Here is a 57,671-nt window from a genome sequence, read left to right as displayed (position 1 = left end):
GTGAGACTGGTGTACAACAAGGCACTGGCGGCACGCACTCAAGCATGGTATGAGCGTCAAGAGCGAGTAGGCTATTCTCAAACGTCTTCAATGCTAACGGAGTGGAAAAAAGAGGAGGAATTAGACTTCTTAAATGAAGTCAGTTCAGTCCCACTTCAACAAGGGTTGAGGCACTTACAAACTGCTTTCAGTAACTTCTTTGCGGGTCGAACAAAGTACCCAAGCTTCAAGAAGAAACGTAACGGTGGAAGTGCCGAATTCAGCAAAGCTGCATTTAAGTTTAAAGAAGGTCAAGTCTATATTGCCAAGTGCTTTGAACCTTTACCCATCCGTTGGAGTCGTCAACTACCAAAAGGATGTAGCCCGTCTACCATCACGGTTAAATTAGATCCGAGTGGGAGATGGTTTGTTTCTTTGAGGATTAATGATCCAACTGACCATAAACTAAAACCCGTCGATAAAAAAGTGGGAATCGATCTGGGGATTAGCAGTTTGTTTACTGCTTCTGATGGGGTTAAAGTTTCCAATCCCAAGCATTTTGACAAGCTATACAAAAAACTCAGACGGGCTCAAAAGTCTTTAAGCCGGAAAATCAAAGGCTCAAAAAACCGAGAGAAAGCCAGAGTTAAAGTTGCTCAAATAAGCGCCAAAATTGCTGATTGCAGGCGGGACCATACCCATAAGCTAACCACTCAACTCATTCGTGAAAATCACCGAATAGTCGTTGAGGATTTAGCAGTAAAGAATATGGTCAAAAATCACAAATTAGCCAGAGCAATTAGTGATGCCAATTGGGGAGAGCTTGTCCGACAACTTGACTATAAAGCCTCGTGGTACGGACGAGAATTAATCAAAATAGATCGTTGGTTTCCCAGTTCAAAGCGATGCTCGAATTGTGGGTATATTGCAGAAGAAATGCCGTTGAATATCCGAGAGTGGGATTGTCCTAAGTGTGACTCTCACCACGACCGAGATATCAACGCCAGTATAAATATTTTGGCTGCGGGACTCGCAGTGTCAATCTGTCGAGCGACCATAAGAGCCGAACGGAGTAAATCTGTTAAGCCAGGTGCTAAGAAGCAGAAACCCAAATAGTGATGTTTGGGAATCCCGCGCCAAAAACGAATGTGTTGGTGTCGGGAGGATGTCAATGATGATAACAGCCTTAGTTGTGCCTGATCCAGCCAAACGGGTTCGTTTCAATCCCTGATAAATTCTAAAATTTAGCGATCGCCCAATGAGTCGCGATCGCTATATGTTGTTGGCCCACCTAACCCCACCTTACATCAAGCCTCCAGTCAACAGATTTTCAATTCCTGATATTCCAATCTGTGCTTGATCAATGATCCTTCTATACTGTAACCTCCATTGCAAAGCATTAGAAATCGTTAGATAGCCAAGTTCGGGAGGTTGAGTAATAATCCGATCTGCTAATAATTCACGTCCAATTTCATCTAAAGGTAGGTTACGTTCCTCTAAAAAAGCAATGATATCATCTTTGTTACCTTGACGGCGTAGAATCTCTCTTATACCGTATGTTGTTTGATAGTCTCCCGTTCGTTCTTTTTCAACAAAAATGGCGTGTTGAAAGTTCAAAGTCGCAGTACGAGATTCGTGAAAGTCAAGTTTTTCATAAGCAAAAATCAGGAGATGATAGCCGAGTCCATAGATTTTCTGGCTAGCATCTCTAAATGGACAAGAAGATTGAGGTTGGCGAATTGAGGTTACTTTCAAATCAACTTCTAATTCAGGGAAATCAATTCCACTAGCAGCACTTCCGGGAGTATATAAATATTTAATTCCTAAATATTGATTAAATATTTGTTCAACATAAGTTCCTACGGCTTTTCCATCTGTAATACCGTAAAGTTGAACATTTTCTCTATTTCTTAACTCTTGAACAAAGTTTCCCGCTTCTATTTTGAGAAGAGATAAAGTAAGGACTCTCATAATTGTATTAGTCAAAAAATTAAATGGGTAGCTTGAGTTGTTCCCCTATTTTAGAGTTTAACTGAATATTTTGCTGACCCATTCTTTGACAAATCCATTCTACACAAACTGGAACTACAGCGTTTCCATACAACCTATATTGATCATAAACTCTAGCCACTCTACACCAATCATCAGGAAATCCCATTAATCTCGCATACTCTATATTCGTCAACCGTCGAAATTGATTTCCCACCTGATACCGTTCATAATGTCTAGATGTCGATGCAGTCAAAGTAGAGGCTATCCCATTAACTCCAAAAATTGTATACCCTAAACGGGCGCCTCCATCCTGATTATACAAAATCTCAACTCCATTACAATATCGATGAACTGATGTACTTTTTTTGATTCTTTCTCGGGTATCTGCGGTAAAATAAAACTGAATATCTATCTCTCGTTCATCTTGAAGAATATCTTTGAGTTTGTTTGGGGGTTTTTGGTGATACAAAGGAGGAATTTGTTGAGTATAGATTTGATTTTGGTAAGCAATTCCCCAGTTATTATTTTTAGTTTGTTGTTCCAAAACAATCGGTTGAAGACATTTTTCTAACCTTTCAACCCCCATTTCTAAAGCATCACAATCGTTTTGAGTGAATAGAATTAGGGAGTTTTCAAGATTCGGAAAAGGATTATTTGTTGTCGATTTTGTTCCAATAATAAACACCCGATCGCGATTTTGAGGAATCCCAAAATTTAGAGGATTAATCAGTCGCCATTCAATCAAATAATCTAAGGAAGCCAAGGCTTTTAAAATCACCCGAAAATGATAGCCTTGTTCCATTGTTAAAATTCGTTTGACATTTTCCAGTAAAAAATATTGGGGTTGTTTACTGGCGATAATTTCAACAATTCGTTCAAATAATGTTCCTCGAACTTGATCTCGAATTCCCTGTTTTTTTCCCGCAGGACTGAACGGTTGACAGGGAAACCCAGCCGTGAGAAGATCATGTTGAGGAATGTCTGAACAATCAATTTGGGTAATATCTCCTAAGACAATCGAACTTTCACCAAAATTACTTTGATAAACTCGACAACTCAATTCACTGCTATCATTCGCCCAAACCGTTTCAATATTAGCCGCTTCCATTCCCAAGCGAAAGCCACCAATACCCGCAAATAATTCAATCGCCTTCAATACTCTTCTCCCCAACCGTTAAAATCATGATCCGGGCTTACAACTTAATACCGCTTCTCGCAAATTTCCCTTAAATTTTGTTAACAACTTTTCCCCGTCTTCTGCTTCTAAACCCGTCCAGTGCATCAACAAAGCCAATTTAACCGACTTACCACTTTTATCTAATAATTCCCCCGCTTCCGTTCGATTAATTCCGGTTAAATCTCCGATAATTCTTAAAGCGCGATCGCGTAATTTCTGGTTCGTTACTGCTACATCAATCATACGGTTTCCATAGACTTTCCCCAACTTAACCATCACGCCTGTTGAGAGAATATTCAGCGCCATTTTTGTCACCGTTCCCGCTTTTAAGCGAGTTGAACCTGCGAGAATTTCCGCCCCCACCAACAAACGAATATCTACATCAACCTCAATTTTCACCTGTTCTTGGGGAACACAAGCGATAAAAATCGTTTTCGCCCCTCGCTGACGCGCCGCTTCTAACGCCCCATGAACATAGGGAGTTGTCCCCCCTGCTGTAATTCCAACAACAACATCAAGATCGGTAATTTCTCGATAAGCGATCGCCTGTTTACCATCTTCGCTTCGATCTTCTAAGTCTTCTGAACTCCGCAGCAAAGCGGCTGCACCCCCAGCGATAATGCCCTGTACCAACTCGGGAGGCGTGCAGAAGGTGGGCGGACATTCAGCCGCATCTAACACGCCTAAACGCCCGCTAGTCCCCGCTCCGACATAAAATAAGCGTCCACCGTGACCCATCGCTTCTGCTATGATGTCAATGGCTTGGGCTAGACCTTCACGGGAATGAGCGATCGCCAGTAAAGTCTGGATATCTTCTCGATTAAATAAGTCTACCAACTCCAGAGAACTCAACTGATCTAAGTTGTGACTATTGGCATTAATTTGTTCAGTTAAAAGATGTCCTCGCGTCTCCCAATCATTCATATAATCGCCTTTCAAACCTTTAAATTTTTAACAGAGCAGTTTTTCTTCAGTGTTTTGATTGAATCACAATCTCGTCCCAATCTCTTATAATAACCCTTCTAATCGACGACGAATCATGTCAAGTTCATCCTGAGAATATTCGGTGTCTGACTCGGGCTTTTCAGAGGGCTTTTCAGAGGGCTTTTCATCGATATTTGACTCGGGTTGCCATTCCGTCTGTTCTACGTTATTCTCAGGGGGGACGGCCAACTCACCTGAGCGAACTAATTGCCAGTCGTAGTTGACACTGCGACAAAACTCCTTAATTTCTTCATCCTCAATGGCTTCGACACTGGGAGTCGGAAAATCTTGGGCTTCTAGTAGGATACCGAAGCGGGTAGCATCCTCCTCTTCCTCAAACATTAGCACCGTGTTACGATCGCCCATCTGGATGGTATGAATTCCTTCGTTCTCTGTTCCTGCATTAAACAGTAGTACGTATACGCGCATAGCTTCCCGACCGTTTGATAACAACTCTTTTTTGATACTGTTCTGATGCCCGCTAGCTCACGAGCAATCAACCTCACCATACAATATCATTATTGGGGAGCGGTTTCAATTTAATCGGTGTTAACCCCGGAGTATAATTAACGTTCGGAACCCCCAAGATTAATTTTTTGAGGATTGACTTTAACATTTTTCTTCTGTTGGTACAAAATTTCAGATGATCTCTAATGATTTTAATCAACTTCATCCCCCTCTGCAAGCCTTCATCCAAGATCAAGCCCCATTCCCCCTTGAGTTTAACTCCCTGATCTCTGAACAGGATGAGATGTATTTGTTTGCTTTAGAAAATCATAAAATCCCTGAAAAAGCTCGGATTAGATATTATTTTAATGGTCGGCGAATTTTTGATGCAGTTCGTCAGGTGGTGCAGTGGAAATTTCACAGTTTTAATCGCCTCAACTCTTTTTTAGATTTTGCCAGTGGCTACGGACGTTTTACCCGATTTTTGATTCAAGAAATACCGCCTCAAAATGTTTGGATCTCAGATATTTATCGGGATGCAGTCAAGTTTCAACAAGAACAGTTTGGAGTCAACGGGATTGTTTCAACAGCTAGTCCGGCTGAATATTCAGTTAATCAACAATTTGATTGTATCTTAGCTTGTTCATTTTTTAGTCATCTCCCTGAACAAACCTTTACCCTCTGGATGCAAAAACTTTATCACTTAATTTCTTCCGAGGGAATCTTGCTGTTTAGTGTTCATGATCGAGATTTATTACCGCCCGAGTCAAAAATCAAATCAGATGAAATATTATTTATCCCCCAAAGCGAAAGTCACTCTCTTGATGTGAAGGAATACGGCACCTCTTACGTCGGGGAAGAATTTGTGCGTCAAACCGTTCAAAATATGAGTGAAGGGAAAGCCATTTGTGAACGCATTCCTCAAGGCATTTGTCGCTATCAGGATTTATATATTGTCGCAAAATCTCCGCTTCCCGATTTTAATCAATTAAACTTTAGTCATCATCCTTTCGGACGTTTAGAACAGATTCATTTAACCACCGAAGGAGAACTTCACATCCGGGGATGGGTATCAGAAATTAACCCCAATAGTCAAATCGAAGCGATTTTAATCTCAATCAATGGTGAATTCATTAAACAAGTAAAACCCGAGCAGAATTCTTCTGCGGATCAGACCTTCTCTTGGTCTACTCAGATTAACCTTCCCAGTTTATCACCAGAAGATATCATCTTGATCAAAGCCATCAATACGAGAAATTTAGAATGGGTTTTTGAAGCGGCTACCCTAGAGGTATTACAAGCAGCAAGCAACGAAATCCGTTAAAATTAGCAAAAAAATTCCCCAACAGACAATCGAGAGACTTTGATCAAATCAACAGGTTGATAAATTTTATAATTTTTTTATCAAACAAACTCTAAAAAACGTGTTAAAAACAATCCTGAAGTTCGATCAACAGAACTGAACAAACATTCTAGCTGTATACCCTTAAAGCCTCATGTCAAATCAAACGCCCGAAATTTTTACCGAAGAAATTGATAGCCTTTTAGGAGGAGCAGATGCGGATACTTTTGCTCTGCGGAACAATGGCGATCAAATCAATGTGTTATTATTAACGCCCCCTCCTACCCAAGAAGGTACATCTCGAGCCGATGAAATACTCGGTACAACCGATAATGATGTCATATATGGTCGTCGGGGAAATGACACCCTATCGAGTTTTAGTGGCGATGACTTCCTCAATGGAGAATTTGGGGATGATTTGCTATTTGCAGGTCAAAATAATGATATCTTGATTGGAGACTCTGGAGATGATACAATATTCGGAGATCGGGGTATTGATACCGTCTATGGTGGAGCAGGTGTTGATATTTTATATGGCAATTCAGATGACGATATCGTTTATGGCGATCGCGGTGATGATCAAGTCTATGGCGGTCAAGGTAATGATCAACTTACAGGCGGTACAGGCAGCGATTTAATATTAGGCGATCGCGGCGAGGATACCCTAACAGGCGTGAGTGGTCGCGGTAAAGGTTATACATTAATTCAAGATTTCAATTCTCAAGAAGATACCATTCAATTAGTCGGGAATGCGACATCTTATGAGTTAGTTAATTCTCAGGACTTAGAAACCCCGAGTTCTGTGAATTTACCGGAAGGAACCGCAATCATTTTTGAAGATTTTGATGGTTCAAAAGAACTGATCGCCGTCGTCGAAGGAAATTCTGCCCTTGATCTGAATGCTGACTATTTCAACTTCTTTTAGTGACGGTTAGGGGTAATTGATCAATTACCCCTACTGGTTCACTGATAACTGATATTTGGGGTTGTGGCGGTGGAAAAATAGGGGTTCGGATCTTCAGCCACCCAACCCAATTCTGAGTTATAACGAATTTCAAAATGCAGATGAGGTTGATCGCTATCGGGTTCTCCACTCATACCCACCTTTCCGAGTGTTTCTCCTGATGAAACTTTCTGACCCGTTTGAACCGAAATCTCAGATAAATGAGCATAACGGGTTTGTTTCCCCGATTGATGATTCACCACCACTAAATTACCATAACCGCTTCTTGATCCAGCAAAGGCAACCACACCCTCACCAACGGCTAGCACAGGCGTACCAATATTCGCATTCAAATCGACCCCGCTATGAAAAACCACCCGACCCATAGTAGGATGGAGTTGCCAACCGTAACCCATTTGTACCGAAGCGGTTGTCGGTAGGGGATAACCCGACAAAACAGAGATCGCCGGAGCAACCGGGCCACCCGGAGTCCAGTTCACCCCCGGAATAAACACCACCTGGGGTTGAGGTTGACAGCCATTCGCTTCAAAAATCACATCCGCCTGAGCATTGTAAGCTTGAGCAATCTCCTGTAAGGTGCTTCCGGCGGGAATTTCCACACGAATCCCATTGTAGGGGGGAATAACAATTTCCTGTCCGACGGGGATCTGTTGCGATCGCAAAATCGGATTGATCCCCAGTAGAGTCGCCGGAATCAGGTTGTATTGACGGGCAATGCTTTCTAAAGTTTCACCCGACTGAATGCGATGACGTTTTAAACGAGACAGAACCCCAGGCGGACAGATATTGTTATCCTGAGTATCGTCTCGGATAAATAAGTCGTTAGCCTCGGCAGAGTCAGCAGGGGTTAGTATAAGACCCGCTAAGGGCATGATCAATCCCAATAGATAGAAAACCAACATATCAGCTTTGAGCCTCAATACAGCAGAGACCAGCAAACGCGGGTCTCTACAGATCTCTCCCGCTTGGAGTAAACGGTTATAAACGGTTAATTGTTTGAGGGAAATTGCAGTAACGGTTGAGTGAGTGATCAAAAATAAAGATACACCAATTAAGGATAAAAACTCAATTTGGGCAGTCCTAACATTTCATCCCAACCCATCATTAAATTGAGACATTGTACACCTTGTCCGGCTTGACCTTTAATTAAATTATCAATCACCGACATGACGATCACTCGATTTGTCCGTTGATCAACTTCCACACCCAGATAACAAAGATTGGTTCCGCACGCCCATTTCGTTTGAGGATAAGTTCCACCGGGTAACACTTTCACCCAAGGAGCATTCCGATAAAAAGCGGTATAGATAGTAATTAAATCTTCCCGTACTAATCCCGGATCTCGCAGCGTTGCATAAACTGTTGCTAAAATTCCACGCGCCATCGGGATTAAATGAGGGGTAAACTGAACTTTAACATCATGTCCGGCAAGATCACTACAAATTTGTTCAATTTCTGGGGTATGGCGGTGATGTCCGGCTACGCCATAAGCTGAAATTGCATTATCGGCTTCTGCGTGTAAAAGATTCGTTTTCGCCTGACGTCCGCCGCCAGAAGTTCCAGATTTAGCATCAACAATCGCACTATCGGTTGCAATTAATCCCTGCTTTAATAAAGGAGATAATGCCAATAAACTCGCCGTCACATAACAACCTGGACAACCGATGAGTTGGGCTTGAGAAATGCGATCGCGATAAAGTTCAGGTAAACCATAAACGGCTGTCGAAGCGATCGCTTTATCCTCTCGTTCGCTACCGTACCATTTTTTATAGGTTTCCAGATTAAAAAATCGATAGTCTGCGGAAAGATCAAGAACTTTGCATCCTTTCTCCAACAGTTGAGGTGCCATTTTACACGCCAAGCCATTCGGCAGAGATAAAAACACCACCTGACATTGAGATGCTATTTTATCAATGTCAATCGGCTCAATCATCAAATCAATGCAGTGACTTAAATGAGGATACAACGTATAAAAAGGCTTTCCTGCGCTGCTATCTCCCCCTAAATAGACAATTTCCACATTAGGATGATCTTGTAATAATCGCACAAGCTGCACGCCACCGTAGCCGGAAGCCCCAACTATACCCACCGATACCCGTTTTGCATCTCCCATATTTCATAACTCCTCTGTGACGTGAGACAACTATATCAAACTGTTATATGATGCCGTATTCTGTTGACATTTGGGGAACAGAACCCTAAATCAGTAGGACTTAGGCTTTAACAGGGTTTTTAGGATGCGCGATACCCCCGCCTGACTCTCAAGCGGCTTGTCACCCCGTCTGCGCGATTACAACTTAAATCCCATCTGCTGTAGAGTTTGACGCAGGCGTTTGGCTTCGCTGGGATCGCTCTTTTCATGGAGGGCGATCGCTGTTTTCAACGCTTCTAAACCACTCAGCACTTTACCTGCACTCAAAAGCGCAACGCCCAGATTTTGATAGGCTTCAGCATAGTTGGGATCAAGTATAATCGCCTTTTGATAAGCGGCGATCGCTTGTGGATATTCTCCCATCGCTCGGAAAGTCATCCCTAAGTTATAGTGTCCTTGCACGAAGTTGGGATCAATTTGCAACGTGGTTTCATAAGCTGCTTTTGCTTCTTGCAAATGTCCGGTATCTTTTAACAAATTGCCCAAATTATTGTATGCACCTAATTTGAGTTGAGGTAGAATATTTATGTCTAGAGCAATTTGATAGTGATGTTTGGCTTCGGTGAGATTTTGTTTTTTCCGATGGGCAATTCCCAGATGATAGTGTAGTTCATACAGTAAAGCTTCATTCGGTTCTAGTTGCTGATGCTTTGAATACAGACTCAGTTGCTTGAGTCCTTTTGTCAACAACTGAATCCCTGGAGAAATCTCTCCCATTTCCACATACAACCCTCCCAACTTACTCGCCACGTAGGGATCACTTGGATGTTGCGCCAGATAGCCTTCCATCACTTGCTTGGCAATTTTTTGTTTATTGCGTCGAGCGATCGCCGAAGCTTGATATCCTTCATGTAAAATCGCTACATCTGCCAAAGATCCGATTTTCCAGCGACATTCCTGTTTTAAAATCCGACTCACACTATCATCAATCAGAGCATGATAGGGACGATCAAACTGAATTTTGGGATGATTTCTAAACAGTCGCGACACTAAGGAATAAGGAGATTGAGCGGCTCCTATTTCTTGTCTGACGAGATTAATCGCTAAATAATCGTCTCGGGTGATCGCTTGCTTGATTTGAGGGACAATCGTGGAGGCTAAGATTTCATCCGCATCAAGCACTAAAATCCAATCTCCTGTGACATATTTTAAGGCTGTATTACGAGCGATCGCAAAGTCATCACACCATTCAAAATAATAAACTTGCGCTCCCCATTCTTGAGCTATTTCCGCAGTTCTGTCCGTTGAACCTGTATCCAGTATTACCATCTCATCAACAACATCTTTCACACTTTTGAGACATCGCGAGAGGTTCTGCTCTTCATTTTTCACAATCATGCAAAAACTCAAACTCATAGACTCACTCGTTACCCTTACATCAGTTTTAGACTCGATACCAAATACTTAAGTTTCTTTTCTGTCATCTCCGCACCCAGAATCGACTTGACATTCTGTTCTCAAAAAAACCTACTCCTATTAATAACTTAATCGGTTGCTATCTTGTTGAGTAATAGACGACAGATATGGCAATTCGATTGGGTTTCTGTAAAATATCTATTCTTAGAAGGCTCTAGGGTAAATCGTTTCAGAGGTTTTATTCGGTGTGGGGATTTCTCAGAAATCATTTGTGAGGGCTATCGTCAAATTTTGTCTCGAAATTTACCAAAGCAAATAGAGCGGCACTCCAGATCGCAATTGTGGCGAGGTCTACTCGGATTGAGTCGAACAAGATTTGCTCTTCTGTGATCAGAAAACCCCGTTGCTATTCCTAGCTTTACGGGGTTTTAAACGGATTTTACACCTCTGATCTGAACTCAAACTATTTGGGTAAAATCACCTTATCAATCACATGAATTACACCATTGCTGGCTGGAACATCTGCTTTAATGACTTTAGCTTCATCAACCATCACACCGGAATCAAGGTTGACGGTAACTGAACTTCCTTGAACCGTTTTCACTTGTCCTGATTGGAGTTGAGTTGAGGTGACTCGACCCGGAACAACATGATAGGTCAAAATAGCAGCTAATTTATCTTTGTTTTCAGGCCGGAGTAGTTCTTCTAAGGTGCCTGCTGGTAAAGCCTGAAAAGCTGCATCCGTCGGTGCAAACACGGTAAACGGCCCATCTCCTTTGAGTACATCCACTAAACCTGCGGCTTGTAGCGCTTTTGCCAAAATGGTGAACTGACCTGCACTGGTCGCAGTTTCCACGATATCTCCGGCTGCGGCTTGAGTCTGTCCCTGGCTTTGAGTTGCCTCACGACTGGGGCCACCGCCTGCGTTGGTGATTTCTGGTACAGCCATCAGGCTAGTTCCTGCGATGATAGCGACTAGAGTAGCTCGCTGGAAACGATTAGAAAAATCAAAAATTTTCATGGCAACTCCAAGCTTTTTGTAAAGTTTTATCAAACCTATAATTAAGATTGTTCACAAAATATAAAGAAATGTCAAGTTAATTGAGTCAAAAATATTTGAACTCTATCTTGGGATAGAGTCGGCTAGAATTGCAAATTTTCTTTTAGACTTTGTTTACTGGCATTAGGTTCAAATCTATAGTAAAACTCAAAAAATATTATATTCGTTTGAGTCGAACGATAAAGAAACCATCCATATTTTGTCGATGGGGCCAAACTTTCAGGTATCCTTCTGAAGTCAGAACGTCATCTAAAGGAATATCGGGTAAATCAATTTTCCAATTTGAATGATGAGTTAAAAAGGCTTCAACAATTTGCTCATTTTCTTGGGGATGTATTGTACAAGTTGCATAAACTAAATACCCTCCGGGTTTAACAAAGTTTGCTGTTTTTTCTAACAGTTCAGCTTGCAGTTGGGAGAGTTCTTCTATGTTTTCGGGTGTATGTCGCCAACGGGCATCAGCACGACGATGTAAGGTTCCTAAGCCGGAGCAAGGCGCATCTAATAAAACTCGATCTGCACTATTATTATACTGGGAAAACTCCCGAATATCACCCGCTTGAATTTGAATAGATTTGAGTTGTAAACGTTCTCGATTTTGCTGAACTTTTTTCAATCGAGATTTAGCGCGATCGCAAGCTAATATTGTACCTGTATCCTGCATTAATTCTGCAAGATGAGTTGTTTTTCCGCCGGGAGCCGCACAAGCATCAATAATGGTTTCTCCGGGTTGAGGATCAAGAAGATGGCTCACCCATTGAGCGCTACTGTCTTGAACGCTCCACCATCCCTGTGGATAACCGGGTAGTTTATGAATTTCTCCGACACTTCCGAATAGTCTTAACGCTTGGGGTAAATGAGGGATTCTGCTAAGGTTTATTCCGGCTAATTTCAGTTCTGTTTCAACAGTTTCGATTGTGGTTTTTAAGGGGTTAATTCTTAAATCAATAGTCGGAGATTGATTAAACCATTGACCTAGTTTTTCGGTTTCTTCTAAACCTAACTGATTCAGCCAATATTCAATAATCCAATCGGGAAAACTGTAAAATTCGCCCAAATTTTTAATTAAATTGGGATCTTCTTGAATAAAAATTTTAGGATTGCCAAGCTGTTCTTGTTGGCGTAAATAGGCTCTCAAAATCCCATTCACAAATCCACCCAGTCCCGAAAAGCCGTTACTTTTAGCAAGTTCAACGGTTGTATTCACCGCAGCCGAAGCTGGAATTTGACTGAGATAGCATAATTGATAAAATCCTAAATGTAAAATAGTTCGCAGATCTGGTGGTTGTTGGTGAGATTTTTTTTGAGCGAATTGATCAATCAACGCATCGAGGGAGCGCCGTCTTCTCACACAACCATAAACTAATTCCGTTGTTAGGCGTCGGTTAACTCCATTCAAATCAGTTTGACGCAACCTTTGATCCAATGCGATATCAGCATACATTCCCCGCCGTTCGACGTCTCGGAGTGTTAAAAATGCCAATTGGCGAGGATTATCATTCATCACAATTTTACCTTTTCAATATAATCTTTCTGATCAAATGTACTTAGACTCTTGCAAATTTTCACAGTATCATTCACAATATAAAGATGAACAAGACTGAGGAACTTATTGGCTAATCCAGTTGATCATGGGTGTATGAGGACTAAATATTAGAGTATTGTACCTTAAACTTTGACATTAGATTGACTAACGAGGCTAAACCATTTTAACTTTCAAGTACAACTAAGGTGAGCCATCATGGAAAGGTTAAAGGGTGATCAGGGGTTCAGTGATTTTATCAATAGGCGACTCACAGCACTTTTTGAGAGTCCCGACATAAGATCAGCCCCCAACTACGAAGTTTGGCGACATCGTTTTATTCATCAACGACTGAGTTTAGGAGTGGGACTCGCCTTTATTTCCTATCTGACGTTTATGCTATCTCAGGTTAACAATTTACTGTTTCATCCAGAACATTTTAAACTCGGTTGGCTACTGACTCAACTGAGTGTTGAACTCGGTTTATTTGTGGGTTTATTGTTACTGCGGACAGCAATTGGTGTTCGTTATCCGGGTTTTATTTTTTTATTATTGACTTGGTTAATTACCCTCAGTCCCCAAATTAGAGCAACATTACAAGGACTTTCTCAACCTGCAATTATTGAATGGCCGTTAACGTTTTTTTCTTTAGCAACTTTAATCCCCTTTTGTTGGCCACTTCATTTAATCGGTCAAGTCGGAACTTTTGCCTATTATTTGGGGACACAAATCTTGCTCAATTTAGAGGTTCAATTTCCCAGTGCTTGGATGACTGCCGATTTTTTATTCCTTTATTTTTTCTGGATTTGTTTGATTAGCAATCTTTCGGTTTATTTGTATGATCGTTTAGCTCGGGCTGAGTTTAATTCTCGTCGTGCTTTACAAGCAGCTTACGAACAACTACAATTTGAACAGGAGCGCTCTGAAACGTTATTACTTAATATTTTACCTGTTCCGATTGCCGAACGTTTAAAAGAAAAACCTGTGACTATTGCTGATAATTTTAGCAATGCGGGGGTTTTATTTGGTGATATTGTTGGATTTACTGAATTGTCAGGAAAAATGCCTCCGGCTGAATTGGTACAACTTCTCGGTAAAATTTTTTCGCGTTTTGATCATTTAGCTGATAAACATAATCTGGAGAAAATAAAAACCATTGGTGATGCCTATATGGTGGTTGCGGGATTACCTGTTCCGCAAGAAAATTATGCTCAAGCTATTGCTAATATGGCGTTAGATATGCAGCAGACTATCAGAGAGTTTAACGCAGAAACCGGACAAACATTTCAGATGCGAATTGGAATCGCTATTGGCCCTGTTGTCGCGGGTGTTATTGGGATGAAAAAGTTTATTTATGATCTCTGGGGAGATACGGTTAATATTGCCAGTCGCATGGAATCTCATGGGATCGCCAATGAAATTCAAGTCACGGAAACCACCTATAATTCTATCAAAGATGAGTTTTTGTTTGAAAAACGCGGTGCAATTTTAGTCAAAGGCAAGGGAGAAATGACGACTTATTTATTGAAAGGAAAGAAAAGTTCAGTCAGGCCAAAAGCTGAATCTCTAACGGTTGACTGAATAACTGAGACTTAAGGTTTATCCGTCAATTCTCCATCAAAATATCAACGACTAAATCAACTAAGGTATCATTCACTCCCAAGGGTTCAGCAACACGAAATGTAACGCTCTGGTATTTTTCGGCTAATTCTTCACTCAAACGAGCGATCGCATCAGTTATTCCTCCGGCAAAGATAAAATAAGGCAAAATGCCAATGTTTTTATATCCGGTTTTTACTAATGCTTCAATTTGCGATTCTAAACTCGGAGAAATTGACCAATAAGCCGGAATAGCCCCTAATTGACTCGCTAATTCTTCAACGGGTTGATTTCCTAGAGGACGGCGACTTCCATGACTGAGTAAAATCCAAACTTCACAAGGAATAGAAGTCATTTGATAGGTGAGTTTTGTTGCTAAACGAGATAGTTGATATCCCAAATAGGGTTTAATTTTTAAACTCACCGCCCGTCCGAGTGCTTCTTGGGCGATCGCAACTTCTTGAGGAATATCTTCTTTGACATGAACTCCGGGAAGTAGAAATAACGGTAAAATTTCCAGTTGATTTAATCCCAAATTTCGGGTATATTCTGCATACTGTTTAATTTGTTCATGTAAAGGAACAGGAGAACATTCTAAAGTAGCGGTTGCCAAGACCGGAGAAGGTGAACTGGGTAATAATCGAAGGTTAATTCGATTTTTCAACCGATCTGCTAGCTGTTTTAAGGCTTGCTGCGGTCGAGGGTCATGGCTTCCATGAGAGACCAGTAAATAAGTGGAATACAATTTCCCAGATGTAAGAATTGGATAGAATTAATAATAGACATTTTAGCGGATTTTTAGACCGATTTCTGAGTCGCCGTCAAAATGTTTGACCTAACCCCCTCTCCTGCGAGTAGAGAGGGAACTTATTTTTGATCTTAAATCAGAGGAGACTCGCACTTGATTTAATCACACCGTTGAATGCTATTTGCGATCCATAGCCATTAGGATTTTTTGGGTGCCAACAACATCGTGATACGACCCCCTTCTCGCTTCGGAGATTGTTGAATTTGGGCAAATTCTTCGAGATCGGTCGCCATGCGATCTAATAAATCTTTGGCCAAATCACCATGTAAGTTTTCTCGTCCTCGGAGTGTAACGGTAGCTTTCACTGAGTTTCCTGATGTCAAGAATCGCTTCGCATGGTTGACGCGCACTGCATAATCATGTTCTTCTATTTTGTAGCGCATCTTTAATTCTTTGAGTTGACTTTTACTCGACTGACGGCGATTGTCTTTGCTTTTTAACTGTTGATATTTGTATTTGCCGTAGTCAAGAATTCGACAGACTGGAGGTGTGGCTGTATCACTGACTAATACGAGATCAAGGTCTTTCTCTTGGGCGATGGAAAGGGCTTCTCGGGAAGGCATTGTTCCTAAATTAGTACCATCCTCATCAATGATCATCACTTCCTTAAAACGGATATCCTCATTGATCGGCGTGGTATTTTTTTTCGGTGTTGGACTTTGATGTTTCACTAAGCAAAACCTCACGGTAACAGTATCTCTCTATTATGACGGATCGTTTTCTCTCAATGTTCACTATCAAAAGGTAGAAATTGATCCTCAAATCACCTTCTCAGTCTAGCGATCACTCTTGGGGTCAAGTTTTCAGTTTGGTTTTTGAGTTTAATATTTTCTTAAGCCCAACAAAAACCCGGTTTCTCAAGATCACTGATCCCCAAACAAACCGGGTTGATAAGCGATGATTTTTTAAACCAAACAGGATGCAATCGTTGCCACAACGGACTGGGCTAAACTGACTAGATCATAACCGCCTTCTAGTCCAAATAAAATTTTAGATGTTATTTGTAGACAATATTGGGTGAATAATCCATAGTCTTCTGGATGCAAAGAAATACTAGCCAACGGATCATCCTGGTTGGCATCATAACCGGCACTGACAATTAATAAATCCGGCTGAAAACTTTGCAAAAATGGCATCACTTTCTGTTCAAATGCGCCCTTGTATAAAGCAATTGTGCTTCCCGGTGACATCGGGATATTTAAAACATTATTGTAAGCCCCCTGTTCTTGTTCAAAACCGGTTCCTGGATAGCAGGGAGATTGATGTAAAGAACAATAAGCGATCGCCGGATTCTTTTCAATAATCGCTTGAGTTCCGTTACCATGATGTACATCCCAATCGAGAATGGCGACTTTGTTAATTCCCGGTTGTTGTAGGGCATAATAAGCGGCAATTGCGGCATTAGAAAACAAACAAAATCCCATCCCTCGATTCGCTTCGGCGTGATGTCCAGGTGGACGGGCCAGAACAAAAGCGGGTTGGTTCTTCTGCAAAACGGAGTTAATCCCGTCTAACCAAGCATTCACAGCCAATAAAGCCACCTCGTAACTTTCCGCCGAAATCGGGGTGTCGCCATCGAGATACCCCCCACCATTGGCTGAGATCGCCTGGACTCGTCGAATATGATCAACGGTGTGAACGGCTTCTAGCAAGGGCTTTAGGGTGGTTTGGAAGTCAGTTACAGGGGTCGGTAACTGCCAGTGAATTTGTGCCGCCCAAGGTGTCGTTTTCAGGGCCTTGACAATGGCACTCAGACGTTCCGGGCGTTCCGGGTGAAGCAAACCTGTTTTGTGTTCGAGGAATTGATCGGAGTAAATAACTGTTATCATTTGTCTGGTGTCAATAGGTGTGAATATCCGCTCATTTAAGCGGTCATCTTTAACAATTTTATGGTATAATTTTAGAGGATCGTGAATTGAATTTGAAAAGGATAGGAAGATCAACAAACTTTATCAAATTTTTGAGAATTCAAAACCACTGAATTGAGAATATTAACGGAGTTTTTTATCCTATGAGCACTTCAGAGGAGCGCATAGTTCCCCGAGATCTGCGTGAAGAAATGCAACAATCCTATCTAGAATACGCCATGAGCGTGATTGTAGGTCGGGCTTTGCCAGATGCGCGGGATGGTTTCAAGCCTGTGCATCGTCGCATTCTCTACGCCATGCACGAGTTGGGTTTAATGCCCGATCGCCCCTTTCGGAAGTGCGCCCGTGTGGTTGGGGAAGTCTTGGGTAAATATCACCCGCACGGAGATGGCGCCGTTTATGATGCGCTGGTGAGAATGGCGCAGAATTTTTCGATGCGATCGCCTTTAATTGAAGGTCACGGAAACTTCGGTTCGATCGATAACGACCCCCCGGCGGCGATGCGATACACCGAATGTCGCCTCCAGTCGCTGACGTTTGATGCGATGCTGCGCGATATCGATGCAGAAACCGTTAATTATGGCGATAACTTCGACGGATCACAGCAAGAACCCCTGGTTTTACCCGCCCGCATCCCGCAACTGTTACTCAACGGTTCATCGGGAATTGCAGTGGGGATGGCGACCAACGTACCCCCCCACAACTTAGGTGAACTCGTAGACGGGTTGATCGCGATGATTTATAATCCCGAAATCACCGATCTCGAACTGATGAAATACATTCCAGGGCCTGATTTTCCCACCGGGGCGAAGATTTTGGGCCGATCGGGAATTCGTGAAGCCTATACAACAGGCCAGGGTTCAATCACCATGCGGGGTGTCGCCCAAATTGAAACCCTCCAACAACGAGGACGTCCCGACAAAGAAGCGATTATTATCACCGAACTTCCCTATCAAACCAACAAAGCGGCGCTGATTGAAAAAATCGCTGAAATGGTTAATGATAAACGCATTGATGGGATTTCTGATATTCGGGATGAAAGCGATCGCCAAGGAATGCGAATTGTTGTGGAATTAAGACGGGATGCTTACCCCCGTGTTGTCCTCAACAACCTCTACAAACAAACGCCTCTACAAACCAATTTTGGGGCGAATATGTTGGCGTTAGTTAATAGTAGACCCGAACGCCTAACCCTGAAGCGATATCTAGAAGTTTTCCTAGAATTCCGAGTAGAAACCATTCGGCGACGCACCGAATATGAACTCAGAAAAGCCGAAGAACGCGATCATCTTTTGCAAGGATTGTTAATTGCCCTCGAGAATTTAGACGGGATTATCAGCTTAATTCGTCATGCGGCTGATACACCCACTGCCAAACAAGAACTGATTGAAGGATTTGAACTTTCAGAAGTTCAAGCCGATGCGATTTTACAAATGCAATTGCGGCGTTTAACAGCATTAGAAGCGAACAAAATTCAAGCCGAACATGACGAACTGCAAAATGTCATTGCCGATTTGCAAGATATTTTAGCGCGTCGAGAACGAATTCTAGAAATCATTGAAAACGAAGCCCTTGAACTCAAAGAGCGTCACGGTTCACCCCGTAGAACGGAAATTGAACACAGCGACGGAGAACTCGAAGATACAGATTTAATTGCCAATGAAAAAGCCATTATTCTGTTAACAGAACAGGGTTATATCAAACGAATGCCTGTTAACACCTTCGACGCTCAAAATCGGGCAACTCGTGGAAAATCGGGCGCCAAAATGAAAGAAGATGATGGCATCGATCACTTCTTGAGTTGTTGTGATCACGATAGCATTTTGTTCTTTAGCGATCGCGGTGTGGTTTACTGTCTCAAAGCCTATCAAATTCCTGTTGCTTCCCGCACCGCCCGAGGCGTTCCCATCGTCCAAATGTTGCCCATTCCTAAACAGGAACGGATCACGTCGATTGTCGCTGTGAGTGAATTTACAGATAACGATTATTTAGTGATGTTAACCACAGGTGGCTACATCAAAAAAACTGAATTATCTGCGTTTAGTAATATTCGGGCGAATGGATTAATTGCCATTTCTTTGGGAGAAGGCGACGAATTACGCTGGGTTAGACTGGCAAAAGTTGATGATAGTATTATCATCGGTTCCCGTCTGGGGATGGCAATTCACTTTAGAACCGATCATAAACAATTACGCCCTTTAGGACGAGCAACAAGAGGCGTAAAATCAATGAAGTTGGGTAAAAAAGATGAACTGATTAGCATGGATATTTTACCCAGTACGATTGTTTCAAGTATTGCCCAATTGGACAGTGAAGAAACGGAGATAGAAGACGAGGCATTGTTGGAAACAGAAGCCGAAGAAATCACCGTTGAAAATAACCAAGAACTGGCGATTATGGTGATTACCGCAGGTGGATATGGAAAACGAGTTCCTGTGTCTCAATTCCGCCTACAAAATCGCGCTGGAAAAGGCATCATTGCGACTAAGTTTAAACAACATTTAGCCAGTGATGAAGTTGTTGGCTTACAAGTCGTTAATGAAAACGATGAGTTGATGTTAATTACCAGTCGAGGAATTATTATTCGTCAGGCTGTTAATGCCATTCCGAATCAATCTCGGAGTGCAACGGGAGTGCGAGTTCAACGCCTCGATGATGAAGATGCGATCGCGGCTGTTGCGATTGTACCCCCTTCAGAAAAAGAAGTCGAAGTCGAAACCGAAACTGAAGTCGAAACCTCAGTCGAAGCCGGAGATTCAGAAGAATAAATCAAACGATTTGGAATGGGGAATTAACAATCAATTCCCTATTCTGAATTCCAGTATTTGGGACTATGGAAATTATATCAATCCTCGCAATTAGCCTGATCACTCATCAATCTTTATCGGGAACAGAGAATCCTTTTGTATTGGTTCAACACAGTCAAACCGATGATCGCAGACGTTTAACTGAGGTAGAAATTACTCAACTTTTGTCAAAATTACCGGATTGGAAACGGGAAAATCAAACGATTATTTATACTCATACTTTTAACAACTTTATAGAGTCGATTAATTTCATCAATTGTTTAGTAGAACCCGCCGAAACGTTAGGTCATCATCCTGATATTTTGGTATCCTATAATAGAGTAACCATTAGCTTAACCACTCACGATCAAGGGGGGTTAACGCCTCTAGACTTCCAACTCGCTGAAACCATTTCTAACTTAGTGAAGACTTTCTCTGAAACTAGCGGAAAACAATGTAATATTAATTAATCTATCCTAAAACTTCTCAAAAGTGACTGGGGGAACAGTCTTTTATGGCTGATATGCAAAAAAAAATTGTTGCTTATTTAGAACATCAATCTTTTATTATTATTGCTGGATTAAGTCTGATTCTCGCTTTAACAATTGGTTGGATTGATTATTTAGTTAGCGCCGATATTAACTTCTCCATCTTCTATCTACTTCCAATTAGTTTAGCAACTTGGTTCTCAGGGAAATACTGTGGTTTAGGATTAGCCCTAGTTAGCACTATTTTATGGATTCATGCTGAACTTCATATTAAAAGTGATACAATTACTCTATTTACCTATTGGAATAGTGGAGTCAGATTTGCATTTTATTTAATTTTTATTTATTTACTTTTCTCTTTGAAAAAAGCCTACGAAAGAGAAAAAAGATTAGCTCGGTTTGATGGATTAACAGGCGCTTATAACCGAAGTTTTTTTATCGAAACCCTAGAAAATGAGATTCAACGCGCCCAACGATATCATTATCCAATTACTTTAGCTTATTTAGATATCGATCACTTTAAAAGAGTTAACGATCAATTTGGACACAACAGAGGTGATCGGCTTTTACAAGATATCTCAAATATTATTAATAACTCAATTCGTCCCAGTGATATTGTCGCCCGTTTAGGGGGGGATGAATTTGCGATCCTTTTACCCTATACTAACGTTCAGGAAGCTCAAGCTGCTCTGAATCGTGTTTATCAAAACCTCTTAAGCTTGAACCAAGGACAACTGAGTTTTGTAGGGTTTAGCATGGGTGTGGTGACTTGCTTAACTCCTCCCGAGTCCATCGATAGATTAATTGAACAAGCGGATCAGTTGATGTATTCTGTTAAACATACGAACAAAAATCAGCCAGAATATGCAATATTTTCTCCCGTTTATGCAAAAGAAATGTTTAAGTAAGATTAAAAAATAAATAAAAATATGCTCAAAAATAAAGGTTTTAAAAATTTACTTGATCCAGAATCAATATTAGAGTATTGGCATCAAAACTATCAGCTAGGATGGGTTTTAATTGCCGGGGTATTGATGGGGCTAGCCGCCGAACCTAGAGGGTTTTGGCTGTTAGCATGGGTGGCGTTAGTTCCACTGTGGGTTAGGGTTATTCAGTCGAAATCTCCAAAAAATTCGGTTTTACCTTTTGCTATAGCTTGGGGAGTTGGCTATCACGGAACGGTTCTATTTTGGATCACCGGAGTTCACCCCATGACTTGGTTAGGGGTTCCTTGGTTAGCGAGTTTAGCAATTGCATTATTTTGTTGGATTTTTATCACCTTTTGGGGCGTTGCATTAGTCCTAACTTGGGCTAAAATATTATCAATTGTCAGCCCTAAAATTCCCAATCAAAATATTAGCTCAATTTTAACTCGGGTGTTAATTGGAACAGCCCTTTGGTGTAGTTTAGAATGGTTTTGGAGTCAGGGTTCTCTCTGGTGGTCATCTCTATCTCTCACTCAAAGTTTTGGGAATTTAGTCATTCTTCATTTGAGCCAAATTTCTGGCCCAAATACCGTAACGGCGGCTTTAATTGCTGTTAATGGGTTGATTGCAGAAGCTTGGCTGCTAAACACCTCAAAAAACCGCATAGAAACCCGAACAAAAATAACCATTTATTTACTGCCCATTTTGTGTTTTTCCCTGGCTCATTTATTGGGGTTTTATCTCTATTCTCAACCCTTAGAATCTAACCCAGAAACCGCCTTAAAAATTGGCATTATTCAAGGCAATATTCCCAACAAAATCAAACTCTATTCTGAAGGATGGCGTCAAGCCTTACAAGGCTATACAACCGGATATAAAACCCTTGCTGATCAAGGAGTAGATGCGGTACTCACTCCTGAAACCGCACTGCCATTTCTGTGGAAATCTCCCGCTCGAAATCAAAGTTCATTTTATCAAGCTATTTTAGAGAAAAAAGTCGTCGCTTGGGTGGGAAGTTATGGTCAAGAGGGAAATCGCATCAGTAATAGTTTGTTTACCGTAGATGGGGAGGGAAAACTGATCAGTCAATATGATAAAGTGAATCTGGTTCCTTTAGGAGAATTTATTCCTTTTGAATCGATTTTAGGTCAATTTATTAATCGATTATCCCCTTTAGATGCACATCTCGTTAAAGGGAAACCCGATCAACAATTTAAGACTCCATTCGGTCAAGCCATTGTCGGAATTTGTTATGATTCGACTTTTGCGCGACATTTTCGCCGTCAAGCAAAAACGGGAGGAAAATTTATTTTAACCGCTTCTAATGACTCCCATTATTCAGCAGGAATGCTCGCTCAACACCACGCGCAAGACGTCATGCGAGCCATAGAAACGGATCGTTGGACCGTCAGAGCGACCAATACAGGTTATTCTGCGGAAGTTGATCCTCATGGAAAAACCCTGTGGATATCAGGAATAGATACCTATGAACTTCATATCGCGACCATTCAACCCCGAGCAACTCAAACATTATATGTTCGTTGGGGAGATTGGCTGACTCCAGTATTATTAATTTTAAGTTTAATTGCGATTATTCTCAACAGAATTTTTAACAAAAGATCAGCCCTTAAAAATTGAGAATAGAAGGTTATAACTGAGATATTGCACCATTCTCAACAGATCTGAGAAACCGGGTTCGATAACGAAAAATATAGGTTTTCAGCTAAGGTAAATTGCCATAAACCCGGTTTCTGACCCTAGTGCGCGTCGGTGAGTTATAACAGAAAAGTGATGTTAAACCCTCGCGATAAAGACCTATTTCCCGAATGAGCAAACTAACTCCTGTTGTGTTGTTTTTTCTGAGTTGGGTTTTGGTGACTTGTACCCAGTCAAAACCTGACATTTCTGTACAAACTTTTACAGATAATAATACATCGGTCAAAATTTCGTGGACAAACGGATATTATCCCCAAGAAGATGAAGCCATTCAGCAAATCGTTCGTCAATGGGAGAATGAAAGTGGTTTCAAAGCTGAACTGACATTTTCAGCCGAAGACGTTAATCTTCAACAAACCCAAGCCGCAATTAAGGCTGACAATCCACCCGATATCGTTTACAATCAAAAAGCAGAATTTGCACTCAATCCCCTGATGGCTTGGTTCGGGAAAGTCGCAGAAGTTTCAGAAGTCGTTGAACCCATGCAAGAGCGCTACAGTTCGAGTGCGACTCGTTCCGCTTATTTGTACAATACTCTTACTCGTCAACAAGGGTATTATGCCGTTCCAATTCATCAACAAACCCTACATATTCACTACTGGCGAGATTTGTTAAATGAGGCGGGATTTACAGATAGTGATATCCCAAAAGAATGGGATGATTTTTGGGAATTTTGGCAACAAGTTCAGGATAAACTAAGACAACAGGGAAAAGAAGATATTTATGGAATTGGTTTAACGCTGTCGTCTGAAGCGAACGATACTTTTTATGAATTTGAACAGATTTTAGCCGCTTATGGGATAAATTTATTGGATGAAAAGGCTCAATTACAAGTCGAAAATCCTCAAGTTCGCCAAGGTATAATTGAAGTCTTAGAGTGGTTTGCCGACTTCTACAAACAGGGATATATTCCCGTCGATTCGGTTGATTGGCTTCCGGCTGATAATAACGTTAATTTTCTCAATCGCCGACTGGTGATGACATTGAACCCAACCCTTTCTATACCCGCTTCTCAACGTTCCGATGAACAAGTTTATCGGGATAAAATTGAGACTTTAGAGTTTCCCAATAACCCCGATGGTAATCTTCCTCAATACCTCGTTTCCGTTAAACAAGTCTTGAGTTTTACGGCTTCAGCGCATCAAAAAGCCGCTCAAAGTTTTCTATCTTTTTTAGCTCAACCTACAATTTTAAATCAATATCTTAAACAGTCCGCAGGACGTTATTTTCCAGTGATGCCGGAATTGCTTTCTGATCCATTTTGGAATAATTCAGATGATCCGCATATTTCGGTTGATCGTCAACAATTTGCTTCTACTCGACCTCTAAATTCTCTATTGTATCCGGCTTATGCTCAAATTTTTGCAGAAAATCTTTGGGGTCAGGCGTTAGAAAAAATCGTCGTTGAAGGAGTCTCATCAGAAGCAGCAGCCGATGAAGTAATTCAACGAATAAAAATGATTTTTGAGCAATGGGAACGATTGAAAGCAGGAGAAAAATGATGAAGCAGAAATTAATCTTGATTTTCCTATTTGTATTCAGTCTGCTTTTATCAACCTGTAGTGGACAAATTCAGCCCACAGTTACTTCGCTAGACCCGCACGATTCTTCCTTAACAATTTGGTGGAATCGCGGCTATTATCCCCAGCAAGATGAAGCCCTAGAACAAATAGTTGCCGACTGGAAAAAGAAAACTAACAATTCAGTAGAATTGATATTCTTCAGTGAAGATGAAACTATAAGTAAAGCCATTCAAGCAGTAGAAAATGGTAATCCTCCCGATATTTTGTTTTCTGAACGAGCTGAATATACTCTGACTCCGCTTTGGGCAAAAATGGGAAAATTAGCCGATGTTTCACCTGTGATTGAATCCGTTAAATCACTCTATAGTCCGGTGGCATTACAGTCTGCTTCTCTCTATAACAACCTCACGAAGAATCGTTCTTACTATGCTGTTCCTTTGATGCAGCAAAGCCTTCATATTCACTATTGGAAAGATTTAATTCAACAAATCGGTTTAACAGATTCTATTCCAAAAGATTGGCAGGGGTTTTGGAATTATTGGAAACAAGCTCAAGAAACGTTATTGCTGCAAGGACGAAGTGATATTTATTCAATGGGTATTCCCCTCTCTGTAGCCTCCTCTGATACCTATTGGGTATTAGAACAGATTCTCGAAGCCTATGACGTTCAATTGCTCAATTCAGAAGGCGAACTTCAGATCGATAAACCCCAAGTTAGAGCGGGAATTATCACGGCGTTAAAATGGCTGACCGATCTTTATCAAAGTGGATATATTCCTCCCAATTCAATCCACTGGTTGAACGCAGATAATAATACAACTTTTCTGAATAAAATGACCTTGATGACTCTAAATGTGAGTTTATCAATTCCCGGTTCACAGCAACAAGATGAAGACATTTATCTCAATCAATTAGCGACGCTAGAATTTCCCAATAAACCAAGCGGAGAACCGATGACTTCTCTGACTTCAGTCAAGCAAGCTCTAATTTTTGCGGCTTCTCCTCATCAAACTTTAGCTCAAGAATTTCTGACTTATTTAGTACAACCCCAGAATTTAGCAAAATATCTTCAGGGAGCAGCAGGACGATATTTTCCAGTAATGCCACAGTTATTTTCTGATCCGTTTTGGAGTAATGTTAATGATCCTCATATTTCGGTCGCAACACAGCAATTAAGCCAGAGTAAAACTCATTCTTTGTATCAAGTTTTAAACCCCGCTTATGCTCAAGTTTCTGCCGAAAATGTATGGGCTGAAGCCATTCGGAATATTGTTGTCAATGAAGTTTCACCAGAAGCCGCAGTTGATCAGGCGATTAAACGAATTCAAGAAATTTTCGTCCAATGGAAAATAACTTAAATAGGAATCAAGCATGAAACCTTGGAAAAACAGTCTATTGATACAGCTTGTTAGCTCATTTTTGTTGCTTTCATTGCTGATTGTTTCTCTCGTCGGATTTGTGGCTTTTTATCAAGCAAAGATTTCTCTCAAACAATCCGTTTTTGAACGACTCAGTGCTACCGCCTCCCTCAAAGAAGAGGAGTTAAATCGCTGGGTAATCGATCAAGGTCAGACGGTATTATCTTTAGCTAAGTTGCCTGAAATTAGCACTCAAGCAGAAGCGATTTTAACGAGTAATTCACCCGATAGTTCTAGCCTTTTGCAAGAAGCTTTCAGTAGTTTTATCACTCATCAAACAGGCTTACAGGAAATTTTTCTGCTCTCTCGCTCCGGTCGAGTTGTCGTTTCCACGAATCCCAAACAAATCGGCTTATACAAACCTCTAGTTCAATATAGCTTCGTTAAACCCAACTCAACAGAAGGATTTGTTTCTAATTTTTATCGATCACCGGATACGGGAAAGGCTCAGATTACGCTAGCTATTCCTCTGTTGAATTCTGACAATAAACAACAAGGAATTCTGGCTACAAATTTAAACTTAGATCGAATTGACCAAATTATTCGTCAAAATACAGGCTTGGGAAAAACGGGAGAAACCTATTTAGTGGGAAATGTTGGAAGTAGTTTATCCAGTCGTTATGTGTTTATTTCTAGCAAACACTTGAATTCTCAAGAATTTTCTAATGGCATTAACAGTGTGGCAATTCAACAAGCAATGCAAGGAAAAAATGGTCGTGGACTTTATAAAAATTATCAGGGTATATCTGTAATCGGGGTTTATTATGCTCTACCTGGGCAAGATTTAGCTTTAATTGCTGAACAAACTCAAACCGAAGCTTTTGCTCCGGCTCGACAATTAGCTAGTTCTATTTTTTTGAGTGGTTTAGTTTTATCGAGTATCATGGCTCTGGGAATGTTAATGTTAGGTCGTCGTATTGTTAAACCGATTAAAGCCATTGCTAAAACGGCTTATTTAGTGAGTCAAGGAGATTTGAATCAAACGGCTCCAGTATTGAGTAATAACGAAATTGGAATGCTGGCTAAAACATTTAATCAGATGATCGAACAGTTGAAATTAACTTACCAACAATTAGCGGATTATAGCCATACCTTAGAAGAAAAAGTTGAACAACGAACCCAAGAATTACGCCACAAAAATCAAGATTTAGAAATTACACTAAAACAACTGAAAAAAACACAAACTCAACTGGTTCAACAAGAAAAAATGGCGAGTTTGGGTCAGTTAGTCGCCGGAGTTGCCCATGAAATTAATAATCCGGTTAATTTTATTTATGGAAATGTCCAACCAGCAACTAAATATGCTCGTGATTTATTAAATTTAATTCAGCTTTATCAAAAACACTATCCCCAGCCCAATTCTGAAATTATTGATGACATTGAAGCGATTGATTTGGCATTTATTCAAGAAGATTTTATGCAGTTACTCGATTCTATGAAAGAAGGCTCCGAACGGATTAAAGAAATTGTTTTATCTCTGCGAAATTTCTCCCGTCTTGATGAATCAGAACAAAAACAGGTTGATCTTCATCAAGGGATTGAAAGTACATTACGAATTTTACAAAACCGCCTGAAAGCCCAATCAGAACGTCCAGAAATAGCCGTGATTAAACAATACGGTCAACTCCCTTTATTGAACTGTTATCCCGGTCAACTTAATCAAGTTTACATGAATCTTCTCAGTAATGCAATTGATGCTTTAGAACAAGACAGAACAATCATCAATCCCCATATTTTAATTCATACAACTCTGAGCAACAATAATATTGAGATTCGGATTGCAGACAACGGTTCTGGGATAAAATCTGAACTTTTAGAACAAATTTTTGACCCGTTTTTTACCACAAAACCAGTCGGCAAAGGAACGGGTCTAGGCCTATCAATTAGTTATCACATCATTGTAGAAAACCACAAAGGAAAACTGCTTTGTCATTCTCAACTCGGAAAAGGAACAGAGTTCATTATTAAGCTGCCGATTCGAGTTCGCTAGGCTATGGGTGATTAAAAACTAACAGCAATTACAGTAATCAAAATAATGATCAGCACAATCACAGAGAACACTAAAGCAATAATAGCTAACCAGTATTGCAGCGTGTAGAGTTTCCGAAGTTCACCCAAAGCGATCATCAAATTCTCAATATCTGTCCCCGCAGTCGTGACAATTTGTGTAAATGCTTTCGCCGCATTTTTTGTCCAAGTTCCAACGAGTACCGAGAAAACGCCTTGAATCAGATTATTCAGAACAATCGCTGTCTTTTCCGATGCGGATAAGGCATTGAATATATTAATAATCCCCAGGAAAATTCCTAAAATCCCAATCGCAATTAATAGAGTCGCCACAAAGTTCATTTTTTTGGCTAAATCCCCGATTAACTCGTTCTGACTGGTGCTAAACTCATACCCTGATGATGCCATCGTATTACACTCCGATTCGTTTTCACCTGTTCATCATTGCAGAGAGGGCTACGACTTGCAACGAACCTTAACTAAATGTAAAAGTTTAAATTTTAGTTAAGTCTTGGTTAACTTTAAAAAGCTTCACCGCAAGGCTTCTTGTCTTTCTTTAAAATATAGAGAGAGTCTGTATACTTGGGGTGGATCTGCACGGCAATACTCTAACAAAATCTTGAACTTCGATCAACTAACCCATGCTAAATACCTATTCCCCCGATCACTCCAATATCGTCGAGTTCAATCGCTCTGCTCAAAGTCTTCATCTAGAGTCAACTTTACAAGATCTTTCCCTCTATGAGATTCAAGTTGATATTCGTCAAAAGGGCATCGTGATCACTCAATTGTTTGAGTCAGACTCGACAATTCCCGGTGTCATTTTGATGGATCAAAAAAAGTTCATCGGCATGGTTTCTCAACGACGCTTTTTTGAACGGATGAGCCGCCCCTATGCCCGAGAATTGTTTTTAGGGCGAAGTCTTCATGTCTTCTATCATTTTGCTCAAACCGATTTATTATTATTATCAGGAGATACCCCTGTTGTCGAAGCCGCTCAACAAGCCATCCGTCGTTCTCCCCATCTTCTCTATGAACCAATTGTGGTGAAACTTTCTGCTCAGGACTATCGACTGCTCGATATTCAACAACTGCTCATCGCTCAATCTTGTATTCATCAACTCGCAACCGAATTACTCCGTCAAAAAACTCAAGCTCAACTGATTCAAACTGAAAAACTCGCAAGTTTGGGGCAAATGTTGGCGGGAGTTTCTCACGAAATTCGCAATCCTGTTGCTTGTATTTTAGGCAATCTAAAATGTCTTGATCATTACTATCAAGACTTGACGGATCTGATCAAACTCTATGAACAAGATTTTCCTCAGTCCTCAAAATCCATTGAACATTATAAAGATGAAGTTGAGCTGCGATTTATTCAACAAGACTTACCCGAAGTTCTAGATAGCATCAAAATTTCCTCAGAACGTCTGGCTCATCTCGTCAACAGTCTACGAGGTTTTTCACGCATTGATAGCTCTAAACCTGAAAAAGTAGACATCAACTACTGCTTAGAAAATACATTATTAATCTTAAAAACTCGTTTAAAACACGGGATTAACCTAGTCAAGCATTACGGAAAAATTCCGCCGATTTATGCCTATCCCAATCAACTTAGTCAAGTTTTTCTCAATGTCATTTCTAATGCGATTGATGCCTTAGAAGAAGTCAGCCAAGAAAAGCCTGATCTCGCTAAGATTACCATCACGACAGAAGTCAGAAAATGGTCTATTTCTGAGGAAAGTCATCTCAAAGTTATTTCCAGTTCATCAACTCCATTGATCTTTTCTTTAGAAAACAGTTACCATTCCAGTTCACACCATTCTCACTTTGAAGATAAAACTGAACAATCAGACAGTATTTCCGGCTGTATTTCCATTCGCATCGCGGATAATGGCCCCGGTATTCCTCCAGCAATTTTAGATCGGATTTTTGAGACCTTTTTTACAACCAAATCTCCCGAAAAAGGCACTGGCTTAGGATTATCAATTAGCCATCAAATTATTACCGAAAAACACCGAGGTAAACTCAATGTCACCTCTAAAGTGGGGCGCGGCACAGAATTTGAAATTTTACTCCCAATTCTGTAGAATAGATAAACTTACTGAGTTTAAAACGCTCAGAAGTCCATCTAGGGAGATCTCAAGAATGGGTTTTTATAGCCAAGTTATTTTACCTCGTTTGCTGGATTGGGTGATGTCTGATCCAGCTTTTACCCAATATCGTCAAAAAGTCTTAGCCAATGTCGAAGGAGAAATTCTAGAAATCGGTTTTGGTACAGGACTCAATCTATCCTACTATCCTCATCATATCAAAAAAGTGACCACAATTGACCCCAACTCCGGCATGAACCAACTAGCTGAAAAGCGAATTCAAGCCTCTAAAATAGAGGTTGAAAATCGACTGATCAATAGCGAACATCTACCAATGGCTAACGATACCTTTGATAGCGTTGTTAGCACTTGGACGCTGTGCAGTATTGCCCAAGTTGAACAAGCCTTACAAGAGATTTATCGGGTTCTAAAACCCGGCGGTAAATTTTTCTTTATCGAACACGGACTCAGCGATCAACCCGAAATTCAAATCTGGCAAAATCGCCTGACTCCCCTACAAAAAATTATCGCTGATGGCTGTCATCTCAACCGCAATATTCAGCGTTTAGTCGAACAACAATTTGATTCAATCACCTTAGAAAAATTTGAGATAGAAAGTTTCCCAAAAGTTGGCAGTTACACCTATATGGGAGTTGCAACCAAAGCAGGATAACTCACTTTGATGTCTTTAAAAATGATGACTGAGATGTTTGACCCGTTTCTGAAACCGGGTTTCTTGCTACTACACCGATTGGGTAGAAACCCGGTTTCTCAGATCTTGTTGAGTCCCCGTGCGCGTGGCTTGAGTATTCTGAACTCTCAATAGCCTGACCTTTTCCATCTTACAAGATTGCCTTTTGCCTTTATGAAAAATATCTATCACCTACCCGAACATCTTCCTAATCAAGAACAATTTGAACCCATCATTCAACATCCATCTCTATTAATAGAACGGATTATTTCCACCGGACAAACAACACCCGATGGCGAGTGGTATAATCAAGAAAAAGATGAATGGGTAATGCTTTTGCAGGGAGAAGCCACCCTCTCCTATGTCGATGGTTCACAAATTCAACTCAAACCAGGTGATTATTTACTCATTCACGCCCATCAAAAACATCGAGTTGAATACACCAGTACCAACCCCCCCTGTATTTGGTTAGCCATTCATGGGAATTTACAGTCTTGAGCTATTTCCGCTACAATTGAGAAACCGCAAACCGTCCTTTCTGTTGAGGCTTGAAAGATTGAGTGAGGCATTCTACCCCTGAGAAAACCCATCATTAGCTACCATCATTCGGTAAACTAGAAAAAATTGATATTGCAGCCACCATCAAACGGGACTGACAAGACAAAATATCCATTGGCACATCCATTACGGGCAAAAGGAGTTGCGATGAACCGTCACAATCAAACAATTTTAACCTTGGCGTACAGAAGCGGTGTTTTGCTCTCAACCCTCCTACTGTTACTGGGTGTCGCCAGTCGCCCCGCTTTTTCACAGTCTCCTGAACCCACGCCAGACACAGAAATTGTCGCCCCGGAAGAAGAACTAGAGCGCCTGCGACGGGAGCGAGAAATTCAACAGGGGGTAGAAGCCGAGGCGAAGCGCATTTTTAGCCGCACGATGATGCTGTTTAACCTGTTGTTGGGGGTTTTAGCTTTATTGTTGGCGGCGGGTTTGGGGGCGTTGTGGGTGCTGCGGCGTTCCGTTATCCATGAAGTCACCGGAATTGTCGAAACTCACCTCAATGAATTGGGAGATTTGGAAAATCGCATTTCTAGCGCAAATCGCCAAATTCAAAGCGTTCTCCGAGAAACTGATACCTATTCTAGCGATCTTCATCATCAGTCTGAAGAATTTCAACAAGAACTGGAGCTAGAACGCCGAAAAATTGATGAAATTCGCTCTCAATTATCTCATTCTCAACAACAAACCCTCGCAGAATTAGAACATCAAATCAAGCAAGCGATCCAAGAACGAAAACAGCTTGAAAGTAAATTTTCGACCCAACTGAGTGAACTTCAGCAGCAAGCCCGACTCCAACAAAATCAGATCTTACAACAGTTAGAACTCTCAAGTCAAGACGTTGTTTCTACGTTTTCACAACTGCAAAGTGAAGCGAAAAGCCGTAAAGATGAAACCGTTGAGAACTTGAGAACCTCAGAAACTGAATTTTCAACCCAGTTATCCGAACTGAAGCAAAAAGCCCAAAAACACCGAGATTTAGTCATTCAAAATATTGATCAGTTGGGCATGGAATTGTCGGATAAACTCTCAAGTTATGAAACCGAAGTTCAAACCCGAAAAGACGGAGCAATTAGAAACTTTCAACAAGCTGAAACTGAATTTTTAACCCAGTTATCAGAACTGCAAACCTCAGCAAAAAGCCAACAAGATGCAATCCTGCAAAACCTACGTCAGTTAGAGTCAGGGTTTGAACCGCAACTCTCAGAGATTCGCAGTAAAGCCGAACAAAAAGCCCAAAAACGTTCTGAAGAAATGATTGCCAATTTTGAGAAATACGGCGGAGAATTAGAAGCTCAACTCTCAGAAGCCCAAGCGAAAATTCAAGAACGAGTCAGAGAAAAATATCAAACCCTCAAACAGCTTGAAGCCGAATTTATCGAACAGGTTTCACAAGCCCAGTCAGGAGTCCAAACTCAACAAGAACAACAGTTACAAAACTTGCAAAAGTTAGCGGTTGAATTTGTCGAACAGTTATCCCAATCAAAATCAGGAATCGAAACCGAAAAACAACAACAACTCCAGAATTTACAACAGTCTACTTCAGAGTTTATCGAACAGTTATCACAAGCCCAGTCAGCAACACAAACCCAAAAAGAACAGCTTTTACAACAGTTAGAAAGTTCAGGAAACGAAATCGAAAGTCAGCTTACCGCCTTCAAGTCTGATATTCGTACCCGTCGAGATGCAACTTTCCAAAAATTAGATCGCTTTGAAAGCACTCTTGCTCAACAGGTAGAAGAAATTAAAGCCGACGCTCAAACCGAAAAAGACAAAATTCTCCAACAACTCGCCCAATTACAAACTAATACTCGCACAGAACAAGAACAAATTCTCAAACAATTATCTCAACTTCAAGCCAACGCAGAAGCCGAGAAAAATAAAATTCTCAAGCAGTTGGCTGAGATTTCTCCCGCATCCATTGCAGAAGGTGCTGTTGCGGAAATGTTGGAACGAATTAAAGCTCTTTCTGAACAGCTTGAACGTCTCAAATCCAATAAACCTGAGTTATTCTTGAGTGCAGAAGACTTTGTAAATCAAGGATCAAAGTTCATTGCTGAGGGACGGTTTGAAGAAGCTTTTGTCGCCTTGAATAAAGCCGTTGAAATTCAACCCAATCACCACACCGCTTGGTTAAATCGGGGTATGACATTGCGAAGAATGAAGCGTCATCAAGAGGCGATTGGTTCCTATGAGCGAGCGTTAAATATTAAACCCGATTACTATCAAGCTTGGGTAGATCGAGGGGTTGCTTTGGGGATTTTACAGCGACATCAAGAAGCTTTTGAATCCTTTGATCGGGCATTAGAAATTAAACCCGATGATCCGGTTGCTTGGTTAAACCGAGGGATGGCTTTACAGGTTTTAGAACAGTATGAAGAAGCAGCAATTTCCTTTGAAAAAGCCACTGAACTTGATCCCAATTCTGCGAAAGCGTGGAACTATAAAGGTTATACATTGATGAAGTTACAGCGAGATTTAGATGCTCTAGAAAGCTTGAATAAAGCGATGAAACTGCAACCGAAATATGCTGATGTTTATTATAATGCGGCGACTTGTTATGCACTCCAAGGAAAGCTAGATTTAGCAATGGAACATCTAGAACAGGCGATAGCACTTAATCCCCGTTATCAAGAAGACGCGAAAACAGATCGCAATTTAGAACGGGTTTTTAAGCGGTTAAATTATCGCAATTCAGACAATAATCGCAATTCAGATAATAATAACGTTAATATGACGGCTCGGAGAATTGAATAAATGTAGGGGCGGGTTCATTACAGTTTACAGTTTACAGTGAACAGCGCAAACTTGCGGCCCGGCGGTTTCCGCCGAGAGCAAAGTTTGTAAGAGAGTGAACAGTGAACAGTGAAGAGGTTACAAGCGATTGCTGAAAACACTGAGAATTGATAACTGTAAAAACAGGCGAACCCGGAGGGTCTTGGTGGTTTCCATCAAGGAGCGCTTGCCTTGCGCGGGTTCCCCGCGTTATAGGAAGTTCGTGCATAGAGCAACTGCCGTTCGCGAAGCGTCTCCGAAGGAGATACCCGAAGGGTAACTGCATAACTGATAACTGTAAACTGTAATGAACCCGCCCCTACAAAATCAGGGTTTTGGGGGTAAGCAATATTCTTTTTACCTCAATGTCGGCAGAATGCTCCCGCTATAACCGAGGCGGATTTATCGAGGCGGAGCCGAGTACCGCCAATGGTTTAGCGGTGAGATGAATGCCGACCATCTAACAATTGAGCGGTAGCGAATCCTTATAATTATACCCATGTTTGTGCTGGGTAAAATATGATATTATTCTACCATGTTAGTAATCGAAGCCAAGCTCAAAGGAACTCAATCGCAGTACAGTAAATTGGATGAAGCAATCCGCACAGGACAATTCATCCGTAACACCTGTTTGCGTTATTGGGAAGATAACAAGGGGGTCGCTCGTAACGATCTCCAAAAGCTTTGCTCGGTACTAGCTAAGAACAAGGAAACCCCTTGGACAAAGAAGCTAAACTCTCAAGCTAGGCAGGCTCACGCTGATAGGGCGTGGTCTGCCATTCAGCGTTTTTATGAGAACTGTAGATTGGGTAAACCCGGAAAGAAGGGCTATCCAAAGTACAAAAAGTTTGGTCGTTCCGTTGAGTACAAAAACAGTGGTTGGAAGCTATCTGCTGATAGAAGACAGATAACTTTCACTGACGGTTTTAAAGTTGGAACGATGGATTTATGGAGTTCTAGAGATTTGATCTGGTACTCAGAAAAGCAGATTTCTAGAGTTCGAGTCATAAGACGTGCTGACGGCTACCATGCTCAGTTCTTAGTGAGTTGGGATAGACGAGAGGAGCATGAGTTTCAAGGAAAAATGACGGGAATTGACTTAGGCCTTAAAGAGTTCTATACCGATTCCGATGGAAATACTATAGAAAACCCTCGCTATTTGCGGAAGTCCGAACGAAGACTAAAGATGCTTCAACGTCGGGCTTCTAAAAAGCATATCAAGGGGAAGAAACAGTCCAATAGATACCATAAGGCTCGTATTGCTTTAGCTAAACAACATCTCAAGGTAAGTAGACAGCGTGAAGACAAAGCTCGTAAAGATGCTTTGGCGCTAGTTAAGTCTAACGATTTAATCGTCTACGAAGACTTGAAGATACAAAACATGGTAAAAAATCACCACTTAGCTAAATCGATAAGCGATGCTAGTTGGTATCAGTTCGCGCGATGGCTTCAGTATTTTGCCAAGGTTCATGGTGTTATAGTTATTGCTGTGCCGCCTCACAATACAACGGTTGATTGCTCGTATTGTGGGACGCAGGTGAAGAAAACGCTTAGTACCAGGACTCACAAATGCAGTAGTTGTGGAACGATTTTAGACCGTGACCACAACGCCGCGAAAAACATCTTGGCAAAGGGATTTAAGTTATTAGCCGAATATTTAAACAGTACCGTAGGGCATAGGTCATCTGGAGCCAAAAGCTGGAAAGCGCAGGGAGAAACTGACCTCTGGCTCAAGAACGGAGACGCTCTTGCTCTAAGTCGGCTCGATGAACTGCGAACCAAGAACTCTTGGGAATCCCCCGCTATATTGCGTAGCAATTAGCGGCGGGAGGATGTCAATTTCTTTACTTCGTTGTCATCGTTTGAATTCCATCCCAATCTTCAGGCGGTTTATTTTCCAGATATTCACGCGATCGCATCATATAAATCTGTACAACATGATCTGTTTTCCGAATATCTTGCGCCGTTTCAAAATGTTGGATGGCTTGTTTAAAATCACGTCCCAGGTAAGCTTCTCTACCCCGATGATAATGCTCTAAAAAATGTTCGGTTTCAGAATTGAGTTGAGAGGAACGTGCATCAATCAACTCATAAATATTAACTGCTTGATTCTTCCCTTTTACCCGAACTTTATCTAACTCTCGTACCCAAATTTTATCACTACAGAGCTGATAAGTCATCTCACTTAAGATAATATCACAACCGTAAGTTTTAGTCAATTGTTCCAAACGAGAACTCAAATTCACCCCATCGCCAATCACCGTATAATCCATGCGTTTTTGTGAACCAATATTTCCCGAAACCACCTCACCGGAACTCATCCCAATTCCGATTTTAATTTGCGGTTCATCGGGGCGAGAACGATTAAAATCTTTCAAGCGCCGACGCATATCCAAAGCCGATTTTACCGCCATCCAAGCATGATTTTGTCGCAAAGGAAGCGGCGCCCCAAAGACTGCCATCAACGCATCTCCAATAAACTTATCGAGAGTTCCTTCATGGGAAAAAACCGCCTCAACCATCGTTTCAAAATATTGATTGAGTAACGCCACCACATCCGACGCATCGAGATTTTCAGTTATCGTTGTATAGCCGCGAATATCCGAAAATAAAATCGTTACTTCCTTGCGTTCACCCTTCATTAACCCATCTTCACCCAACGCCATCACCCGTTCCGCAACACCGGGCGTCATATAACGATACATGGTGGTTTTCATGCGTTTTTCGCGGCTAATATCTTCAAGAACAACCAACCCCCCACGCACACCGCCTTCAGGGTTTGTCAGAGGATTAACCGTTAAATTAATTCCTCTTTCTATCGGTTGCATTTGATCGACATCAACACTGAGAATATTTTGGCGTTCTCCCCAGATTAAATAAACCTCTGAATTATGATGTTCAGGAACCACTAAAACCAGAATTTCATCATCATTTTGCCAGCCATTTTCTTGACGTTTAACTAAACCAACCGTTAACGTTTGTTCAGGAACAAAATGACGGGAACCATGTTGCAGACTACTTTCTAACCAAAGCTTTAAATTTTCAATCGGAACAATCTCCCAAACCAATCGACCCTTAAGTTTATACTCCCAAAACTCTCTAATGTCTCGATTTTCTGCTTTACGTCTCGGACAGCCTAAGAGTTCCAAAGCTGCATCATTAATCGTGACAATTCTTCCCTGCATATCCGTCGAAATCACCACATCAGAAAGACTTTGAAGAATATCCTTCTGATATTGCTTTTCGATCATCACATTTTCAAACAATTGAGCATTTTGTAATGCAATACCTGCTTGGGCGTTAAAGGCTCGTAAAAACTCCTCATCGGAGTTAATAAAACTCCCTTTATGTTTATTAATCAGTTGCGTAACCCCAATCAATTCTCCCGAAGAATTGTAAACAGGCATACAAAGAATATTGCGAGTTCGATAACCCGTTCTTTGGTCAACAGACGGATCAAAACGAGGGTCAGTATAAGCATCGGTAATATTCAGAACTTGACCCGTTGAAGCCACAAAACCCACAATTCCGCGATTGGCTGGAATGCGGAGTTCTACCATCGTTCTTCCATCCGCTTTCGCCACTTTTGTCCACAGTTCATTCTTCTCTTTATTATATAAAAATATGGTACTGCGATCCGCGTGCATCAACCGCCGCGCCTGTTCCATCACCGAGAGTAAAGTATCTTGTAAATCCAAACTTTGACCCAAAGTATTAGTGGCTTCTAATAAAGCCGCTACACCCCGTTGATTTCGAGCGGCAATATAACAAGATTGACAACTTTCTAAAATAATCCCTATCGAATCAGCCAAAGAGCGAAATTCTTGTTCATCTTCTTGATTAAATGATCCTTCTGATTTATTCAGTAAACGGACAACTGCAACAATTTCCTCGGAATTTTGAGAGCTAAAAATCGGCATACAGAGAATATTTTTTACCGAATAATTAGGAGGTTGATCAACCTCAGCATCAAAAATAGAACAAGTCTGAATATCGGCAACATTTACAGTTTCGCCCGTATTAGCAACATGACCAATAATCCCCGCAGCCATTGGAAGGCGAATTTCTTGGGTTTCGCCCGTTTCGTCTTGAACCGTTTTGTACCACAGTTGATTTTTGCTACGATTAATCAAAAAAATCGTGGTGCGATCCGCTTGGATAATTTGACCTATTTTGAGAGTGAACGCATCAAGTAATTGTTCGAGGAGGGTTTCGAGAGCTTCATTATTGATCAGATCAATAGCTCGAAGAAATTGTTGAAACTCTGCGGTGATAAAATCCAGTATACATATGAACTCCCCAATTGGCATATTCTTGACGCGATCTGCCAACAAACCCATGCGATCGACTTGAGTCAGTGTAGCGAGAATGCTACCAGCATTAGAAAGGGTCATGGGAGAGATGTTTGTTCAACGAAGATGGCAAATCAGAGATCAGCTTTTGGGGAAGCAGAAACCCGTTAACAGAAAACAGACAACAGGAAACAGGAAACTGTTTAGAAGTAAGTTTTGAGGAAATGTTCACGCTTAAATCGATATTTACCTGATCCATTTAACCCTCAAATAAGTAACAGGTACCTGATAACTGTTAACTGACAACGGGCTACTGTTCACAACTGCCATTTTCTCTGTCTTCAGTCTAAGCGTCCAGACCAAACTAAGCAACTGATGGCAGAACATGACGACTTAGAACCGCTTGATAGTAGCGCCGCAACTGATGAGTCGCCGCAGGCCATCCCCAACGTTCCGCTTCTAGACGAGCATTTTGACGCAGGGTTTCTCGTTCTAGCTGGTGAGAGAGTAACCGTTGAGTCGCAGAAATAGCCCCATTCTCATCCGCCGGATCGAACAGATAACCATTAACCCCATCCGTAACGATATCAGGAATACCACCAGAACGGGCTGCAACCACAGGAGTTCCTGCCGCCATCGCTTCGAGTAAAACTAAACCCAAAGTTTCAGTCCGAGACGGGAAAATAAACGCATCCGCACAAGCATAAGCATCCGCGAGTTCCTGTCCCCGCAAATACCCCACAAAATGAGTCGGAGTTTCGGCAAAATGTTGTTCTAAGGCTAGACGGTTCGGGCCATCCCCCACCAACGCTAGACGCGCATTCGGAATCGCTTCTAAAATGGGTTTGATGCGGTCAATTTCCTTTTCCGCCCCCAAACGTCCGACATACAGCAAGAGCGTACAGTCTGGATGTCCTTGACTCAAGCGATCGCGCATTTCCGGCGTGGCTTGATCCGGTTGAAACAGTTCCGTATCCACGCCCCGTTGCCAGAGATCAACCCGTTCAATCCCATGAGATTGTAACTCTTTGACCATCGCCGTTGAAGTACAGAGGTTCAAATCTGCCTGGTTGTGCGCCGAACGTAATAACCCCCAAAGCACCTCTTCCAACATCCCCAAATTATAGTGATGCAAGTATTGAGGCAAATGAGTATGGTAGGACGCAATCAGAGGCAGATTAAACTTTTTAGCATAATATAGCCCCCCCAATCCCAAGACGGCCGGATTGGCGACATGAATCAGATCCGGTTGAAACTCCTCGAGTTTGGCGCCAACACCCGGATGAGGAATAGCGATTTTCAACTCCGGATACATCGGTAAAGGAAATCCTTCCACCCCGTAAATTTGACAGCCCATGTACTCTTTGAGTCCGCCTTCTGGAGAGAAAATCAGAACTTGGTCGCCAAAGCGATGCAACTGTTCAACCGTGTGACGCAGCCGCGTGACAATACCATCGATTTTCGGTAAAAAAGTCTCAGTAAAAAGAGCGATTCGCATAGAAAGTAGCTTCTGAGTTGAGAATCTATAATCTTAGCCCTATCATCATCTCAGAATTTGGAACCGGATTAACAGTTATCAGTGACCCGTTATCAGTTGTAGGGGTGGCTTCATGAATTAGCCCTACAGTCACTTGCTTTTTCCTCTGATTTGCGGCGATCGCCCGACTGAAAAACCCGGCTTCTCGAAAAAACCGGGTCTTTTGGGTGTAGTTCCCAATGATTGACATTCAGTTAAACTTAGTTGGCGATCGCTCCTTCGGAAAATTCACTCAAGTTAAACAAGAACGGCACACTGCTGTTAGAATCTCCATTGAGAATCAGAACTTTAGGCATTTGAGATCCCCCCTGTCTCCAAGCTTCAATCGCTTCTTTTTGCAGAACTAACTGACCCCCTTGATTTTTTAAAGTGTCCGCTAACAGGCGTTGGGCTTCGGCTCGACCCTTGGCACGGTTAATATCCGCTTGGGCTTGTTGTTCAGCCTCTCGCGCTACATAAACCGCCCGTCGCGCTCGTTGTTCCGCAATTTGTTTTTCTTCAACCGCTCTGGCAAACTCCGGCGAAAACGCTAGATCCACCACACTGGTATCTAACACCACAATCCCATACTTATCCAATCGGCTATTGAGCGCCTCATCAAAGTCAGCCTTGAGATCATCGCGTTTGGTGATCGCTTCTTCAATGGTTCGTTTCGCTGCCGCAATTTTAAACGATTCTTGCGTTTGCGGGGCGATCACTTTAGACACCACATTTTGCAGTGTTCCCTGTTCTCGCCGAATTCTCACAACCTGTATCGGATCGAGACGGAAGTTAATTGCAAAACTCGCCGAAAGTTGTTGTAAATCTTTTGTTGAACTCTGGGCCGGGACTTCAAACTTTTGTACCGTGACATCATAGATATCAACCGCCGAAACTAAAGGCGGTTTAAAATGAAGACCCTCCAAGAGAGTGCCATCTCTGGCTTTCCCCAAAATACTCAACACTCCCGCCTGACCCGGATTGATAATCACAAAGGAATTGAGTCCGATTAGAAGAGCCGCTGCCAGAACAATCCCTAAAACAATGGCTGGTATCCCCTGCTGGGGCGCTGCACTTTTCAACGTTAAAACTCCTTTTTCAAACAACGGTTTATCCAGCTTGCGATACGCTCAAACAAACCTTTCACAAACCTATTAAGTGTAACTGACGCTACGACTAGATCTTATAGCTTTCCGTTCTGGGGGGATAGGGTTGCGGGAGAAACCCCCCAAAAAAAACCCTCTTTCCCTCAAATTTCGCGATTTTTTTTGCCTACCCTATTGACTTTTTGGGTGGCTCTGGGATATTATTATCGTATAATTGGATGGTTGTCGAAAAAATATTTTTTTCAATAATCGATTATAAAACTTACTATTACCAATATACCAGGAGTTGCCCCCGACTGTCAACTCCCCCTCACCGGAACCGGTGAGAGAGTGGGACTTGTTGCCTCGGAAGTTAACGTTGACAAAACTTACGTTGTCGGGTGAATTCTGGATCTTGCCAATCGTAGGAATAATGACTAATCGCCTTAATTTGAGGGGTTGCGGCGTAAATATCCTGCATCTGAGTTTCCAACGACGGACGATTATTAATCACTTTTCCCCAATCCCCCGCTAACGCCGGAATAATCTGCACCCCTGACGGCGCTTGACTGACAACAGTTTGCACTTGAGACACAATACAGCTAGTATTCCCACACACACCGTAGGACATCGGATGCCATTCTATCGTCGGTGAGAATTGATCCCAAGGTTGCAAACGGGAATCAAACCCCTGTTCACGGATGCGACGGTTTCCTTCTGGGAAAAATACCGCCCCCGCAGATAAGCCTCGCTGTTGTACCGCTTGACTAGCAAATCCCAAAAACTCTAAAATTCCTTGTTGAGCATGAGCCACACTCAGCCGCCATAACTGTTGTTGAAGGCTGTTTCCCATTGAAGCTAAGGAAGCTAAGGGCGTGAGGGCTTTTTCATCTTGCCAAAGTGGAGTAGGTTTAACTTCAGGAGTTGTAGGTTGAGTTTCACCAGTTGTAGGTTGAGTTTCACCAGTTGTAGGTTTAACTTCCGAATTGGCAGGTTTAACTTCAGGATATAAAGCATTAACTTGTTTAATATCCGTTTCCGTTAGATAACCTTGACGCAAAAATCGCCGCATCAACTCTTTTCCCTTGTCATTATTGGCGCGTTGGAGAAACGCCTGTTGAGAAGCATCTCCATAGATCCACAAATCCTTCACCTTAGCCGCCACAGAAGCCCCCCCTAAGCCTTTCGGATAACGAACATAGTCAAATAACACCCCTTTAGGACGACGGGCGAGAATCGCATTTAACAGCGTTTGATAATCTTGACGGGCTTGAGGGTTGTACGGATCAACAAATCCCTGATTCGTATAACTTTCACCATAATCATTGCTGTCACTTCCCCCAGCAATTGCGGTGACTGTCGTTTGACCCTCTCCATTGCGGGCTAAAACCGCTTCTCGCTCGGGTCGTAATGTGTAAGTATAACCATAATTCAACAAGAACATCCAAGCATAAACCTCTAAGCCCCTTCGACGTCCTTTTTCAACCGTTTCAGCCAATAAATCAACCGTTTCAGTTCCAGGCGATCGCAACACAGACGGCCAAGGTGTGTTATTATCTGAAGCGGGAAGTAACACTTGACCATCGTAGAACACTTCTAGATAAACTTTGTTGTAGCCTCGATTCACCATATCATCTAGAATTTTCTCAATCGCTCCGGGTTTAGCATCACAGGGATACAACCTCAGCCAAATGGCTTGCTCTTTTAGCCAGCTTTGACGACGACATTGAAAAACGGCTTGAGCGTTTTGAGTTAAGGTATCCTCATACTGTTTTTGGGCTTCGGGACTAGCAGCAGCGGCAAGACGTAAACTGTCTTTGAGGGTAATTTGTTCGGGTGAAAGCTGACAATAGGGCAGAACTTGAGCAGAAGTTGATTTGCTGTTAACCAGTGGAACCAGTAGCAAACTGAGAAAAAGATTCACGACTCGACGAGTCTTTCGGGAGAGGGTTTGGTTTGGAACGACTGTTAACCAATTACGAATCAATTTTAACGACAAATTAGACATCGGGTTTAATACAACGCGCGACTATCGCCACTTCAGAAAATTATTCAAGTTAATCAAGCTATTTCAGCATTGTTCAACTTCCCCAGATCTCTAACTGCATATTGCCATCAAAACGGTTTGCTGACCACTTGATTTTGAGCGATAAATTTTTAACAGTATTCTCCCCGCCTACAGCCAGACGGGGAGATGCACAAACATAGGAGTTATACCATCAAGCGCCACGTTTGACGGCGACTTCCACCTGATCAAATTCCTGTTCTAGACGCTGTTTCAATTTCTCGGGTACAGGACGGTTGGGGTAAGAGCTATAATGTCCAGCTAAAGCGTCTAATGCGGTTCGCATGGTTGTAAATGAGCGTAATTTCGCGATCGCTGGATCACGACGATAGCGAGATGCAAACCCATTAATTAGTTGACGGGCTTCGGCTTGGGCGGGTGCTTTCTCGGGGGAGTCTTCCGGTAACTCAATAGCGGTTCGCAAGCTACTCACGACGGCTAAGGTATCCTGTTGATAGTTCCCGGTTAAACCATCTGGAGAACCACTACAGCCGAATAAACAAAGCGCAACGGTTAAAACTAAAGCCAGTAGGCGTGAGAAATAATTTTTCATGTTTATAGGTTCAGAGTGGGCTGTTGTCAGTTGTCAAAATTATCTAACATCCTACCTCTTTTACTGTCATCATTGACACTCCCCACCCATGAATGCGGGGGATTCTTGGTTCACAGTCCAATCGTAACCCCACAGGATTGCTCCAATGGACCTAGAGGATCGCGCCTCCCCAAGCTTATAAGATCCCGTATGCCCTACGGTACTTAGTCCATAGCTGCAAGATGTTGATATAGCAGAAATCAGGAGACACCGAGACAGGAGACAGAATTGAAACCTTTATCATAAAAGGATTTGACAGAAAAACAGTGTCCTAATCAACTCTTTCTCTGCTATAGCTGCATTAACATCTCTATCTTCCGTGGAAATCCCCAGTCTGAAAGTCTCAACTTTGCAAACTGGGGAAGTAGAAAGTTATTCGATTTTTTGTCTTAACCAAATTACTGTTATTCTGCGGGCAGTGAAATCACGCTATCAATAACATGAATCACACCATTGCTGCCCACAATATCAGTCTTGACCACCTTAGCATCGTTGATTTTGACTTCTTTGGTGTCAGGATCAACAGAAATCTCTAGAGCTTGGCCTTCAACGGTTTCAACGGGGCCTGCTTGAATTTCAGTAGATAACACCTTAGCGGGAACAACATGATACTTGAGAACCTGAATCAATTTATCTTTGTTTTCAGGCTTCAGTAGGTCTTCAACCGTTCCTTCTGGTAACGCGGCAAAAGCTTCGTCGGTGGGTGCAAATACAGTGTAGGGGCCAGGGCTAGATAAAACCTCAGCTAAGTCCGCCGCTTTGATCGCAGAAACCAATGTGCTGAAGGTACTATCTCCACTGGCGATATCAACAATGGTTTCTCCCGAGGCTTCAGTTGCCGTCGGAGTTGCCGTCGTATCAGTGCTGTCGGTTGCAACCGCTCCAGTCGCCGGAGTCTCTTGAGGAGTTGCAGCAGTAGTGTCTGTAGAAGTTGTGGTTTCTGTGGGTTCGCTGGCTTGTTCAGTCGCGGGTTCAGAGGTTGTGTTCGTCGCCGTCGGTTGGTTGCAAGCAGAAACTATTGCCGCACTTCCTAACGCAGCAAACAGAAGTAAAAAACGTTTGGTCATCTGAGTCATCTTGTTCATAGTTGTTTACACCACGCAGATAAAAGTAACGAATCTTTATCGAACTTAACTTAGCGGATCTTAACACAGCCTTAACCTTCGTCAAGCCGTTTCAGAGTGCAGTTAACCGCACCTACAAACCCTATGCTCTTCACTTCGGAAAACCTGCAAAATTTTAGAGATCAATTTGCCCATACATTTAACTAAAAGAGGGTTCACAATTGCCCCAATGCTCCCCAAACAATCCCCGAAATCGTTCCCCAAACCCCTCCGACTCCGGCAGAAACCACCATTGCACCCAAAAACAGAGGTAGGGCTTCTCCTGATGTATTACTAAACACCTCGGGAAACAGGGCTGCACTGATCGCCCCTAATAAAGCCCCGGCGATCACCCCTAAAAAGTTCCCCCAAATTCCGCCGACAATTGCTCCCTTTGCACCGACCCTTTTCATCGAGAGCGGTAAGGGAGGCACACCGCCAATACTCCCAAAGGTTGCCCCCGAGAGAATTCCCCCTAAGGCTCCTAACCCCCCTGCTACTGTCGCCATCAAAAACATTTGCGACATCAACTTCAGAGTCAGAGTTACACTCATCTGCAACTGCCATTCTCCCCACAACACCGCCCCCATCGCCAAAACTGCCCCCGTGAGCGATCCTAATAATGCACCCCAAACACTCCCTGACAGCGCCCCAACCCAGCCTCTCACCCCGCCTGGAGTGGGCAGAGATAAAGGCGGTTTAAACACAGACCAAATGGCTCCCCAAATTAATCCTAAAAACGCTCCCCAGAGTAAGGTTTGACCGACAACCATCTCTCCGGTTAAAGCCCCAAACAAAATTCCCGAAATCGCTGCTGCAATCATCGCCCCGCAAAAACTGCCGACAATAAAGGCTTTCCAGCGATTTAAACCTCTTGGGGGTGGCAAAAACATACTAATTGAAACCCCAAAAAATGCCCCCCAAATGGTTCCGACAAACATTCCGCCGAGAATGCCTCCGGTTCCTCGAAAAAACCCAAAGACAATCGCCATAATTGCCGAAGAACAAGCGATACCCCAAATTCCCCCGATGATTGCCCCTTGCATCAAGTTCAAAATCAAAGATTGAATTTGCGGTGATAATCCTCTAGATCTTGTCTGTTGGCGGGGACGATAGCTTGAAGCTGGGGCGCTTACGGCTTGTCGAACCGTTGCCGGAGGTTGAATTGGGCTAGGAGTGGGCATCACGCGCCCCGGTGAACGTCGTTTGCGCTTCGGTTTGAGGGGTTTGAGGTGGAGTCCCTGTTGAACATCTTCGCGAGAGGGGAAGGGATCGCGTCCGCCTAGTTTTGAGGTGCGTTCACACCAAGGACAAGAGCTTAAGTGACGATCATAGCGGTGTTGACTGTATTTATTGCAGGTCACGAGATTTTCTTCGGCTTCGATCAACGCTAGCAACCAAGTTCTCGCATCGGGACGAACTTTTGGGTTGGTGTGTCCTTCTTGAAAACAACGCAAAAACAAGTCTTGTAGTTTGGGATGGAGTATTTCAAAGGAAGGGGCTAAAGGCATGGGTTTGTAGGGAACCCGGCTATTTCCATATACAAAATGACCGGCTTTAATTCGCGCTTCAATGGCGGGCGGATCGCCACTGCTTTGATAAACGCCGGAAAAGGGGTGGGTTCCTTCCATTAACAGTTGAAAGATTAACACGGCTATTCCAAAGCGATCCTGTTCGGGGGTGCGATCGCGATCGCGAAAGGTTTGACCCTGTAACTCGGGGGGGGTAAATTCGGCTTTTCCGACGGGACAGCGATACACTAACTGAGTCTGTCGATCGCGAACTTGAAAGGAGTCTGTATCGACTAAGGTGACTAAAGCGGTATCGGAGACTAATATATTGGACTCGTTGACATCTCCGATCACATAACCACTGGCGTGTAAGTCGGTGACAGAAGCGACTAAGTTACGGGCGGTACGATGCAGGTAGAGGTAGTTAAACAGGGGTTTACGTTCCCGGCGAGTTTTGGGAGTATAAAAGCTGTGGATGGGAAGCGATCGCGTTACACTGGGCATCAAGAACCCGACGATTTTCCGGTTATTGTCGGGGGTACAGAGGAGATCGACAGGCCATGCGATCGCGGTGACTCCCGGCATTACCGTTAAGGTCTGAGGCGGATTATTATACATAACGGTGAGTTTGTCGGCGTCTTCCTCTGTGGGTTTATGGTAGACTTTCGCAACGAGAGAGGAATCTTCGACAACTGGAAATATACGACCTTCACCACCACTGGCGATCAGGTTGCTGGTGTCTAGGGTGATTTTCTGTCCGGTGAACTGGCGTTGCAGCCGCATATCGCAGGGATGGGGAGTTTAACGGGGTTGATGATTATCATATAGCCATTCTTTCTCAAGGATAACGTTTTTGGGGATTGCGATCGCGTAGTCTCTGTATCACTCTCAAGGGGTTTTTCGCTTGGGGCGGGAACGTTATGATCACTCAAAATTTTGTAGGTTTGGTTAAGTGTGACTCCCAACCCAACAAAAGCTGATTTTTGCATTATTATATTATCCCATTTTTTTCGGGTGAGCATTTAACGATTGAACAGTTGAACCCTATTTAGGAGATGGTTTTGCTCTTATTGGCGATTTTAATCGCTCCCAGGGAGATAAAATCGATCTGCTCGGTTTAGCTGCTAACAACGACTACATCTTTAACCAGACTCTTGAAGGTACGGAAATATTTTTGGGTGAAGATCTGATCGGAGTTGTTGTCAATGCGACGATCAATCCTGCTACTGATGTCAACTTTGTCAGCCAGCTATCATTTTTGATTTAGCTATCTCAGCTTAATGCCTGCACGGCGCAGCTCACGATTCCCTCAACAACCTTGGCTTTGCTACTTCTATCCCCTTGCAGGGAATTTTTTATGGGCAAACTATCAAATGCCAGCTCCAATTATCCTAGAGTCTCTAAACGTTTAGCCTCAGATAACAAACAAGGATTCTCCTCTGATTTGTATATACAAATTAAAATGAATATATAACTAAATGTTCAGACTTACTTAAAAACATAGCTCGGGTTAACTTTACCAAAAATTTAAAAAAATATTCTCAATCTTTACAAAAGTAGGTTGACTTTTTTTTCGGAGTCTTCATCTTTAATTAACGGCATATAAATCACGATTTGTCAATCCTAAAAGTTAACACATTTTTAGGAATGATCAGAGATAAAACATGGGTCTCTAGTCCGACATAACCAATCTTGGAGATTCTACCATCCCCCAATATAGTATTGCGAAACTGATTCGAGTTTGAATTATAAAAGTTTGGCTTAATAGTAAATTTGCATTTACAATAAATATTTAGTCGAGTATTAAATAAAAGCTGACAATGGTATCATTCACTCCTAGCAAAAATCTGATCTGCATTGACGCTAAAGTTGAAGGCTACGAACATCTTTGTCAGGGGGTTCTACTAGGGTCTGAGGTCATTATCCTGGATGCAAATCAGGATGGGGTTGAACAAATTACGGAACTTTTATGCGATCGCATTCGTCGCAGCACAGCACCCCGCATTCAAACTCTGCACATCGTTAGTCACGGTTCGCCGGGATGTTTGTATTTGGGGAATACTCAACTGAGTATCAATACATTAGATCGCTATGCGGATCAACTCCAGCAGTGGAGGGGTGCATTAACAAGTGATGCTGAGATTTTACTCTATGGTTGTGACGTTGCTCAACAGGAAACTCAAAAACCGCATCCGTATTTTAATGTCACAGATCAATCAGCATTTACGCACTCATTGATTTCACCCTTTATTCAAAAAATACAACATCTCACCGGAGCGAAGATAGCCGCTTCATCGACCAAAATTGGAAGTAAAAAGTTAGGCGGAAATTGGCAACTTGATATTCAAACCGATCAGATTCTATCGCCTCTAGCCTTTACAGAATCAGTTCGAGAAAGTTATGCTGGAGTTTTCGCAACTTTTACCGTTATAAATGCTAATGATGCGGGTGCGGGTTCCTTACGAGAAGCAATAGATTTAGCCAATGCGAACCCTGATGCTGATATTATTCAGTTTGACCAGACAGTATTTAATACACCGCAAACCATTCAACTGGCTAGTCAATTAAATCTTGACGAGATTAATGGAAACAATCTCACGCTCAATGGCCCCGGAGCGAATAATTTAATCATTCAGGGGATAGGTAATGGTTTTGTTTTCCGAGTTAATACCCGTCAGCCAGAAACCGTTGTCAGAATCTCTGGTTTAACCATTCAAAATGCTGGCACCGGAATTCAATATGGGAGTGGACAGGGTAAATTAGAGATTGATAGCAGCACAATAGCCAATAATAACATTGGAATTGTCAGTCGCAGTCAACTTGAACTAACCAATAGTACCGTTCAAAATAACGTTACTCGGGGTATTTCTCTGTCGGGTAGCAACAGTCTTATTCAAGGTAATACTTTTATTACCACAGATCCAGCTCAACAACAAAGAAACGGCATTTATGTTTTTACTCAAAATAATAGCACTGAGCCAACAAGCAATGTTCAAATCATTGAGAATTTTATAGGAACCGATGCCGATGGTACACCTGGCCTCGGTCATCGCGATCAAGGGATTGAAATTGCCAGAGCGATAGGAACTCAAGTTATTCGGAATGTTGTTTCTGGGAATGGAATTGAAGGTATTCTCGTTTCTGAAGGTTCAAATGATACCGTAATTCGAGAAAATAGCATTGGAGTTGCACCCGATGGTACAACAGGATTACCCAATAATGGTGATGGGATTTTAATTCAAAATACAACGGGAACCATTATTGGGGGAGTTAATCCCGATGATCGCAACATTATCTCTGGTAATAATGGCAATGGAATTTTACTTGAGACCCAGGTAGATGCTCCAATTCAGACCAGTAATACCCAGATTTTAGGAAACTATATTGGGGTTGATCAAAGTGGAAACACGGCAGTTCCTAACACCGAACAAGGGATTCAAATTGATGCTTCTACGCTCAATATTATTGGCGGTGTTAATCCCGGTGAAGGGAATACGATTTCTGGAAATGGTGCAGATGGCGTATTAATTGTAAATGCGGCTAACGACAACACAATTCTAGGGAATTTAATCGGTGTTAATGCTGCGGGTGATGCGGCAGTTCCGAATGCAGATCATGGGATTCGGATCGAGGCTTCAACGAATAATGATATTGGATTAGATAGAGTCGAAAATCCTGAGATTCCAGGAATAAACCGCAACGTTATTTCGGGGAATGGAATTAATGGTGTCTTAATTGCCAATAGTTCCAACGAAACTAAAGTTCTGGGTAACTTGATCGGAACGAATGGGGCTGGAAATGTTGCCATTCCTAACGGGGAACAGACGGATGATCCGGCGGTAATTAATGGCGGAATTGGGGTAGAAATTCGCAATTCTAGCAACAATATTATTGGTCGAAATACTCCCGGAGAACAGAATACAATCTCAGGTAATCTTGTTGATGGAATCAGGATTACGGGGACTCCTGAAGTTGATTCAACTGGAAATATAATCCAAAGTAATTTAATCGGTTTGGATGCAACCGGAGTCGCAGCAATTCCCAATCAAACTAATGGGATTTTGATTAGTAGTGCAACAGTTAATATTATCGGGGGAAGTGAGATAGGTCAGGGAAATACGATTTCTGGAAATACAATTAACGGTTTAGTTTTAAGCACTGCCAATAGCAACCAAATTTTAGGGAATTTCATCGGAACAAACAGTGCAGGGAATGATGCCGTTGCTAACAGTAATAATGGTTTAGAACTTGATAACGCTGTTGGCAATAGTGTGATTGGAAATCTCATCTCGGGTAACAGTGTTAATGGGGTTTCAATTGTTAATAATTCTAGTGGCAACCCTATTCAAGGAAATCGCATCGGGGTTGCTGCGGATGGTACGACTGGACTGGCAAATGCTAACAGTGGAATTCTCGTCGATAATGCGACTAATAATATTATTGGCGGACTAGAAGCCGGACTGGGTAATACTATTGCTTTCAATACAGGAGATGGCATTACTGTCATTAATGACGCATCCGTTGGAAATGCTATTTCTGGTAACAGTATTTACTCGAATGGTGCAGCAGAAGATAATACAGCAATTGGGATTGATTTAGCTAACGATGGCGTAACTGTTAATGATGCGTTAGATGCCGATTTAGGCCCCAACGCCCTGCAAAATTATCCCGAATTAGTGTTAGCGGAACCTGTTGAGAATAATACCGTTGTTGCAGGTCGGTTTAACAGTTTACCCAATACCACTTATCGCTTAGAATTCTTTAGTAATGTTGCAGTTGATCCATCGGTAAATGGTCAAGGTCAAAGCTTTATCGGTACAACTGAAGTCACAACAGATCCTGAAGGAAATGCAATCTTCACAGCAACTTTACCCGCAACAGGTAATTTATCGGGTCAATTTATTACCGCAACAGCAACAGACCCAACTAACAACACCTCGGAATTTTCTAACGCGGTAGATGTCAGTTTACCTGAAATTACCATAGCAGCAAATCTCGCCCAAAATGAAGGGAATGATGGCACCGTTGACTACACTTATACTGTGAGTTTGAGTCAACCCAGTACCCAGAATATTGTTGTTAACTACACCACCAATGATGGCACCGCAACCGTCGCCGATAATGACTATGTTGATAATGATGGCATTTTAACATTTACGGCTGATCCCTTTGTTGAAACGCCTCCCAGTCTACCGATAACGGTTCAAGTTAATGGTGATATAACCTTTGAAGGAGATGAGGTTTTTAACGTTAGTTTAGATAGTGCGAGTTTAGGTAATATTGTGACGCCTTCAGTCACAGGAACCATTACCAATGATGACCTCCCTCCTAGCATTTCAATTAGCAATATTACGGTTAATGAAGGAGATGATCAAGCCACTGTCACGGTAACAGCTTCTAAAATTAGCGGTTTTGCAGCGAGTTTTGATTATGCAACTAGCAATAGTACCGCAGCAGCAGGTTTAGACTACACCGCAACAAGCGGAAATTTAACCATTCCCGTCGGACAAACGACTGTTAGTTTTAATGTTCCTTTACTGGATGATGATTTAGAAGAACCCGATAAAACGTTTAGCATTAATCTCACAAATCCGGTGGGAATTGATGTTGAAAGTAGTATTCTAACTGCAACGGTAAATATTCTCGATGATGACTTGTCTCCTGTCCTCAGTTTAGATGGGGATAATATTAACTTTACCGAAGGCGGAGATGCCATTGCGATCGCGAATAATATTACCATTACCGATGCAGATAGCACAACTTTAAGCACTGCCAGTATTAGCTTAAAAAATCCTCTGAACCCAGAAAGCGAAACCCTTTCTATTGTTGGTTCATTACCTGCGAATATTACCGCCAGCGAATATAATCTCCTTTCCGGACAATTAACCCTAACCGGAGTTGCCAGTTTAGCCGACTATCAAACCGCATTCTCCCAAATTGTTTATAACAACACTTCTGCTACTCCTAACACCAAACCCCGCGAAATTGAGATTACGGTTAGTGATGGGATTAACGCCAGTAACACCGTTTTTTCAACCGTTAACCTCACCGCAGTTAATACGCCGCCAGTCCCCAATAACGACACCATAATCACCCGCATTGATACCCCGATTACCTTTAATATTACCAATAACGATTTTGACCCCGATGGTATCATTGATCCGAGTAGCGTTGAACTGGATTTAACGGGTTTAAATAATCAAGGAAATGCCACAGTAGACGAACAAGGTAATCTCACCTTTACTCCGGCAACTGGGTTTACCGGAAGCGTTAATATTCCCTACACTATCCTAGATAACGGCGGAGAATCGGCAACTGCACAAATTTCAATTACGGTTAATACTTCCACCAATCAACCGCCTGTTACCCAAAATTTAATCACAGAAATTATTGCGAATACGGCGACTCAAGTTGCGATTCCTGCGTTAACGGCAACGGATTTTGATGGGACAATTACTGCTTTTCAAATTACCCGTTTACCTGACAACGGTCAACTGCAACTTAACGGTGAAACGGTCACTGCCAATCAAACGATTTCTCTCGAAGATGCCGGAAATCTTACCTTTATTCCCAAACTCGGTTTTGTCGGATTAGCAGAATTTGAATACACTACTGTTGATAACGATAACGCCTCGGATTTAACTCCAGCAATTGTTGTAATTCCGGTTAATAGTACAAATCAAGTTCCCGTCGCAGCCGATAGCATTGCCAGTCCTAACCCGGGTAATAACACAGCCGTTTTGATTCCTGAACTCACCGCAACCGACGCCGATGGCAGCATCACAGGGTTTCGGATTACTAAGTTTCCCACAAATAGTACCCTGTTGTTAAACGGTCAACCGTTAACGACTCCAGAAATTGCGGTGGCAGACGCAGCAAACCTCAGCTACATTGGCGGGGGCAACTTTACCGGAGATAGCTTCCAATATACCGCTATTGACGCTCAAAACACGGAAGACCCCACACCTGCAACCGTTACCCTCCCGGCGTTAACAACGGATAACCTACTCCCCGTTACGGTCGATAAAATTGGGCCAATTATTCCCAACGCACCCACACCCGTCACTTTACCGAGTTTGCAGGGAATCGACGCCGACGGAAGTATCGCCAGCTTTACGATTACAGAATTACCCGTTGGGGGTCAACTGTTATTGGGTGGGACAGCAGTGGCGATTAATCAAGTCATTCCCGCAGACCAAGCCGACCAACTCGCCTTTACTCCCAACCCTGAATTTAGCGGTTTGACGCAATTTAGTTATGTGGCGACGGATAACCAAGGCGGTATTGATCAGACACCCGCAATTTACAATCTGTTGGTAAATGTCACAAATATACCGCCTCTACCCAGCAACCAAGGGACGCCGCTCCTGAAAAATGTTTCCACTCAAGTTCCGCTTCCACCTTTAGCAAGCATTAATAATGAAAATGCTGCCAGTTTTACCTTAGTTGAACTTCCCCTCGGCGGACAAGTTTTCCTCAATGGCGAACCTGTTACTCTCAATCAAGTCATTCCCGTTGACCAAGCCGGACAACTCACTTTTACGTCCAATCTCGATTTTAGTGGTTCAACCGTTCTTAAGTTTACAGCGACAGATACGGCGGGAATTACGTCTAGCCAAGTCGGAGAACTATCACTGTTTATTCTTCCGAACCTGTTACCGACTGTTGAACCGTTAGAACTTCCCGGTATCGTCCCGACTTCTGTTCCTGTTGGACTTCCCTCGCTGGTCGGAACGGATGAAGATGGTACGATTGTTAGCTTCACTCTCAATAATATTCCCGCTCCTGCTGAGGGTCAATTATTCATCGGTGAGACTCCTGTTTTTAACCTCGCTCAAGTGAGTGAAATTACACCCGCAGAAGCGGCGAATTTACAGTTTGAAGCCAACGATAATTTTGTCGGAGATATTACTCTTAACTATGTCGCTACTGACAACGATGGTCAAAGTTCTCAACCCGCTTCGATTGACATCAGTGTATTGGTTGGAACGCCAAGTATAGACTTTGATATTCCTCAGTCTGAACCCATCGCTGATGAATTAATTGTTCCTGAAATTCCGAATAATGGCACCGCAATTCCTATTCCCCCATTAACGGCGAATGACCTGAATGGAGAAATTGTTAGTTTCTCGATTCTTGAGTTACCTTTAGAAGCGCAAGGTCAGTTATTCTTCAATGGCGTTGTTGTCACCCGTTTGAGTCAAGTTACAGAAATAACAATTGCTCAGGCTTCTCAACTGACGTTTGTTCCGACTGCAACGTTTTCGGGTCAAATTCAACTGCGTTATACCGCAACCAATAGCTTCGGTTTAACTTCGAGTTCAAGCCGTATTATTTTACAAGTTCCTACGATTTCATCTGAGATTTTAACACTACCCACTGATCTCCCGTTAGAGGTTTTAGGCTTTACTGCAACACTCGCCGGATTTTCTCAATCCTACAGTTTCATCAGCGAATCTATTGCTTTGAATACGGTTGAAGTTTCGATAGAAGGAACTGAATTTAATGACATTTTGATTGGCGTTGAAGTCAGTGAACAAATTGTGGGTTTAGAGGGGGATGATGAAATTACTGCCTTTGGCGGAAATGATAATATTTTCGGGAATCGGGGCAATGATATTATTGATGCAGGTGATGGAAATGATGTCGTTGATGGCGGTACCGGAGAGAATTTTCTCGTCGGTGGTGTGGGGAATGATACGCTAATTGGGGGGTCAGATAATGATACTTTAGTTGGCGGTTCAGATGATGCTGAATTAGCCGATACAGATGGTCAAGACCTTTTAGATGGCGGTGACGGAAATGATACTTTATTTGGAAATGAAGGTGAAGATACGCTGATTGGCGGTGATGGAAATGACCTGATCTTTAGTGGGAAAGACAATGACCTCGCCAGTGGAGAAGATGGGAATGATACGATCTTTGGAGATGTTGGAGATGACAGTATTGTTGGCGGTGAAGGGAATGATTTATTACTCGGAAATCAAGGCAATGATACCATCAGTGGCGGTGAAGGAAATGACTTTATTGCCGGGGGTCAGGGTGATGATTTACTGTTTGGTGATCAAGGAAATGACCAAGTTTATGGGGATTTAGGTGCCGATACGGTTTATGGAAATCAAGGAAATGATAGCCTCTACGGGGGCGAAGATAATGACAGTTTAATTGGCGGTGAAGGGGATGATTTCTTGTCCGGTGATGGGGGAGATGATATTCTCTCTGGTGGCGAAGGAGCGGATATTTTTGCACTCCTATTAAACTCGGGTTCCGATGTGATTGTAGACTTCGCAGACAGTCAAGATTTACTCGGTTTAACGGCTGGTTTGAGTTTCGAGGAACTGACGATTGAACAGAGTGAAACGGCTACATTAATTCGCTTTGAGGGTCAACTTTTAGTTACACTTAACCGAGTTAATTCAACTTTAATTACCTCAGACGATTTTATCACAATCTAAGCTGGACTTCATCTCAATTATTTAAAAACCCGGTTTCTCAAAAACCCGGTTTCTCAAAGAAACCGGGTTTTTTTGCCTCCAGATTTCAACGAGAATCATCGCTTAATTGAATTCATATAGCAGAAATCAGGAGACACCCTTCGGGTTCGGCAGTTGCTCCTCGACGGAAACCGCCAAGTCCGCACTGCCTCACCGAGACTGGAGACAGAATTGAAACCTTTATCATAAAAGGATTTGACAGAAAAACAGTGTCCTAATCAACTCTTTCTCTGCTATATATAGCGATCATTTCTGATTGCTATAACTGATATAGCAGAAATCAGGTGAAAAATAGCTTTTTGTTAATAAAAATTCCCCCCATCTCCCCACCTCCCTACCTCCCTACCTCCCCACAAATCAAGTTTTAGGGGGAAAATGAAACGGCCCTGCTTTTGGTAAGGGCTTCAATAACGATAATCCAAACAACAAACGCAGTCCCAATTTTTCAAACCAAGGTAATCCTAAACCCCATCGCATTTTCTGCATGAAATAAATCTCCAATGCAGCTTTAAACAAAGGAATCAACCGCCCCTGTACTGCATAGGAATATCGGCGTTTTCCCGTTTCAGGATCAGGAAGAATAGGGGCGGCAATATATGCAATTCCTGTGTTGCCAAACTCAGCCAAACACAACACTTCTAAGGTAGGAGTTTTTAAAGGGGGTTTAACTGCACCCAATTCCACTGCAATATTATGGGCAACTGCGGCTCCCATAACCTCCGCCATTTGTCCACTTTTTGGCAGTCCAATCGCAATCGGAGTGGTTTCCGGTTGTTCTAAATCCACACTTAAACCCACCGCATAAATTTGAGGAAATTTAGGATGTTGATAGCTGTTTTTAACGGGAATAAATCCTTTTTTATTCGTGAGTTCAGGTGTTTCCCTCAAAAATTTTGCCCCCAGGAAAGACGGTAAAATCATTGCATATTTAAACGGGATCTGTTGACCTGTTGCTAAATTAATTGTATCAGGATTTATTTCTGAAATACTGGTGTTATTTAGGGTTTGAATTTCTCGTTTTTTGAGCAAGCTACCCGTTAATTCTCTGGCATTTTTCATCCCAGCAATTCCCATATGACCTACATAGGGTTCCGGTGAAACGTAGGTGATGCTCACTTGATCTCTGATTCCCCGACGACGCAATACCCAGTCCGCCATCAACACAAATTCATAAGCTGGCCCAAAACATCCCGCCCCGGACATCGCTCCCACCACCAAAGGCCCCGGATTCTCTAAAAACTTGAACCAAGCTTCTCTGGCTGCTATGGTATGATCAGGAGTACAAACCGACTGCGTGTAACCCCCATCGGGCCCTAAGCCGGGAATTTCATCAAAGGCTAAGGATGCTCCTGTGGCGATCACTAAGTAGTCATACTCCATCACTTGCTTTCCTACGGTTAACTGCTGGCGATGGGGATCAATGCTTGTCACAGCACCCGGTATCCAGTTTATGCCTTGTCTGCGGGTTAATTGCCCCAGATCTAATTGAATCTGATCGAGGGAGGCTAAACCAAACGCCACCCGAATTAACCCCGGAATAAACGTGAATTTCGGCCGCTCAGAGATTAAGGTTACGCTATGTTCAGTGGGCAGATCATGCCGGAGTTCGTAGGCTGTTGGCAGTCCCCCTAGCCCCGCTCCCACAATAACAACATTCGCCATCTGAGATGCGGCAAGGGGACTCCCGTTATACCCGACAGGGTTAGCGGGAGAGGAATTGCCGCCCAAAGAAAACTGAGCGGAGCGAGAATCATTGTTAAAAGGAGTAGGAGAATCCGTCATGTT

Annotated in this window: 39 protein-coding genes (1 of these 39 running past the window's edge); 17 read left to right on the top strand and 22 right to left on the bottom strand. The window is 42.3% G+C overall.

Features of this window, described 5'->3' with window-relative positions; all coding sequences use genetic code 11:
- On the top strand, positions 1–1,095 hold the 3' portion of the coding sequence (locus VB836_RS08960; protein WP_323219027.1) for an RNA-guided endonuclease InsQ/TnpB family protein. It extends 78 nt beyond the left edge of the window; the window shows 1,095 of its 1,173 coding nt (coding positions 79–1,173); its start codon lies off the left edge, out of view; the stop codon is at positions 1,093–1,095.
- A 186-nt stretch (positions 1,096–1,281) separates the two neighbouring features.
- Here VB836_RS08960 and VB836_RS08955 read toward each other — a convergent pair whose 3' ends face one another.
- From VB836_RS08955 to VB836_RS08940, 4 genes are all read right to left on the bottom strand, one after another.
- Positions 1,282–1,950: a type II restriction-modification system restriction endonuclease gene (locus VB836_RS08955; protein ID WP_323219026.1), complete on the bottom strand. Its 669-nt coding sequence runs from the start codon at positions 1,948–1,950 to the stop codon at positions 1,282–1,284.
- A gap of 19 nt (positions 1,951–1,969) precedes the next feature.
- On the bottom strand, positions 1,970–3,127 hold the full coding sequence (locus VB836_RS08950) for a DNA cytosine methyltransferase (RefSeq protein ID WP_323219025.1): 1,158 nt from the start codon (positions 3,125–3,127) through the stop codon (positions 1,970–1,972).
- Between the two features lie 24 nt (positions 3,128–3,151).
- A complete protein-coding gene (gene murQ / locus VB836_RS08945; protein ID WP_323219024.1) occupies positions 3,152–4,072 on the bottom strand; it encodes an N-acetylmuramic acid 6-phosphate etherase in 921 nt (306 codons plus the stop codon).
- Positions 4,073–4,156: 84 nt separating this feature from the next.
- Positions 4,157–4,561 carry a DUF3110 domain-containing protein gene (locus VB836_RS08940; protein ID WP_046281424.1) on the bottom strand — a complete coding sequence of 135 codons (405 nt, stop codon included), beginning with the start codon at positions 4,559–4,561 and terminating at the stop codon, positions 4,157–4,159.
- A gap of 214 nt (positions 4,562–4,775) precedes the next feature.
- On the opposite strand from VB836_RS08940, the gene VB836_RS08935 reads away from it, so the two are divergent.
- Positions 4,776–5,903, top strand: coding sequence for a class I SAM-dependent methyltransferase (locus tag VB836_RS08935; protein WP_323219023.1), 1,128 nt, complete (start codon positions 4,776–4,778; stop codon positions 5,901–5,903).
- Between the two features lie 172 nt (positions 5,904–6,075).
- Positions 6,076–6,846 carry a calcium-binding protein gene (locus VB836_RS08930; RefSeq protein WP_323219022.1) on the top strand — a complete coding sequence of 257 codons (771 nt, stop codon included), beginning with the start codon at positions 6,076–6,078 and terminating at the stop codon, positions 6,844–6,846.
- 38 nt (positions 6,847–6,884) lie between these two features.
- Here the strand turns inward: VB836_RS08930 and VB836_RS08925 are convergent, their stop codons facing one another.
- From VB836_RS08925 to VB836_RS08905, 5 genes are all read right to left on the bottom strand, one after another.
- Positions 6,885–7,787, bottom strand: coding sequence for a peptidoglycan DD-metalloendopeptidase family protein (locus tag VB836_RS08925; RefSeq protein ID WP_053221477.1), 903 nt, complete (start codon positions 7,785–7,787; stop codon positions 6,885–6,887).
- A gap of 149 nt (positions 7,788–7,936) precedes the next feature.
- Positions 7,937–8,998 (bottom strand): N-acetyl-gamma-glutamyl-phosphate reductase, encoded by a 1,062-nt coding sequence (gene argC / locus VB836_RS08920; RefSeq protein WP_323219020.1) that lies wholly within the window; start codon positions 8,996–8,998, stop codon positions 7,937–7,939.
- A 177-nt stretch (positions 8,999–9,175) separates the two neighbouring features.
- On the bottom strand, positions 9,176–10,393 hold the full coding sequence (locus VB836_RS08915; RefSeq protein WP_323219019.1) for a glycosyltransferase: 1,218 nt from the start codon (positions 10,391–10,393) through the stop codon (positions 9,176–9,178).
- Positions 10,394–10,856: 463 nt separating this feature from the next.
- On the bottom strand, positions 10,857–11,414 hold the full coding sequence (locus VB836_RS08910) for a fasciclin domain-containing protein (RefSeq protein ID WP_046281429.1): 558 nt from the start codon (positions 11,412–11,414) through the stop codon (positions 10,857–10,859).
- 196 nt (positions 11,415–11,610) lie between these two features.
- Positions 11,611–12,957, bottom strand: a complete 1,347-nt coding sequence (locus VB836_RS08905; RefSeq protein ID WP_323219018.1) for a 16S rRNA (cytosine(967)-C(5))-methyltransferase — start codon at positions 12,955–12,957, stop codon at positions 11,611–11,613.
- 237 nt (positions 12,958–13,194) lie between these two features.
- Here VB836_RS08905 and VB836_RS08900 point away from each other — a divergent pair, with 237 nt between their 5' ends.
- Entirely contained in the window at positions 13,195–14,556 is a 1,362-nt protein-coding gene (locus tag VB836_RS08900; RefSeq protein WP_323219017.1) for an adenylate/guanylate cyclase domain-containing protein, read from the top strand.
- 25 nt (positions 14,557–14,581) lie between these two features.
- Here VB836_RS08900 and VB836_RS08895 read toward each other — a convergent pair whose 3' ends face one another.
- From VB836_RS08895 to VB836_RS08885, 3 genes are all read right to left on the bottom strand, one after another.
- Entirely contained in the window at positions 14,582–15,319 is a 738-nt protein-coding gene (locus VB836_RS08895) for a sirohydrochlorin chelatase (protein WP_323219016.1), read from the bottom strand.
- A gap of 200 nt (positions 15,320–15,519) precedes the next feature.
- Positions 15,520–16,053 carry a translation initiation factor IF-3 gene (gene infC, locus VB836_RS08890; protein ID WP_046279524.1) on the bottom strand — a complete coding sequence of 178 codons (534 nt, stop codon included), beginning with the start codon at positions 16,051–16,053 and terminating at the stop codon, positions 15,520–15,522.
- A gap of 234 nt (positions 16,054–16,287) precedes the next feature.
- Positions 16,288–17,211, bottom strand: coding sequence for a histone deacetylase family protein (locus VB836_RS08885; protein WP_323219015.1), 924 nt, complete (start codon positions 17,209–17,211; stop codon positions 16,288–16,290).
- A gap of 182 nt (positions 17,212–17,393) precedes the next feature.
- On the opposite strand from VB836_RS08885, the gene gyrA reads away from it, so the two are divergent.
- The 7 genes from gyrA to VB836_RS08850 all read left to right on the top strand — a co-directional run bounded on the left by gyrA (position 17,394) and on the right by VB836_RS08850 (position 28,097).
- The gene (gene gyrA / locus VB836_RS08880; RefSeq protein ID WP_323219014.1) at positions 17,394–20,018 is read left to right on the top strand and encodes a DNA topoisomerase (ATP-hydrolyzing) subunit A; all 2,625 of its coding nucleotides are present in this window, start codon (positions 17,394–17,396) and stop codon (positions 20,016–20,018) included.
- A gap of 140 nt (positions 20,019–20,158) precedes the next feature.
- Complete coding sequence (locus tag VB836_RS08875; RefSeq protein ID WP_323219042.1) at positions 20,159–20,506, top strand: 4a-hydroxytetrahydrobiopterin dehydratase; 348 nt, start codon at positions 20,159–20,161, stop codon at positions 20,504–20,506.
- Positions 20,507–20,550: 44 nt separating this feature from the next.
- Complete coding sequence (locus VB836_RS08870; protein WP_323219013.1) at positions 20,551–21,432, top strand: GGDEF domain-containing protein; 882 nt, start codon at positions 20,551–20,553, stop codon at positions 21,430–21,432.
- 21 nt (positions 21,433–21,453) lie between these two features.
- Positions 21,454–23,088, top strand: a complete 1,635-nt coding sequence (gene lnt, locus VB836_RS08865) for an apolipoprotein N-acyltransferase (protein ID WP_407659605.1) — start codon at positions 21,454–21,456, stop codon at positions 23,086–23,088.
- Positions 23,089–23,276: 188 nt separating this feature from the next.
- Positions 23,277–24,668 carry an ABC transporter substrate-binding protein gene (locus VB836_RS08860; protein ID WP_323219012.1) on the top strand — a complete coding sequence of 464 codons (1,392 nt, stop codon included), beginning with the start codon at positions 23,277–23,279 and terminating at the stop codon, positions 24,666–24,668.
- Positions 24,665–26,047: an ABC transporter substrate-binding protein gene (locus tag VB836_RS08855; protein WP_323219010.1), complete on the top strand. Its 1,383-nt coding sequence runs from the start codon at positions 24,665–24,667 to the stop codon at positions 26,045–26,047. The genes VB836_RS08860 and VB836_RS08855 overlap by 4 nt, the downstream gene beginning before the upstream one ends.
- A gap of 13 nt (positions 26,048–26,060) precedes the next feature.
- The gene (locus tag VB836_RS08850; RefSeq protein WP_323219009.1) at positions 26,061–28,097 is read left to right on the top strand and encodes an ATP-binding protein; all 2,037 of its coding nucleotides are present in this window, start codon (positions 26,061–26,063) and stop codon (positions 28,095–28,097) included.
- An 11-nt stretch (positions 28,098–28,108) separates the two neighbouring features.
- On the opposite strand, the gene VB836_RS08845 is transcribed toward VB836_RS08850, so the two are convergent.
- Positions 28,109–28,522, bottom strand: coding sequence for a hypothetical protein (locus tag VB836_RS08845; protein ID WP_323219008.1), 414 nt, complete (start codon positions 28,520–28,522; stop codon positions 28,109–28,111).
- Between the two features lie 233 nt (positions 28,523–28,755).
- Between VB836_RS08845 and VB836_RS08840 the strand changes: the two genes are divergently transcribed.
- From VB836_RS08840 to VB836_RS08820, 5 genes are all read left to right on the top strand, one after another.
- Entirely contained in the window at positions 28,756–30,201 is a 1,446-nt protein-coding gene (locus tag VB836_RS08840) for a sensor histidine kinase (protein ID WP_323219007.1), read from the top strand.
- A gap of 58 nt (positions 30,202–30,259) precedes the next feature.
- Positions 30,260–30,877, top strand: a complete 618-nt coding sequence (locus tag VB836_RS08835; protein WP_323219006.1) for a class I SAM-dependent methyltransferase — start codon at positions 30,260–30,262, stop codon at positions 30,875–30,877.
- Positions 30,878–31,069: 192 nt separating this feature from the next.
- Positions 31,070–31,393, top strand: a complete 324-nt coding sequence (locus VB836_RS08830) for a cupin domain-containing protein (protein ID WP_323219005.1) — start codon at positions 31,070–31,072, stop codon at positions 31,391–31,393.
- A 174-nt stretch (positions 31,394–31,567) separates the two neighbouring features.
- Entirely contained in the window at positions 31,568–34,210 is a 2,643-nt protein-coding gene (locus VB836_RS08825) for a tetratricopeptide repeat protein (RefSeq protein WP_323219004.1), read from the top strand.
- Between the two features lie 553 nt (positions 34,211–34,763).
- Positions 34,764–36,050, top strand: a complete 1,287-nt coding sequence (locus VB836_RS08820; protein WP_323219003.1) for an RNA-guided endonuclease InsQ/TnpB family protein — start codon at positions 34,764–34,766, stop codon at positions 36,048–36,050.
- A gap of 22 nt (positions 36,051–36,072) precedes the next feature.
- Here the strand turns inward: VB836_RS08820 and VB836_RS08815 are convergent, their stop codons facing one another.
- The 8 genes from VB836_RS08815 to VB836_RS08780 all read right to left on the bottom strand — a co-directional run bounded on the left by VB836_RS08815 (position 36,073) and on the right by VB836_RS08780 (position 47,381).
- A complete protein-coding gene (locus VB836_RS08815; RefSeq protein WP_323219002.1) occupies positions 36,073–38,622 on the bottom strand; it encodes a GAF domain-containing protein in 2,550 nt (849 codons plus the stop codon).
- Between the two features lie 262 nt (positions 38,623–38,884).
- Positions 38,885–40,018, bottom strand: coding sequence for a glycosyltransferase family 4 protein (locus tag VB836_RS08810; RefSeq protein WP_323219001.1), 1,134 nt, complete (start codon positions 40,016–40,018; stop codon positions 38,885–38,887).
- Between the two features lie 239 nt (positions 40,019–40,257).
- Positions 40,258–41,118, bottom strand: coding sequence for a prohibitin family protein (locus VB836_RS08805; protein WP_046276899.1), 861 nt, complete (start codon positions 41,116–41,118; stop codon positions 40,258–40,260).
- A gap of 376 nt (positions 41,119–41,494) precedes the next feature.
- Positions 41,495–43,129, bottom strand: a complete 1,635-nt coding sequence (locus VB836_RS08800) for a glycoside hydrolase family 10 protein (protein WP_323218999.1) — start codon at positions 43,127–43,129, stop codon at positions 41,495–41,497.
- A 211-nt stretch (positions 43,130–43,340) separates the two neighbouring features.
- Positions 43,341–43,739 (bottom strand): photosystem II protein Psb27, encoded by a 399-nt coding sequence (psb27, locus tag VB836_RS08795; protein WP_046278543.1) that lies wholly within the window; start codon positions 43,737–43,739, stop codon positions 43,341–43,343.
- A gap of 443 nt (positions 43,740–44,182) precedes the next feature.
- Positions 44,183–44,845 (bottom strand): fasciclin domain-containing protein, encoded by a 663-nt coding sequence (locus VB836_RS08790; protein WP_323218998.1) that lies wholly within the window; start codon positions 44,843–44,845, stop codon positions 44,183–44,185.
- Between the two features lie 212 nt (positions 44,846–45,057).
- The gene (locus VB836_RS08785; protein ID WP_323218996.1) at positions 45,058–47,175 is read right to left on the bottom strand and encodes a DNA-binding protein; all 2,118 of its coding nucleotides are present in this window, start codon (positions 47,173–47,175) and stop codon (positions 45,058–45,060) included.
- On the bottom strand, positions 47,133–47,381 hold the full coding sequence (locus tag VB836_RS08780) for a hypothetical protein (protein ID WP_323218995.1): 249 nt from the start codon (positions 47,379–47,381) through the stop codon (positions 47,133–47,135). Before VB836_RS08780 ends, VB836_RS08785 begins: the two co-directional genes overlap by 43 nt.
- An 831-nt stretch (positions 47,382–48,212) precedes the next feature.
- On the opposite strand from VB836_RS08780, the gene VB836_RS08775 reads away from it, so the two are divergent.
- The gene (locus VB836_RS08775) at positions 48,213–55,847 is read left to right on the top strand and encodes a DUF4347 domain-containing protein (protein WP_323218994.1); all 7,635 of its coding nucleotides are present in this window, start codon (positions 48,213–48,215) and stop codon (positions 55,845–55,847) included.
- A gap of 396 nt (positions 55,848–56,243) precedes the next feature.
- On the opposite strand, the gene VB836_RS08770 is transcribed toward VB836_RS08775, so the two are convergent.
- Positions 56,244–57,671, bottom strand: a 1,428-nt coding sequence (locus tag VB836_RS08770) for an NAD(P)/FAD-dependent oxidoreductase (protein WP_323218993.1), incomplete at its 5' end; no start/stop codon positions are given.

It is taken from the genome of Limnoraphis robusta BA-68 BA1 (genome assembly GCF_034932365.1).
Taxonomy (GTDB): Bacteria; Cyanobacteriota; Cyanobacteriia; order Cyanobacteriales; family Microcoleaceae; genus Capilliphycus; species Capilliphycus robustus.
The sequence above is the reverse complement of the archived record's forward strand: the minus strand, read 5'-3'. Positions and strand labels throughout refer to the sequence as shown.

What these genes read in the sequence shown, in the direction of transcription:
- VB836_RS08955 (WP_323219026.1), bottom strand. Translation starts at nt 1,950, where the DNA reads ATGAGAGTCCTTACTTTATCTCTTCTCAAAATAGAAGCGGGAAACTTT.
- murQ (WP_323219024.1), bottom strand. Translation starts at nt 4,072, where the DNA reads ATGAATGATTGGGAGACGCGAGGACATCTTTTAACTGAACAAATTAAT.
- VB836_RS08940 (WP_046281424.1), bottom strand. Translation starts at nt 4,561, where the DNA reads ATGCGCGTATACGTACTACTGTTTAATGCAGGAACAGAGAACGAAGGA.
- VB836_RS08935 (WP_323219023.1), top strand. Translation starts at nt 4,776, where the DNA reads ATGATCTCTAATGATTTTAATCAACTTCATCCCCCTCTGCAAGCCTTC.
- VB836_RS08930 (WP_323219022.1), top strand. Translation starts at nt 6,076, where the DNA reads ATGTCAAATCAAACGCCCGAAATTTTTACCGAAGAAATTGATAGCCTT.
- VB836_RS08925 (WP_053221477.1), bottom strand. Translation starts at nt 7,787, where the DNA reads ATGTTGGTTTTCTATCTATTGGGATTGATCATGCCCTTAGCGGGTCTT.
- argC (WP_323219020.1), bottom strand. Translation starts at nt 8,998, where the DNA reads ATGGGAGATGCAAAACGGGTATCGGTGGGTATAGTTGGGGCTTCCGGC.
- VB836_RS08915 (WP_323219019.1), bottom strand. Translation starts at nt 10,393, where the DNA reads ATGAGTTTGAGTTTTTGCATGATTGTGAAAAATGAAGAGCAGAACCTC.
- VB836_RS08910 (WP_046281429.1), bottom strand. Translation starts at nt 11,414, where the DNA reads ATGAAAATTTTTGATTTTTCTAATCGTTTCCAGCGAGCTACTCTAGTC.
- VB836_RS08905 (WP_323219018.1), bottom strand. Translation starts at nt 12,957, where the DNA reads ATGAATGATAATCCTCGCCAATTGGCATTTTTAACACTCCGAGACGTC.
- VB836_RS08900 (WP_323219017.1), top strand. Translation starts at nt 13,195, where the DNA reads ATGGAAAGGTTAAAGGGTGATCAGGGGTTCAGTGATTTTATCAATAGG.
- VB836_RS08885 (WP_323219015.1), bottom strand. Translation starts at nt 17,211, where the DNA reads ATGATAACAGTTATTTACTCCGATCAATTCCTCGAACACAAAACAGGT.
- gyrA (WP_323219014.1), top strand. Translation starts at nt 17,394, where the DNA reads ATGAGCACTTCAGAGGAGCGCATAGTTCCCCGAGATCTGCGTGAAGAA.
- VB836_RS08870 (WP_323219013.1), top strand. Translation starts at nt 20,551, where the DNA reads ATGGCTGATATGCAAAAAAAAATTGTTGCTTATTTAGAACATCAATCT.
- lnt (WP_407659605.1), top strand. Translation starts at nt 21,454, where the DNA reads ATGCTCAAAAATAAAGGTTTTAAAAATTTACTTGATCCAGAATCAATA.
- VB836_RS08860 (WP_323219012.1), top strand. Translation starts at nt 23,277, where the DNA reads ATGAGCAAACTAACTCCTGTTGTGTTGTTTTTTCTGAGTTGGGTTTTG.
- VB836_RS08855 (WP_323219010.1), top strand. Translation starts at nt 24,665, where the DNA reads ATGATGAAGCAGAAATTAATCTTGATTTTCCTATTTGTATTCAGTCTG.
- VB836_RS08850 (WP_323219009.1), top strand. Translation starts at nt 26,061, where the DNA reads ATGAAACCTTGGAAAAACAGTCTATTGATACAGCTTGTTAGCTCATTT.
- VB836_RS08845 (WP_323219008.1), bottom strand. Translation starts at nt 28,522, where the DNA reads ATGGCATCATCAGGGTATGAGTTTAGCACCAGTCAGAACGAGTTAATC.
- VB836_RS08840 (WP_323219007.1), top strand. Translation starts at nt 28,756, where the DNA reads ATGCTAAATACCTATTCCCCCGATCACTCCAATATCGTCGAGTTCAAT.
- VB836_RS08835 (WP_323219006.1), top strand. Translation starts at nt 30,260, where the DNA reads ATGGGTTTTTATAGCCAAGTTATTTTACCTCGTTTGCTGGATTGGGTG.
- VB836_RS08830 (WP_323219005.1), top strand. Translation starts at nt 31,070, where the DNA reads ATGAAAAATATCTATCACCTACCCGAACATCTTCCTAATCAAGAACAA.
- VB836_RS08820 (WP_323219003.1), top strand. Translation starts at nt 34,764, where the DNA reads ATGTTAGTAATCGAAGCCAAGCTCAAAGGAACTCAATCGCAGTACAGT.
- VB836_RS08815 (WP_323219002.1), bottom strand. Translation starts at nt 38,622, where the DNA reads ATGACCCTTTCTAATGCTGGTAGCATTCTCGCTACACTGACTCAAGTC.
- VB836_RS08810 (WP_323219001.1), bottom strand. Translation starts at nt 40,018, where the DNA reads ATGCGAATCGCTCTTTTTACTGAGACTTTTTTACCGAAAATCGATGGT.
- VB836_RS08800 (WP_323218999.1), bottom strand. Translation starts at nt 43,129, where the DNA reads ATGTCTAATTTGTCGTTAAAATTGATTCGTAATTGGTTAACAGTCGTT.
- psb27 (WP_046278543.1), bottom strand. Translation starts at nt 43,739, where the DNA reads ATGAAAAATTATTTCTCACGCCTACTGGCTTTAGTTTTAACCGTTGCG.
- VB836_RS08790 (WP_323218998.1), bottom strand. Translation starts at nt 44,845, where the DNA reads ATGACCAAACGTTTTTTACTTCTGTTTGCTGCGTTAGGAAGTGCGGCA.
- VB836_RS08785 (WP_323218996.1), bottom strand. Translation starts at nt 47,175, where the DNA reads ATGCGGCTGCAACGCCAGTTCACCGGACAGAAAATCACCCTAGACACC.
- VB836_RS08780 (WP_323218995.1), bottom strand. Translation starts at nt 47,381, where the DNA reads ATGCAAAAATCAGCTTTTGTTGGGTTGGGAGTCACACTTAACCAAACC.
- VB836_RS08775 (WP_323218994.1), top strand. Translation starts at nt 48,213, where the DNA reads ATGGTATCATTCACTCCTAGCAAAAATCTGATCTGCATTGACGCTAAA.